The following is a 56,645-nucleotide window of genomic DNA, read 5'->3' as shown; positions in this document are numbered from 1 at the left end:
CCGCCGCCGTACGCGCCCGCAACCTCACCGACCGGGTCGTGCCCGCGCTGCGCAGCCGGGGCATCCCGATCCCCCAGGATCCACTGGTGATCGCCCGGGCCACGGCCGGGGTACAGCTCGTCGCGGCGGCGACGCTCGCCACTGGACGTCTCCCCCGGACGTCGTCGATCGTGCTCGCGGCCACGCTGGTGCCGAGCACCGTGGTCTCGCACCCGTTCTGGAGGGCCACCGATCCGACCCAGCGTCGCGGTGATCTCCACCAGACCGCCAAGAACGCTTCCATCCTCGGCGGTCTCGTCCTGGCTGCGGTGGACACCGAGGGCAAGCCCGGCCTCGCGTGGCGAACCCGTCGTGCGACCAAGGACGCCAAGCGCCAGGCGCGCCACCTGGCTCGCACCGCCTCACTCGAGGCGCGTCTCGCGGCCACCCAGGTTCCAGGCATCGGCTGAGGCCCGGCGCCGGTGGCGCTGCACACACCGTCGCTAGGGTGAGGGCGTGAGCCTTGATCCGAGCCTGACCACCAGTCGCCCAGGGGTTGCACTCCTGTGGTGGCCCGCTGCGCTGGCCACGGAGAGCTTCAACGACACCGCGCGACTGGTGCGGGAACTCATCGCCCGCGCTTTGGTGGACCACGGGCGTGTCGAGGCGTGGATCGCCCCCGAGGACTCGGCCTCGCAGCGGCTGGCCACCTGGTCCGGTCTGCAGCGTGAGGGAGTGGTGCGCGGCGGAGCTGTCGAGGACGGCGTGCACCACGATCGCATCCTGTACGGACGTCTGGCCACGGACGCGCCCGTCTCCGAACCGGCCGGGTTCCGACAACTGCTCAACGCCTTCCTGCCCCGCAAGCGGGCGATCGCGCAGATGTTGGTGCGCGACGACTCCTCCCGAGTACTGATGTGCGAACTCACCTACAAGCCCGACCTCGACCTTCCCGGAGGTGTGGTGGAAGTCGGTGAGTCCCCCCACGCCGCGGTCTCACGCGAAATCTCCGAGGAGCTCTCCCTGCGCATCCCTGCCCGGGGGCTGTTGCTCACCGACTGGCTACCGGCGTGGAGCGGCTGGGACGACGCCCTGTGCATGGTCTTCGACGGTGGGGTCCACGACTCCTCGCTGCTGGGGCGTGCGGTCCTGGACCCGCGCGAGATCAAGGCTCTGCACTTCTGCACCCTGGACGAGGTGCGCGAGCGGTCCGCTGACTTCACCGCTCGGCGTGTCGAGCAGTCCCTGCGCGCACTCCAGGACGGTGCGTCCTACCGGGAGTCCGGAAGGCCCCCAGAGAGTCCGGTCTGATCCCGCGACGCCGGCCCGTCATCACCCGGGCCCACCGACGTCCCGAGCCACGGACGACGAAGGGCCCTGCCGTGCGGCAGGGCCCTTCGTCGTCATCGCGGGATCAGAAGAGGGCGGAGGCCAGGTTCTGACGTCCGCGCAGGACGCGCGGGTCTTCACCACCGACGACGGCGAACAGTTCGACGAGGTGGTTGCGCACCCGGGTCCGCTCGTCCCCGGCGGTGCGTCGCACCAGGTCGGTGAGGCGCGCAAAGGCGTCCTCGACGTGACCGCCGAGCAGGTCGAGGTCAGCGACCAGGAGCTGGGCATCGACGTCGTCGGGGCCAGCGGCAGCAGCGGCGCGGGCGGCCTGGAGGTCGACACCGCGAGTGCGGTGGATGAGCTTGGCCCGCGACAGGCCGACGGCTGCTTCGGTGTCGGCAGGGTTGGCGGTCACGAGCTTCTGGTACTCGGCCACTGCCCCGGCGGAGTCACCAGCAGCCAGCGCCTCCATGGCAGGGGCGTACCGGGGGTCGTAGGTCTCCCCCTCCGCGCCCTCGACCTCACCGGTGTGGCGCGGCTGGTGACGCGTGGTGATGCCCTGCGCGGTGAGCTGCTGACCGACCTGGGTGAGCGCTTCGCGGAGCTGGTCGATCGGCGCGATCTCCTGGAAGAGCGGCATGGGGCGCCCGTCCACGACGGCCACGACGAGAGGCACCGACGGGATCTGCATGGCCTGGGCGATCGTGGGCGCCTGCTCCACGTCGACGAGCCCGACGAGGTAACGCCCCTCGAACTCGTCGGCCAGGGTCTCGAGGTCGTCTGCCAGCTGGCCAGACTCCGGCATCCGGGTGCGCGAGAAGAACACGAGGAGCACAGGAGCGTTCATGCTGGATTCGAGCAGGGTCTGGAAGTTCTGCTCGTCGACGACGACCGAGTAGGCGCTGCCGGCAACGGCGGCCTCAGGGTCGACGGGGGCACCTGCGGCCGGACGGGCAGGCGCGGCGGGGCGTCGAAGAGCAGAGAGGTCGACGGCACCGGGACGGCTGAAGGGCTGCTGGGTCATGGGCGACATTCTTCCGGATGCCCCCTCGCCACGCGACGCTGAGTCCGCGGCGTGTCCCCTGACGGCTTCGCCCGGCGTTCCGGAGGGTGAACAGGGCGTTGCCACCCCCTTCCCGAATCGTGACCCGAATGATAGAAACCTCACGTCCGGCCGACGCTCGCCGGCTGGACAGGGAGACGTCGGTGAGGCTCTGTTCTCCCGATGAGGGGCGGAGGGGATGTCGGTGATCGACGTCGGTTTTGACTTCAGTGGACGCCACGTCGTGGTGACCGGAGGTGCGCGCGGAACGGGCCTGGAGATCGCCGAGGCGTTCCGTGCCTGCGGCGCCAGGGTGTCGGTGACGGGAACCAAGATCCTCCCGTCGCTCTACGACGCCGATCTGGACCGCTTCTCCTACCACCAGTTGCAACTCGCGAGCAGCGAAGGCATCGACTCCTTCGTGGAACGCATCGGCCAGGTCGACGTCCTCGTCAATGCGGCCGGCGCACGGCTGCCGGGTGCCTTCGACGAACACGAGCGCGAGTTCCTGATGCACTCCGCGCGTCTGGGCCTCGTCGGGCCACAGCGCCTCACGCAGCAGCTCCGGGCCAGACTCTGCTCCACCGCCCACGCCGGCGGCGGCGCAGTGGTGCACACGGGCCAGAGCCTGGACTGGCTGACCCTCACCCTTCCCCCGGCTGAGGCCGAGGCCGAGTTCCGCTCCCTGACGGCCCAGACCGGACGCGCCTGGTCACGCCTCGGGGCCCGGGTGAACGCGGTCCTGGCGGCGTCTCGCCCCAACCTGCCGGCCCAGAGCTCGTGGGCGCACAGGGAGAACGGCGGTGCGGTGATCACGCGCCTGCGCCCCTCAGCCACCGCTGCCGACCTGGCGTCCATCACCCTGTTTCTCGCCTCCAGCGGGGCGCGCGCCCTGAGCGGCCAGACCTTCACCGCCGACCAGCACGTCTGAGTCGTTCCCGGCCCAGCGGGAACGCCGGGTCAGTTGGGAATCTTGGGCCCGCGCAGGCCCGCTCGTTGCACGACCCGTTGGATGGACTGGTCGCGGTCGTTGGGGCGACCGACGAACCGGATGTCACGCAGCCCTTGTTCCTGAGCGGCGGACTCGAAGCAGAAGTGTCCGTACCCGAAGATCCGGCCCGCGAGGGGCTTGATGACGGTGATGTCGAGGATGCGGGCCAGCGGCATCGTGGCTGCTTTGCGATTGAGGACGCCGTGCACCCGGAAGACGCGCATGTTCGTGATGACGAAGCGGTCCATGTGCTCCACCAGTCCCAGCCAGGCCGCTCGCCCCCAGAGCACCAGGCCAATCACCAGAGGCAGCCACGCAACGTCGACCTCTGCGAAGGGAACCAGGGTCAGAGCCAGCAGTCCGAGGACGAACTCGAGGCTGGCGCGGGAGTAGGCAACCCAGTGGTGACGCACCTCGTCCACCACGACCTCACCCTCTTCACGCAAGAGGTACTGACCGACGTCCGGGTCGCCCAGCCTCGCGACGAGTCCCACATCGACTCACCCCAACTCGCGTACGAAGGACAGCACCGAGTCGAAGAATCCCGCACAGAGGTCCCATGCCTTGGTGAACAGGCTCTCGAGCGCGGCGGCCATGCCGGACGGGTCCTGGAACAGCCAGAAGAGCAGGAAGGCCACGAAGACGATGAGGAGCAACTTCTTCATCTTCACGTACTGACTCCGTCCGAAGTGTGGCCACAGGTCTGGACCTTCCTACCAGTGGCACGCCCTTCACCGACAGCCCCAAGGCGGGTACGTGGACTGCATCCAGCGCTTCTTCACGTTTCCACACGCAACTTCGTGAATATTCCAGCGAACGAGATACCTCTCGCCCTAGCCTGACGGACACCACTCCCAGCGGCCGTGCCCTTGCTGCCGCGGAGGCCATCCCGACGCACCGCACGCCACGGTGCCCCGCCCCACCCCACCACTGTCAGGAGACAGCCATGTCCGAGAACCAGTTCGACGCAGTCATCGCCCAGATCTCCACCTCCGTGCAGGGTTTCATCGCCGCTTCGCTGGTCGACCTGGACAGCGGAATGCCGCTGGCCTCGCGTACGAGCCGTCCCGACTTCGACCTCGACGTCGCCTCTGCCTACAACTCCGAGCTCGTCAAGGCGAAGCTCAACACGATGCGCGTCCTCAACATCACCACCGGTCTCGAGGACATGCTGCTCACCCTGGGCGACCAGCTCCACCTGATCCAGCTCGTGGGCGACGGCGCCTTCATCTACGTCGCCGCGGATCGCTCCTCCACCAACCTGGCCCTGCTCCGCAACGCGGTGAAGTCCGCCGCCACCGCCCTGGGCTGAGCGGTAGAACCCGCAGCACGGAGCACGTGGCGATGAGCCGACAAGGATCCAGGATCACGCGGTGGCTCATGGGCATGCCAGAGACCGAGGCCTTCACGGACGAAGCACCAGCCTCGACCGTGGACCTCCTGGGGCAGTCAACGGCGCCGCCTCTGCCCTCACGTACGCCGGACGGTTCGCGCCCCAAGGTGATGGGCCTCCAGGGGACCGCACTGGAGGTACGTCGGCGTCAGGCAGCCATGGACCCACGGCATCGGGGAGCAGCGCCGATTCCGGCGACGCTCCTCGACCTGCAGCCCGCCATCGGGGAGATCCTCGAGGCACTGGCCACCCGACTGGACGGATTCCGCTCCGCGGTGGTGGCCACCCACGACGGCGCTGCAGTGGCCCACGTCGGCGTGAGCGCCGAGGAGGCTGAAGCTCTGGCTGTCTCCACCTCCCGCCTGTGCGACGGGCTGGGGCTTCCGCCGGACGCGCTGGACGTCGCCACGGTGACGCTGGTGACCGGCGACATGGTCGCGGTGGTCCATGCTCCCCGTCCCGAGGCAGGACTCCTGCTCCGCATCACCCTGCAGGAGACGGTCCTGGGACTCGCGATCGTGCACGCACAGCGCACCGCCAAGGAGATCCTCTCCGCATGAAACAGCTGGGGGCCCGACGCATCACAGCGTCGGGCCCCCAGCTGTTCGTCAGGACGAGTGGCCGACCAACAGGTCCGCAGCGCTCCAGGGATCACTCCGCCCTGCGACGATCTCGACCGCCAATGACTCCAGGGCTTCTCCCCCACCGGCGAGCGACCATCGGGCACGCAACATCTCGGTCGCGATCTGTTCGACCTCACGGCGAGCTCGACGGCGACGCCGAACGTCCAACGTCCCGCTCTCGCGGGAGTGTTCCAGATGCGCTTCCAGGGCATCGGCCCACTCCGCCACGCCCTGGCCCGTGCGTGCCACCGCCTTGAGGACCGGCCGGCGCCAGCCCTCCTGCGACGAACCGCTGAGGCTGAACATGCTGCGCAGTTCCCGGCGCACCGTGTCCGCACCCTCGCGGTCAGCCTTGTTGACGACGTAGAGGTCGCCTATCTCCAGGATCCCGGCCTTCGCCGCCTGGATGCCGTCCCCCAGGCCGGGGGCAAGCAGGACGACGCAGGTGTCGGCGAGCCCAGCGATCTCGACCTCACTCTGGCCCACGCCGACCGTCTCGACCAGGACGACGTCGAAGCCTGCTGCGTCGAGGACCCGCAGGGCCTGCGGCGCCGCCCAGGACAGCCCACCCAGGTGGCCACGCGAGGCCATCGAGCGAAGGAAGACTCCCGCGTCGGTGGCGTGATCCTCCATCCGGATCCGGTCCCCCAGCAGCGCACCTCCGGAGAAGGGCGAGGACGGGTCCACGGCCAGGACCGCCACTCGCCTGCCACGCGAACGGAGCTCGGAGACGAGCGCGTTGGTGCTGGTGGACTTGCCGACGCCCGGTGCACCGGTGATGCCCACGACGTGGGCCCGACCGGCATGCGGCGCCAACAGCGACATCGCTTCCCTCAGACCGGGAGCGCCGTTCTCCACCAGGGACAGCAGACGTGCCAGCGCGACAGGGTTCCCGTCCAGCGCCCCGGAGACGAGGTCGGGGACCGACGCCTTGCGGCGCCGGCCCCCGTGAGCGTTGCTCATGCGTGCTCTCAGACCTTCGGGACCCGCACGATCAGGGCGTCGCCCTGACCGCCACCACCGCAGAGGGCAGCGGCACCGATGCCGCCGCCACGACGCTGCAGTTCGAGCGCGACGTGCAGGACCACGCGGGCTCCGGACATGCCCACCGGGTGGCCCAGCGCGATGGCGCCGCCGTTGACGTTGACGATGTCCTCGGAGACACCGAGCGCACGGGCCGACTCGATACCAACGGCCGCGAAGGCCTCGTTCATCTCGAACAGGTCGATGTCTGAGACGGCGATGCCCTCCTTGTCGGCCGCCTTCTTGATGGCGTTGGCCGGCTGGAGCTGCAGGGTGGAGTCGGGGCCGGCGACCTGGCCGGAGGCACCGATCTCGCAGAGCCACTCCAGGCCGAGCTCCTCGGCCTTGGCCTTGCTCATCACGACGACGGCAGCGGCACCGTCGGAGATCTGCGACGACGAGGCGGCGGTGATGGTGCCGTCCTTGGCGAACGCGGGGCGGAGCTTGCCGAGAGACTCGGCGGTGGTCTCACCACGGACGCCCTCGTCCGCGGAGATGACGACCTCGCCCTTGCGGGTCTTGATCGTGACCGGGACGATCTCGTTGTCGAAGACGCCGTTGGCCTGTGCCTTGGCAGCACGCTGGTGCGACTGCGCGGCGAAGGCGTCCTGCTCCTCGCGGGTCAGCTGGGCACCACCGGCGTTGCACGCCTCGGTGAGGTTGCCCATGGCCTGCTGGGTGAACTGGTCGTAGAGGGCGTCGTAGGCCATCGAGTCGACGAGGCCGGTGTCGCCGTACTTGAAGCCCTCACGGGACTTCTGCAGCAGGTGCGGGGCCTGGGTCATGGACTCCATGCCGCCGGCGACGATGACGTCGTGCTCACCGGCACGGATCATCTGGTCGGCCAGGGCGATCGCGTTGATGCCGGAGAGGCAGACCTTGTTGATGGTCAGCGCGGGAACACCCATCGGGATGCCGCCCTTGACGGCGGCCTGACGAGCGGTGATCTGACCAGTGCCGGCCTGGATGACCTGGCCCATGAGGACGTACTCGACCTGGTCGCCGGAGATGCCGGCCTTCTCCAGGGCGCCCTTGATGGCGATGCCACCGAGGTCTGCTGCGGTGAGGTCCTTGAGTCCGCCGAGAAGGCGGCCGATCGGGGTACGCGCGCCAGCGACGATGACGGAAGTGGTGCCAGACATGAGCGAGGTGCCTCCTGAGTGCTTCGGTTGACGTGAGCCTAGTCCCCCCGTTCGGGGGGCCTGCGAGTGTCCCTGATGTGGACCTGTGCGCAGCTCTCGCGAGCACGCGGGTGAACATGTGTCCATGACTGCACCCCTGGAGATCCCCGCCCCCCTCTTCACCGCCATCGACCACGTCGGCATCGCCGTGCCCGACCTGGACGTCGCGATCAAGTTCTACAAGGACGTCTTCGGCATGGAGGTCGCCCACGAGGAGACCAACGAGGAGCAGGGCGTGCGCGAGGCGATGGTCGCCGTCGGCGACTCCGGCTCGTGCATCCAGCTGCTCGCTCCCCTGAACGAGAACTCCACGATCGCGAAGTTCCTCGACCGCTCCGGCCCCGGCCTGCAGCAGCTCGCCTACCGCGTCACCGACGTCGACGCCGTCAGCGCCGTCCTGCGCGAGCGCGGCGTCCGCCTGCTCTACCCCGAGCCGAAGCGCGGCACCGCCAACTCGCGCATCAACTTCGTCCACCCCAAGGACGCCGGCGGCGTGCTGGTCGAACTGGTCGAGCCCGCGGCCGACGCCCACCACTGATTCCTGCCCCGTTCGACGCAGCATCTCCCGAGAGCCGGAACCTCACCGAGGTCCGGCTCTCGCGGCATTTCCGGGGCTTCGACGCCCCCTGCACACTCGTCCCCCGAACCATCCGCGACACGCCCACTTCTCGCCCAGGGACGCTCAAGATCCAGACCATTCGTGTGACTTGGATCATAGTTCTCCCCGGTGGAGGTTACTGGTGCATAACCTTCCCGGCGAAGCTCACGAGCACCTCTAGGAGAGATCCGTGCAGAACATCCTCGAAGCGATCCAGTCCGGCAACGCCACCGCCGACGACTTCGCGAACCTCGAACTGCCCGAGTCCTACCGGGCTGCCTTCGTCCGCAAGGACGAGGTCGACATGTTCGACGGCGTCGCCAGCCGCGACAAGGACCCGCGCAAGTCCCTGCACGTCGACGAGGTCGCACTCCCCGAGCTCGGCCCGGGCGAGGCCCTCGTGGCCGTCATGGCCTCGGCCATCAACTACAACACCGTGTGGACCTCGATCTTCGAGCCCGTCTCCACCTTCGGCTTCCTGGAGCGCCTCGGTCGCACCGGCCCCCTGGGCAAGCGCCACGACCTCGACAAGCACATCGTCGGCTCCGACCTCTCCGGCGTCGTCCTCAAGACCGGCCCCGGCGTGCAGAAGTGGCACGCGGGCGACCGCGTCGTCGCCCACTGCCTCTCGGTGGACCTCGAAGGCCCGGACGGCCACAACGACACGATGCTCGACACCGAGCAGCGAATCTGGGGCTTCGAGACCAACTTCGGCGGCCTCGCGCACATCGCCCTGGTCAAGGCCAACCAGCTCATGCCCAAGCCCGAGCACCTCACGTGGGAAGAGGCGGCCTCGCCCGGCCTGGTCAACGCCACCGCCTACCGCCAGCTCGTCTCGGCCAACGGCGGCAACATGAAGCAGGGCGACAACGTCCTCGTCTGGGGCGCCTCCGGCGGCCTCGGCGGCTTCGCGACGCAGTACGCGCTCAACGGTGGCGCCACCCCGGTCTGCGTGGTCTCCAACGAGGAGAAGGCCAAGATCGCCCGCTCCATGGGAGCCGAGCTGATCATCAACCGCTCCGAGGAGAACTACCAGTTCTGGAACGAGGAGGGGACGAAGCAGAACCCGAAGGAGTGGAAGCGCTTCGGCGCCAAGATCCGCGAGCTCACCGGCGGCGAGGACATCGACATCGTCTTCGAGCACCCGGGCCGTGAAACCTTCGGAGCCTCGGTCTTCGTGACCCGCAAGGGCGGCGTCATCACCACCTGTGCCTCCACCTCGGGCTACATGCACGAGTACGACAACCGCTACCTGTGGATGAACCTCAAGCGCATCGTCTCCTCGCACTTCGCCAACTACCGCGAGTCGTGGGAGGCCAACCGCCTGATCGCCCAGGGCAAGATCCACCCCACGCTGTCGCGCGTGTACTCCCTCGACGAGGTCGGTCAGGCCTCGCTCGACGTTCACAAGAACTCCCACCAGGGCAAGGTCGGCGTCCTCTGCCTGGCTCCCCAGGAGGGTCTGGGTGTCCTGGACGAGGAAAAGCGGGCGCGTCACATCACCGAGATCAACCGCTTCCGCGGCGTCTGATCCAGCGGGTCCGATCCAGCAGGCCAGACATCACCACACGCCGTTCCTCCCTCAGGGGCGGGAGACTCCGGTCCTCCGCCCCTGAGGCGCGTCCGCAGACCGGGACTTTCTTGATCTCACAGCCTCTGTTTCGCGAGCCGTCGCCCGTCCTCACCTCCCATCAGTCACACTGGAGAGAGCAGCAGGGGAAACCCGGCTGAAGCACTTCTTGAAAGGGTGTCGAGCACATGAGCCGCGACGAAGGCCTGTCCATCTTCGACCAGAAGTCCACGGGGGCTCCTGAGCAGAAGACCCAGCGGATCGAGTCCCGGAGCACTCCCCCCGCGGAACGGACCCAGGTGCAGCCCGCGATCGCCGCCACGCCGGCCCGCGTGGTGGGCAACGCCCCCCAGGGAGCCCCTGCCGTCCCCGCTCCCCCGCAGTTCGCCTTCGTGCGTCGCGGCTACGACCCCGACCAGGTCGACGGGCATCTGCGCCAGATCGTCACCGCTGCCGCCAGCCTCGAGCAGCGCGTCGGTGCGGCCGAGCAGCGCGTGGCCGCTCTGCAGGCCGAGCTCGACCAGAGCCGCTCGCAGCTCTCCGAGGCCGAGAACCCCACGTACGCGGGCCTGGGCGGCCGCGCCGCCTCCATGCTGCGCCTCGCCGAGGACGAGGCCGCCGACGTGCGCGCCGCAGCCCAGCGCGAGGTCGCCGAGATGCTCGAGCAGGCCCAGCGCGACGCCACGGTGATCCGCGCCGAGGCCGAGCGTGAGGCCGAGGACATGCGCGTCGTCCAGCTCAAGGAACTCGACGAGACCCGCGACCGCGTCCTCGCCGACGCCGAGCAGGAGCGCGTGATCGCACGCGCCGAGGCCGACGACCTTCGCGCCTCCGCGCAGCGCGAGGCAGACCAGATGCGCCTCGCCGCCCAGCAGGAGGCGCAGGAACTGCGCACCACCGCCACCCGCGAGGCCGAGCAGGCACGCGCTGCCGCCGACCGCGAGGTCGCCGAGGCCCGACGCACTCTCGCCGTCGAGAAGGAGCGCCTCGCCAAGGAGGCCGCCGAGCACCACAGCAACGCCCTGGCCGAGACCTCGCGTCTGGTCAAGGAGGCCGAGGAGCGTGCCGCCGGCGCCGAGAAGCGCGCCAGCGACGCCACCACGGCCGCCACGGCCGCACGTCAGGCCGCGTCGAGCGAGGCCGAGACAACCCTGTCCCGCGCTCGCCGCGAGGCCCAGCAGATCGTGAACTCCGCCAAGACCCAGGCCGAGGCGATCGCCGCCGCCGGCCACGCGGACGCCGAGCGCGAGCTCGCCGACCTCAAGACCGAGGTGGAGCGCCTGATCAAGCGTCGCGACGCCATCACCTCCCAGCTCGGCGCTCTGCGCGACGTCGTGGCCGGTTTCGGCGACGAGGACTGAGTTCGAGCCCAGCACTGCTCAAGACGACGACAGGGCCGCACCGTTCACGGTGCGGCCCTGTCGCGTTCCCGGCCCGACGAGCAAACGCGGACCGGGCTCAGCGGCGGGCGTCGACGAAGCGGCGCAGGATCTCGACGAAGACCTCGGGCTGCTGCGTGTGCGGGTAGTGCCCTGAGTTCTTGACCGCGACTCGACGCACCCGCGGGAACAGTGCTTCCATCGCAGGGACGTACTCGTCAGTGACGTAGTGGGAGTCGCCGCCGGAGATCCACAGCACTGGACGCTGGAACGGCTCTGCCTCAGACCAGGCTGCGGGCCAGTTCCCGACGCCCTCGAGGCGTTCACGCAGGACCTCGAGGTTGGCCTGCCAGCGCCAGCCGGCACCGTCGCGCTTGAGGTTCTGCAGCAGGAATCCGCGGACGAAGGTCGACGGGACGGCACCCCGCAGCGCTTCGTCGGCGTCGGTGCGATTGGCGATCGCCGTCAGATCCATGCCGAGCATCCCGTCGATGTACCCGGTGAACTCGTCCATGTGGGCGTAGGGAACGGGCGCGATGTCGACGACCACGAGACGTTCGACGAGCGTCGGGTGGCGCAGTGCGGCGAGCATGGCGACCTTGCCGCCCATGCTGTGGCCCACCAGGATGACCGGGCCGCGCTCGGCGACGCGCGGGGCCAGCAGGGCCGCCAGCCGGTCCGCGTCGGCGACGAGGTCAACGCTGTCGGTCCACGGGGACTGTCCGTGGTTGGGCAGGTCGACCAGGAGCACGGCGTGGTCGTGGGTGAACTTCTTCCCGATGGCCGTCCAGTTGCGTCCCTGCCCGAACAGTCCGTGCAGGAACACCAGATCGGCACCCTCGTCGGAGAGTCGGGTGGTGTGCAGCGTCAGCGCGTCGTCAGTCGTCACGGACCCATTGTCCCGGACGCGAACGAGACCGACGACAGGGCGGGTCAGTCGCCGAAGCCGTCGAACATGTCACCGATGCCGTCGAAGATCCCGCCGATGCCGTCACCGATCCCCTCGAACGCGTCACCGATGCCCTCACCGACGCCACCGATGACGTTCCCCAGGCCCTCGAGGCCGCCGGAGAACATCATGCCCATGAACATCCACTGCATCGGTCCGAAGCCGCCGTAGTAGCCGGCGGCGTAGGGCTGGTAGGCCTTGCCACCCTGCCAGTAGGGGACGCGCTGGGCCCCGACCATGACCTTGCGGACGTCGGGCTCAGCACCGGCACGGACGCGCTCGGCGTCGAGGGCACAGGCAGGGACCTCGCGCACTGCGCCTCCGGGCGGGGTCCAGGAGACGTCAGCGACAGACAGTCCGTGCCTGGCGTCGAAGAAACAGGGCGGACGTCGCGTCGGGAGAGCACGCCCCTCCACCCGCGCTCGGACGCATGCCATGGCGTAACGCCCGTCCTCGAGGATCTCGGTGACGTGCTTGACCTGGTCGGGCGCGGTCAGCTGGCCGGCTGCGACCTTGGACGCTTCGTAGGCGTCGAGCGCGCGCTGGTAGTCCGACGCGGCGCCGGCGTCGAGGGCCCGACCGGCCATCTCGAAGTCGAGTTCCTGGAGCTCCACGCCCAAGGCGGTGATGTCCTCCTCCACGAGGCGGCGCACCGGGGCCAGCTCGGCCTCGGCAAGCTCGGCCTGCTTCTGCTTCGAGCGGTTGGACGAGATCACGACCGCAGCAATGGCTCCGAGGAGGATCAACAGCACGAGGATCATGCTCTGAGCCTAGGACGCGGGCACAAGGTCACGTGCGCGCACGCAGCACCGACCGACCGCAGTCCGGACGCGGCGATGCCCACACCCGTGCGGGTGCGGGCATCGCCGCGAGGTGAGGTCAGCGCTCACGCGTAGTCGTGGAATCCGCGCTTGGTCTTGCGACCCAGGCGGCCCTCAGCGACGACCTGCTCCAACAACGGCGCGGGAGCGAACCCGTCGTGCTTGAACTCGGTGTGCAGTTCCTTCTGGATCGCCAGGGAGACGTCGTTGCCCACGACGTCCAGCAGTTCGAAGGGCCCCATCGGGAACTTCGCCTGCTCCTTGACGGCCGTGTTGACGACGTCGAGCTCGACGCCGGTCTGGTGCAGCTTGATCGCGTCGTTGAGGTAGGGGAAGAGCAGGGCGTTGACGATGAACCCGGCGCGGTCCCCGCACGAGACGGCGACCTTGCCCAGCGCAGCACAGAGCGCACGCGTGGTCTCGTCGACCTCGGCTGCGGTCTGCTCAGTGGTGACCACCTCCACCAGCTTCATCACCGGGGCCGGGTTGAAGAAGTGCATGCCGATGACCGACTCGGGACGCGAGGTCGCGGCGGCGCACTGGCTGATCGGCAGCGAGGAGGTCGTGGTGGCCAGGACGGCACCCGGCTTGGTGATCCGGTCGAGGTCAGCGAACAGCTCGGTCTTGACGTCGAGGTCCTCGGCGATGGCCTCGACGACGAGGTCGACATCGGAGAGCGCTTCGCGCGTGATGGCGCCGGTGAGGCGAGCCAGCACCTCGGCCTTGCCCTCCTCGGTGAACTTGCCGCGGGCGATCGCCTTGTCGAGCGACGTGGTGATCCCGGCGACGACGCCGTCGAGCTTCTCCTGGGTGCGTCCGACGTACACGACGTCGTAGCCACCCTTGGCAAACACCTCCACGATGCCCGACGCCATGGTGCCGGTCCCGACGACGCCGACGGTACGGATCTCGTGCTTGAACTCCGGAGCAGCCGCACCCTCGGTGCTGCCCTGAGCGGAGAGGGAGGTGGCCCCCTCGGCGACCAGTGACTCCAGCAGCGGTGCGGGGCGGTGGAGCTCGTCACCGGTGGCAGCGAAGAGCGCAGCCAGTCCGTCGCGCACCTGCGTCAGACCGATCTGCTCCGCAGCGGTCAGCGGGCCCACGGGGTAGCCGCAGCCGAAACGCATGGCGGCGTCGATGTCGACGCGGGACGCGTAGCCCTCGGCATACATGTTCAGGGCGTGGTTCAGATACGGCAGGACGAGCGTGTCAGTGATCTGCTCGCTGCTGAGCGCGGTCTCGGTCATGAGCGGCATCATTCCGTTACTACCAACCGGTAACAATAGTCGCGGCGGTGCAATCAGTGTGAAGCAGGACACATTGACCCGGTCGGCCCATCCGGCGCGCATGACGTCACCGATCGATGACGCGCAGAGTCAGGAAGCCACTCCACCGGCTCCACACCGGTAGATTGCTCCGACGTGAGAATCGTCGTCGCCACCTGCCAGATCGACTACGCCGGTCGCCTGACCGCGCACCTGCCGTCCGCCAAGCGTGTCCTGATGCTCAAGGCTGACGGTTCCGTGCTGGTCCACAGCGACGGCGGCTCCTACAAGCCGCTCAACTGGATGTCGCCCCCGTGCACTGTCCAGGAGGACCTCACCGTCGACGGCCAGATGGAGTGGACAGTCACCTCGAAGACCGACGACACCCTGCGCATCGTCATCACCGAGGTCCACCACGACTCCTCTCACGACCTCGGCATCGACCCGGGCCTGCAGAAGGACGGCGTCGAGAAGCACCTCCAGGAACTCCTGGCCGAGCACCCCGCGACGCTCCACGACGGCCTCAGCCTCGTACGCCGCGAGTACACGACCGCCATCGGCCCGGTCGACCTGATGTGCCGCGACTCCGACGGCCTGCACGTCGCCGTGGAGATCAAGCGTCGGGGCGAGATCGACGGCGTCGAGCAACTCACCCGCTACCTCGAGCTCCTCAACCGCGACCCGCTGCTGACGGTCAAGGGCCCGGTCCGTGGCATCTTCGCCGCCCAGCTGATCAAGCCGCAGGCGCGCGTACTCGCCGAGGACCGCGGCATCACCTGTGCTCTGGTCGACTACAACCTGCTGCGCGGCATGGACGACCCGTCCGAGCGGCTCTTCTGAACCACCCCGAACACTTGCACCCGAGGCCCGGACCGACGTCAGGTCAGTCCGGGCCTCCGGCGCATCGTGAGCAGGGTCAGCGAATGGGCGCGGCGACCGGGAGCGAACGGTCGACCAAGTCCTTCACCTTGGACCCGCAGGTCGAGACGACGTTCTTGTCGGTGCACCAGTAGGCAGCCGTACGCGTACCGATGGCGATGTCGCGGGCCCACGTGGAGCCGAAGTCGCGCAGGCGCGAGGTCTGCGTGGCGTTGGGACTGCACAGGCCACTGGCAGAGCCCAGGAAATCGGTGTTCTCACCCTCCACGTCGGTGTGACACGAGCCGCCGACCGGGAACCCAAGGGTGTACTTCTCCCAGACCAGCTGGATCCCGACGAACCCGTTCGCGAGGCCGTTGAGGGCACCGTAGGAGTTGTTGAAGAGATTGGAGACGCTCGGGCGCGCGGCGACCGAGACCACCGGGCGAGCACCGCCGTCGGAGATGGCCTCCAGATCCGCAGTGAACCCGGACTGGGCGACGGGATCGAAGAGCACGGCACCCTGGAGACGGCTCGGAGCGAGCTCCGAGAGGCGTGCACCGAAGCGGCCTGCGAAGTGGCCACCGGCCGAGTGGCCACCGGCGATCACCTTGGTGGGCATGGCACGCCCTGCGGGAGGGGTCAGGGTTCCGGCAGCGACAGCCTCGGCCACCCGATTGGCAAGCTCCGGCGCACCGGCGGTCATGTCGCCATTGACGCAGACGACCATCACGCCCTTCTCGGCGATCGCCTTGCTCGTGCCGCGCAGGTGGGCACAGTTGCGGGAGAACCCGTTCTGGAAGACCATCACGGCACTCGCCGTGCCTGTGGGCACATACCAGTCAGTGCTCCGGGACTCCCCCGCAATGGTGCGCTGGGCGTTGGTGCAGGTGCTGCCCACCGACGAGTACCCCGCACATGAGGCATCGGCAGCCACCGCCGTGCCCCCCGAGGTCAACGGCACCAGACCGGCGAGAGCCACCGACATCGAACCGAGTACTGCGGCAACGAAACGCTTCATGCTTCCTCCCAAGGACGTCGTCTGACGTTCTGGAAGTTAGTGATCAGAAAACGACCCGACTAGAGAACCCAGAGCTTCTTGGAGAAGCCGTAGCACAGACGTAACCGGCGTTCCACCCACCGGAACCACCGCGATCCGGCCCGGGCGAGGTGCGGTCGATCAGGCTGCCTTGGCCGCCTTCTTCGCCTTGATCGCGTCCAGCTCGCTCACCTTGACCAGGTGCCGCTTGTGGACGGTGTACCCAGCCGGGAGCGTGCCCTCCTTGAGCATGCGCAGGGGGCAACGGCCGCACTTGGTCTTCGACTCACAGCACTTCTTCTTGGGAAGCTTGGCGACTGCCTGCTTCTCCTTCTTGCCCTTGCCCATGGAGAGACCGTAGCACGAGATAAGGCTTGCCTAACCATACTTAGGCAAGCCTTATCGATTTCTTCGCCCTCCGGACCCGCGGCCTCGGCAGCGCGATGCCTCAGGTCAGGTCGTTGGCAGCACGGATCACGTCCACGATCCCGCTCATGATCTCCGTCAGGCCGAAGTCCTTCGGGGTGTACACCGCAGCGATGCCCTGCGCCAGCAGGGCCTTGCCGTCGGACTCCGGGATGATGCCGCCCACGATCACCGGGACGTCATCGAGACCCGCAGCCCGCAGCCCGTCCAACACAGCCGGCACCAGCTCCATGTGCGAACCGGACAGGATCGAGAGCCCGATGCAGTGGACATCCTCGCTCACCGCCGCGGAGACGATCTGCTCCGGCGTCAGACGGATCCCCTGGTAGATGACCTCGAAACCAGCGTCACGGGCACGGACCGCCACCTGCTCGGCGCCGTTGGAGTGACCATCCAGGCCGGGCTTTCCGACCAGGAGGCGGAGCGGTCCACCGAGCTCTTCTCCGGTGACGCGCACACGCTCACGCACGGCAAGCAGATCGTCGCCGGCCTCCGTGACGCCGACCGCACCCTGGACACCGGTCGGGGCCCGGAACTCACCGAAGACGCCTCGCAGGGTCGCGGTCCACTCCCCTGTCGTCGCGCCCGCACGGGCGGCACCCAGGGTGGCCTCCATGAGGTTCTTCTCGGTCTTGGCGTCGGCGGCGAGCTGTGCGAGCGCCTCCTGCACGGCTCCCTCGTCACGCTGCGCCTTCCACGCGGCCAGCGACTCCAGGGCCGCCTTCTCCGCAGCCGGGTCAGCCGTCTGGATGGCGCCGTCGAGGTCAGCGGTCAACGGGGACTGCTCGGTGGTGGTGAACTTGTTGACGCCGACGATGACCTCCTCGCCGGCCTCGATCCGGGCCCGGCGCACAGCGTGGGCCGAGACGAGCTCGGACTTCATGTAGCCCGACTCGACGGCAGCGATCGCACCACCCATCTCCTCGACCTTCGCCATCTCCGCACGCGCCTCGGCGACGAGAGAGGCGACCTTGGCCTCCACCACCGTGGAGCCGTCGAAGAGGTCGCCGTACTCCAACAGGTCGGACTCGTAGGCCAGGACCTGCTGCAGACGCAAGGACCACTGCTGGTCCCAGGGACGCGGCAGGCCGAGCGCCTCGTTCCAGGCCGGCAGCTGCACCGCACGCGCACGCGCGTTCTTCGACAGGGTCACGCCGAGCATCTCGAGCACGATGCGCTGGACGTTGTTCTCAGGCTGCGCCTCGGTGAGACCGAGCGAGTTGACCTGGACTCCGTACCGGAACCGGCGCATCTTCGGATCCTGGACACCGTAGCGCTCCACGGTGATCTCGTCCCACAGCTCGACGAAGGCGCGCATCTTGCACATCTCCTCGACGAAACGGACTCCGGCGTTGACGAAGAACGAGATCCGGCCCACGACCTTCTCGAAGTCCGCGTCGGAGACCTGACCCGATGCCTTGACCCGGTCCAGGACGGCGATAGCGGTGCTGAGCGCGTAGGCCAGCTCCTGCGCGGGGGTCGCCCCGGCCTCCTGCAGGTGGTAGCTGCAGATGTTGATCGGGTTCCACTTGGGAATGCTGTTGACGGTGTAGGCGATGGTGTCAGCCGTCAGCCGCAGCGAGTGTTCGGGGCCGAAGACGTAGGTACCTCGCGAGAGGTACTCCTTGATGATGTCGTTCTGGGTGGTTCCGGCCAACTGCGCAGCCACATCCGCGGGCGCGACGTCGGGGTTCTGCTCCTCCGCCGCCACCTGGTACAGCGCCAACAACCACATGGCAGGGGCGTTGATCGTCATTGAGGTGTTCATCTCGACGAGCGGGATGTCCTGGAACAGTCGACGCATCTCGCCCAGGTGCGGAACCGGGACGCCGACCTTGCCGACCTCTCCACGGCTGAGCGCGGAGTCCGGGTCGTAACCCGTCTGGGTCGGGAGGTCGAAGGCCACCGAGAGCCCGGTCTGCCCCTTGGCGAGATTGGTGCGATAAAGAGCGTTGGACGCAGCGGCCGTCGAGTGGCCGGCGTAGGTACGCATCACCCAGGGACGGTCCTTCGCAGGGCGATCCTTCTGGGGACGGTCCGTGACGTACAGAGGCTCGGTCATGCGGAGATGGTACGGCCTAAGTTAACAACGGATAACCCATCTCGGAAGTGGGCCACGTCACAGCCATCGGCTGATGCTCGCTGCCCTTCAGGCGGCCCGCAACTCGCGTTCGAACTCCAGCTGTCGAGCCATGCGGGAGATGTGCATCATCCGGCACACCGACGGTCCGCACCCGCGCATCACCAACCGACCCCCCGCACGCGTGGCGCGCCGCGTGGCCACTGCCAGCAGCCGCAGTGCTGTGAGGTCCACCGCCTCGACCTCCGAGAGGTCGACGACAATGACCCCTCCCTCCTCGATCAGCAGGTGCAGCACCTCACGCACGACACTGGTGCTGCGGACGTCGAAGGCACCGCCCAGTCTCAGTGTCGAGTCCTCCAGGACCATCTGCATGTCGCCCCCTTCCCGGACACGGCGCGTGCCCGGCTGCCGAGGACCCGGCGGCCCTCATGGTCATGACGTCGTCGTCACACCTGCATGACGTCATTGGTACCCAATTTGGTTTCTTCCACCAAGCACATTCATCCCGTCATGACCGATATTCGGTAACGATCTTCCTCCCGCGACCGCAGCGTCGTCGCGTCCCCTGGGGATACCGACACCCACCGACGACCGACTAACCTCGACAGCATGGTCAACCTGACGCGCATCTACACCCGCACCGGCGATGCTGGTTCCACCCGTCTCGGCGACATGAGCGAGACCTCCAAGACCGATCCCCGACTCGCTGCTTACGCCGACGTGGACGAGGCCAACGCCCAGATCGGCGTCACCCTGGCCACCAGCCATGTCGACGACGACGTGCGCGCGCTGCTGCTGCGCATCCAGAACGACCTGTTCGACGTGGGCGCCGACCTCTGCACCCCTGTGGTCATCGATCCCGAGTACCCGCCGCTCCGCATCACCCAGGAGTACATCGACCGCCTCGAGGGCTGGTGCGACCAGTACAACGCCGACCTTCCGGCCCTGCGCTCCTTCATCCTCAACGGCGGTACCCCGGCCGCGGCCCACCTGCACGTCGTCCGTACCGTCGTGCGCCGCGCCGAGCGTCAGGCCTGGGCTGCTTGGGAGACCCACGGCCCGGTCATGAACAAACTCGCGATCACCTACCTGAACCGCCTCTCCGACCTCGTCTTCATCTTGGCGCGCCACGCGAACCGCGAGAACGGTGACGTCCTCTGGGTCCCCGGCGGCCAGCGCGACTGAGGCACCCCCACGCACCCCGCAGAGACATGACGAGGGCCGCACCACCGATGGTGGTGCGGCCCTCGTCATGTCTGCCGGTTCGGCGTGTCGGTCAGCGCACAGGGCGCGAGTCCCAGTCGGCACGGGGCGGACCGGCCTCGAGCCACGCCTGGAGGCCCATCAACGAGGACTCGCTCATCGCGAACTCGACCTCCCCGTCGGCACTGCCACAGCGGACGACGACGTGGTCGTCGTAGAGAGAGACGTCCTCGGCGCCCACGCGGTCCCGGCGTCCGACGAAGTCGACGTCGTCACGCAGCCAGATGCGATGCGGGCGCGGGGAGAGCGAGAAGAAGCGGAACCACTCCAGACGTTCCCCGCTGTATCGGCCCACACCGAGGACCCAGCCACGACCGTCGCGGTCCACCCGGGAACGGTGACTCAGTTCGAACGTGCCGCCGTCGCGTGCAATCACCCGCCGACGTACCACCAGCCAGACGCCGGCGATGAGGACCAGCACCAAGAGCACGCCAAGAACGTCCAGCAGAAGAAGCCAGCCGTCGTGCATCCGTCCTCCTCGGAGGGAACAAGGGGAAGTGGGGGGAGTTTGAGCCGCGGACACCGTCCGCGTCCGAAATGCAGAAGGTGGGCGCACGGAGACCGTGCGCCCACCTTACTGCTGCTTGTTCAGCTCCACTCAGGAAGCGAGCCCAGCGTGCTCCGCCAGAACGGAGACACGGTTGTTCGCAACCGAGACGAAGCCCTCGTCGACATTGGCAGCGACCGTCTGACCATCCAGCGCGTGGATGGTGACGACACCAGCAACCATGACGGAGAGCAGAGGAGCGTGGTTCGGCAGGACGCCGATCTCACCCTCCACCGTGCGCACCGTCACGGACTTGGCGTCGCCGGACCAGACGACACGGTCCGCCGCGACGAGCTCGACCCGAAGCTGCCCTGCCATCAGAGCGACTTCTGGATCTCGGCCCACTTGGCCTCGACGTCGTCCAGGCCACCGCACATGAAGAACGCCTGCTCGGCAACGTGGTCGTAGTCACCGTCGGCGATCTTGTTGAACGCCTCGATGGTGTCGGCCAGCGGAACCGTCGAACCCTCGATGCCGGTGAACTGCTTGGCAACGTAGGTGTTCTGCGACAGGAAGCGCTGGATACGACGCGCACGGTGAACGACGATCTTGTCCTCTTCGGACAGCTCGTCGACACCGAGGATCGCGATGATGTCCTGGAGCTCCTTGTTGCGCTGCAGGATCTGCTTGATCCGGATGGCGCAGTCGTAGTGAGCCTGACCGATGTACTGCGGGTCAAGGATTCGCGACGTCGAGGTCAGCGGGTCAACGGCCGGGTAGATACCCAGGGACGCGATGTCACGCGAGAGCTCGGTGGTGGCGTCGAGGTGGGCGAAGGTGGTCGCCGGAGCCGGGTCGGTGTAGTCGTCAGCCGGGACGTAGATCGCCTGCATCGAGGTGATCGAGTGTCCACGCGTCGAGGTGATGCGCTCCTGGAGCGTACCCATCTCGTCGGCGAGGTTCGGCTGGTAACCAACGGCCGAAGGCATACGACCCAGAAGGGTCGAGACCTCGGAGCCGGCCTGGGTGAAGCGGAAGATGTTGTCGATGAAGAGCAGGACGTCCTGTCCCTGCACGTCACGGAAGTACTCCGCCATGGTCAGGGCCGACAGGGCCACGCGAAGACGCGTGCCCGGCGGCTCGTCCATCTGACCGAAGACCAGGGCGACCTTGTCGAAGACACCGGCCTCCTGCATCTCGACGATGAGGTCGTTGCCCTCACGGGTGCGCTCACCGACACCGGCGAACACCGACACACCACCGTGGTTCTTGGCCACACGGGCGATCATTTCCTGGATCAGAACGGTCTTGCCGACACCGGCACCACCGAACAGACCGATCTTTCCACCCTGGACGTACGGGGTGAGAAGGTCGATGACCTTGATGCCGGTCTCGAACATCTGAGTCTTGGACTCGAGCTGGTCGAAGGACGGCGCCTTGCGGTGGATGCCCCATCGCTCGGTGGGCTCGAAGACCTCGCCCTCGGCAAGGTTCATGACCTCACCGGTGACGTTGAAGACCTTGCCGAGCGTGATGTCGCCGACGGGCACGGAGATCGGGGCACCGGTGTTGCGCACCTTGGTACCACGGACCATGCCGTCGGTGGAGCGCATCGAGATGGCACGGACCAGGCCGTTACCGATGTGCTGGGCCACCTCAAGGGTGATGGTCTCGGTCTCACCGTTGAGCTCACGGTCGACCTCGAGGGCGTTGTAGATCGACGGCATCGCGTCGGTCGGGAACTCGATGTCCACGACCGCGCCGATGACGCGCGAGATGCGTCCGACGCCGGCGGCGCCGGCAGCCTGGGTCTCTTCCACAGTGGCAGTCATTTTCTCACTCATTCCCGGCGTTCGCGTCGGCGAGGGCGTTGACGCCACCGACGATCTCGCTGATTTCCTGGGTAATGCCAGCCTGGCGGGCCTGGTTGGCAATTCGCTTGTACTTCTTGATGAGTTCCTCGGCGTTGTCCGTCGCGGACTTCATGGCCTTCTGACGGGCTGCCAGCTCGGAAGCGGCAGCCTGCAGGAGAGCGAAGAAGATCCGGCTCTGGACGTACTTCGGGAGGAGAGCATCGAGGACCTCACCGGCGGAGGGCTCGAACTCGTAGAGCGGAAGGAGCTCGCTCGACGCAGGGGCCTCGGTGCCGTCCACGACCTCCAGCGGGAGGAGGCGGATGGTGGTGGGCTCCTGCAGCATCATCGACTTGAAGCGCGTGTAGACCACGTGCACCTCGTCGACGCTGGTCTCGTCATCACCCGTGAAGGCCTCGATGAGGGTCTCACCGATCTCAGCGGCCACGTCGTACGTGGGCTGGTCGGTGAAGCCCGTCCAGGACTGCACAACCGCGCGGTTGCGGAACTTGAAGTAGGCCTCGGCCTTACGTCCGGTGACGTAGAGGTCGATCTCCTTGCCCTCGCCCTTGAGCTTCTCGACGAGGCGCTCGGCCTCCTTGAGAGCGTTCGAGGCGTAGGCCCCCGCCAGGCCGCGGTCGCTGGTGACAACCAGGACCGCGGCACGGCGGGACTCCGACGGCTCAGTGGTCAGCGGGTGGTCGACGTTCGAGAACGTCGCCACTGCCGACACCGCGCGGGTCAGCTCGCGGGCGTACGGCGCTGCCGCCGTCGCACGCTGCTGAGCCTTGATGATGCGGGACGCAGCAATGAGCTCCATGGCGCGGGTGATCTTCTTGGTCGACTCGACCGACTTGATCTTCGCACGGTACTCACGCAGCGATACGGCCATTGTCAGCCCCGCTTCTGCTTGACGATCTGCTCCTGCTCGACGTCGGCGGCGTCGAGAGCGTCGTGCTCCTCGTTGCCAGCCTTGATCGCGCCGCCGGCGGAGGTCTCGAACTGCTTGACGAAGCCGTCGTAGGCCTCGATCAGCAGTGCCTCGGTGGACTTCTCGAACTTCGAGGTCTCACGGATGGCGGAGAGGATACCGGCGTTGTTGCGGCGCAGGTGGTCGAGGAACTCGGCCTCGAAGCGCAGGACGTCCTCGGTCGGGATCTCGTCCAGGCGGCCGGTGGTACCGGTCCACAGCGAGACGGTCATCTCCTCGACCGGGTACGGCGAGTACTGCGGCTGCTTGAGCAGAGCCATCAGCTTCTGACCGCGGGCCAGCTGCTGACGCGACGCGGCGTCGAGGTCGGAGGCGAACATGGCGAACGCCTCCATGGCGCGGAACTGCGCCAGGTCGACCTTGAGCGAGCCCGTGACGCCCTTGAGCGCCTTGGTCATCGCGGCACCACCGACACGGGAGACCGACACACCGACGTCGATCGCGGGACGCTGGTTCGCCGCGAAGAGGTCGGACTGCAGGAAGATCTGACCGTCGGTGATCGAGATGACGTTGGTCGGGATGAAGGCCGAGACGTCGTTGGCCTTGGTCTCGATGATCGGAAGACCGGTCATCGAGCCCTTGCCCATGTCGTCGGACAGCTTCGCGCAACGCTCGAGAAGACGCGAGTGCAGGTAGAAGACGTCACCCGGGTACGCCTCGCGGCCCGGCGGGCGGCGGAGCAGCAGGGAGACCGCGCGGTAGGCCTCAGCCTGCTTGGTCAGGTCATCGAACACGATGAGGACGTGCTTGCCCTGGTACATCCAGTGCTGGCCGATGGCCGAACCGGTGTACGGAGCGAGGTACTTGAAGCCAGCCGAGTCGGACGCCGGGGAGGCGACGATGGTGGTGTACTCCAGAGCGCCGGAGGCCTCGAGGGCACCACGCACGGAGGCGATGGTCGAGCCCTTCTGACCGATGGCGACGTAGATGCAGCGAACCTGCTTGTCCGGGTCGCCGGACTCCCAGTTCTGCTTCTGGTTGATGATCGTGTCGATGGCGATCGTGGTCTTGCCGGTCGCACGGTCACCGATGATCAGCTGACGCTGACCACGGCCGACGGGCGTCATGGCGTCGATGGCCTTGATACCGGTGGCGAGCGGCTCGTGGACCGACTTGCGCTGGACGACGGTCGGAGCCTGGAGCTCCAGAGCGCGACGACCCTCGATGCCGGTGATCTCGCCGAGACCGTCGATCGGGTTGCCGAGCGGGTCGACGACGCGACCGAGGTAGCCCTCGCCCACGGGGACCGAGAGGATCTCGCCGGTACGGCGGACCGTCTGGCCCTCTTCGATCTTGTCGAAGTCACCGAGGACGACGACGCCGACCTCGCGAGTGTCGAGGTTCAGCGCCTGGCCGAGCGTGCCGTCCTCGAACTCGAGGAGCTCGTTGGCCATGACGGACGGGAGTCCGGTCACACGGGCGATGCCGTCAGCGGCCTCAGCAACCGTGCCGACCTCTTCCCGGCTTGCGGTCTCGGGCGTGTAGTCCGACACGAAGCGCTGCAACGCGTCCCGGATCTCCTCCGGACGGATCGAAAGCTCCGTCATTTCCTCATCCTTACTTTCGTGTGCTCGAAAAGTTCTTGGTGTCTGACCGGATGACCGGATCAGACGGCCAGCTTGCGGCGGGCGTCGTCCAGCGAGCTGGCGACGGTGCCGTCGATGACCTCGTCAGCGATCTCGACCTTCACGCCACCGAGGACGGTCGGGTCGATCACGACGTTGAGCTCGAGCTCGACGTCGTACTTGCGCGAGAGCGCAGCGGTGAGACGGGTCCGGTCGGCCTCGGCGAGCGGGGCGGCGACCGTCACGGTGGCGACCTTGCGGCCGTGCACCTGTGCGGCAAGCTGCTGGTAGGCCTCCACGGCTGCCTCCACCGTGCGGTGCGTGCCGGCCAGAGCCTGGTCGGCGAGCTTCGCGGTGGCGGGCAGGGACTTGCCGGCGATGAGGCCGGACAGGAGACCACGCTTGTCCTCGACCGACCGGGCAGGGTCGGAGAGGGCGCTGCGCAGCTCGGGGGTGTCCTTGAGGACGGTCCCGAGGACGAAGAGCTCCTCGGACAGGCGGGCGGAGTCGGCACCGGCCGACTTCACCGTGGCGACCACGGCGAGCTCCTCGAGAGCGAGCGTGAGGTCGCGGGGGGCGGTCCAACGGTGGCTCACGGCGCTGGAGACCAGCGGCGTGACGGTCGGGGAGACCTTGCCCGTGAAGAGCTGGGCGACGAGCCCGGCCTTCGCCGCTACGTCGACCGACGGATCGGTCACGACGCGGCGAAGGGCCGGCGCTCCACGCAGCACCTCAGCCACCGAGAACAGGTCGGAACCGACCTGGGCAACGTCGGCGCCCTGGGCCAGCGCACCGTCAAGCGCGCTGGTCAGTGCGGCGAACGCCTCGGCAGAAGCACCACGGAAGGACGACATCAGTTGGCGCCTTCCAGCTCAACGAGGAAGCGCTCGACGACACGGCTCTGGCGAGCCTCGTCGTCCAGGCTCTCGCCGACGATGCGTCCGGCCAGACCGGTGGCGAGGCCACCGACCTCGGCGCGCAGGGAGATGATCGCCTGCTGGCGCTCAGCCTCGATCTGTGCCTTGCCGGCCTCGACGATGCGGGACGACTCGGAGACGGCCTGCTCACGCATCTCCGCGATGATCGCCGCACCCTGCTCGCGCGCGTCCTCACGGATGCGAGCGGCCTCGTGACGGGCTTCGGAGAGCTGCTTCTCAAGCTCAGCCAACTTGGCGTCGGCCTCTGCCTGCTTGGTCTCCGCTGCGGCGAGACCACCCTCGATGGCAGCAGTGCGCTCAGCGAACGTCTGCTCGAAGGCGGGGACGATGAACTTCTTCACCAGGACAAGCAGGGTGATGAAGAAGACCGCGGCGAGGACAATCTCGATGGGGTGCGGGATGAGGGGGTTCAGTTCCTCAGACGCAACCACGATGACCTCAGTCTGCATGTGCAGGTCCTTCTGTTCGGATCAGGCGGGTATCAGCGAGGAGCCAGGGTCACTTGAGGACGAAGGCGAGGGCGATACCGATGATCGCGAGCGCCTCGGCGAGGGCGAAGCCCAGGATGGCGATCGGCTGCAGCTTGCCCTGAGCCTCGGGCTGACGAGCAACACCGTTGATGTAGGCGGCGAAGATGAGGCCGACGGCGAGACCCGGACCGACGGTGGCGAGGCCGTAACCGAGCATGTTGAGGGAGCCAACCATGGCTTCTTCCTTTCGTAGTTCCCGGGATACGCCCCGGGATGGTGTTGTGGAGAGTTGAGTTCAGTGGGTCGACAAAGGCCGACCGGGGGTGTTGCTCAGTGCTCGTCTGCGACCGCACCGGCGATGTACATCGCGGTGAGGAGAACGAAGACGTACGCCTGGAGGAACATGACCAGCATCTCGAGGACGCAGATCAGGAGGAACATCACGAACGAGACGGCGCCGGCGGCGATGTAGACGCCACCCATCTCCGTGATCAGGTACTGACCGCCGAGGGAGAACAGGATCAGCAGGATGTGACCGGCGAACATGTTCGCGAACAGTCGCAGCGCCAGGGTGACCGGGCGGACGAGGATGTTCGAGAAGAACTCGAGCGGGATCAGCAGGACGAGGACGGGACCACGCACGCCAGCCGGAACGGTCTGGTGCTTGAGGTACCCGAAGAAGCCGTGCTTCTGGACGCCGACGGAGTTGTAGACGAGCCAGGCAATGATCGCCAACGTGTACGCCACCGCGGAGCGGGAGGCGGTCGGCAGCTGAATGAACGGAATCAGGCCGAAGTAGTTGTTGACGAGGATGAAGAAGAACATCGACACGAGGAACGGGACGAACCGCATGAAGTCGTGACCGATGTTGTCGCGGGCCAGGCCGTTGCGGACAAGGCCGTACCCCATCTCACCGACGAGCTGGAGCTTGCCGGGGACCAGGGCACGCTTGCGCGACGCGAAGTAGAAGAAACCGAAGATGAGGATGACCGAAAGGGCCAGCTGCAGCATCGGCTTGGTCACGCCCAGGTACATGGTTTCACCCAGGAATTCGAACGTCGGTGCGTTCTGCTGGGTGTAGCCGACCGGGGGGAGGTTGAAGTCGGCCGGGCTCGGCGGGACGAATCCTTCGGCCCGAATCGCGGTCATCGCGATCGCACTCACGCTGTCTCCTGTGTCTGCCGCACTGCTGTGTCAGTTCTTGTGGTCGTCGGACCCGGACGGCACTTGCAGTGCCTTCATGGTCATGTAGATGCCCAGTCCTGCCCCCACGACGATGCCGATGGCCACCAGGAAGGACGTGTCCAACCACTGGTCGAGCCCCCAGCCAATCAGTCCGTAGACCCCCACGCCGGAGACGAGATATCCGAAGGCTCCCCAAGGATCCTTGAGGGGCTTCTGGTTCTCGTTCTTGTCGGCGCGACCATCAGAGGGAGTGTTCTCAGCCATCGCGGGTCGAGGATACCAGTCGGGAGAGTTGCTCACGGACGCGGCTCCCCTTCGCGGGACGGAAGGTCATACGCGAGGACGCGAGCCCTCGTCGTGAACCAGACCTGGAGCAGCATCCACGTCAGGACCAGCACGACGACGGAGGCCACGCACCAGCCCGGACGAATGTCGTTCTCCCATTCCGCAGAGCCGGCCAACGACGCCATGAGGGCCGTCATCGCAGCGATCTGCAGGGCATAGGTCAGCAAGGCGACCAGCAGTGACGCCGAAGGCATCGCTGCAGCCACCACGTGCACGGACCACGACCCGAAGACGAGGACGAACGCCGTCGAGACACCGACCAGCAGCACGGTTCCGGCGGCCCGGGAGTCAGCCACGAGAGCGGCGACCCCGACCAGCACGGCCACGACTGCGACCAGGACGAGGGACGAACGACGAAGGATGACGGTTCCCGCTGCGCGGGCGAGCCACGAAGACTCGTCAGTCATCTGTCAGCCGTTCTGGTGAGGGTGGAACTTGTCGCCGGGACCGGCCCGGCGAGGGCTCGTGAAAGTTATCACAAGCGGATGGGCGGGCCCCAATCCTCAGGTCTCACAGGCCCTTGCCGACTGCGCCCGGCACCTGGGGGTCCACCGGCTTCAACGTCGGAGTGGGAACCCGCGGCAGAAGGAACGTCGCCGCCACCACGAGGAGCGTGGCCGCACCGAGACAACTCCACACCACGGGGCCGGTGTAGAGAGACAGGAGCACCGAACCGAACGCGATGAGCCCGGCCCAGAGCCACATGATCAGGACGGCTCGGCGCTGGGAGTGGCCGATCTCCAGGAGTCGGTGGTGCAGGTGCTCCTTGTCCGGGGAGAACGGCGAACGCCCCTGACGGGTACGCCGGACGACCGCGAGCATCATGTCCGCGATCGGGACGATGAGCAGCGACACCGGCAGCAGCACCGGGAGCACGACCGCCCACCACGGCGAAGCGCCCTCGCGGCCGAAGGAGACCTCCGAGCCGTCGAACTGGCCCGTGAGGGTCAGGGCCGACGCCGAGAGCACCAGACCGATCAGCATCGACCCCGAGTCGCCCATGAAGAGCCGTGCGGGGTGGAAGTTGTGGCACAGGAAGCCCACGCAGGCCCCGGCCAGCGCGGCCGAGAGAAGTGCTCCCGTGGTCGCCAGGGTGACACCGTTGATCGACGAGAGCTGGTAGCAGAAGAGGAAGTAGGCCGCTGCGCCGATCCCGACCACGCCGGAGGCCAGTCCGTCGAGACCGTCGACCATGTTGACGGCGTTGATCGTGCCGACCACGAGGACGACGGTGACCAGCACGCTCTCTGAGGGAGACAGTACGAACTGCCCTCCCCCGGGGTTGGGCAGGAAGTAGAACTGCACGCCGAGGTAGACGAGGAGGCCAGCGGCCATCACCTGTCCCCCGAGCTTGGTGAGGGCGTCAATGTCGAAGATGTCGTCCAGGACGCCGACCGCACAGATCAGCGCACCGGCGACCAGTACCGCGCCGGCGTCGCGCAGGACCAGTTCGTCGCTCTGGGACAGGAACGGCAGCTGACGCGCCACCAGATAGGCCGAGACCAGCCCTCCGAGCATCGCCAACCCACCCAGGTACGGGATCGGGGCAGCGTGCACGTCGCGTTCACGCGGGGCCGCCACGGCGCCGGTGCGCAGCGCGATCTCGCGCGCGACCACCGTCAGCAGGTAGGTGGAGGCCGCTGCGACGAGGAAGACCAGCAGGAACTCGCGCATCAGGCAGGCTCGCCCTGCTCCGGCTCGGTGATCTCGGTGGCGTCGGCGGACTCGTCGGTCGCCGCAGCGGGCTCGGTCTCGAGCGCAGGCACGGTGAAGGGCTCCTCGAGCCCCTCCCCCTCGATCACCAGACCGGCGTGCAGCTGCAGCGCCTCCTTGATCTGCTCGACCGAGAGCGCTCCCAGACGCAGGATCCGGGCGCTCTCTCCGGTGACGTCGATGATCGTCGACGCGGTACCGCCCTGGGAGGGGCCGGCGTCGACGTAGACGGCGACGCTCTCCCCCAGCATCTCGAACGCGGCGTCCGCGTCGAGAGCAGCGGGCTGGCCGCTCAGGTTGGCCGAGGAGACGGCCAGCGGGCCGGTGCGTTCCAGGATGGCCAGGGCGACGGAGTCCATCGGCAGACGGACTGCGACGGTTCCGTGGGTCTCGCCCAGGTCCCACTGCAGCGACGGCTGCTGGTGGCACACCAACGTCAGCGCGCCGGGCCAGAAGTGGGCGATCAGGGTACGGGCGAACTCCGGCACGTCGGTGGCGAGCGCATCGACCGTGCTCGGGCTGGAGATCAGCACCGGCGGGGGCATCTGCCGGCCGCGTCCCTTGGCGTCGAGCAGCTTCTGGACCGAGGCGGCCTCGAAGGCGTCGGCAGCGATGCCGTAGACGGTGTCGGTGGGCAGGACCACGAGGTCTCCGGCGCGGATGGCCTTGGTGGCCTCCTCGACGGCGGACTCCTGGTCTGCCTCGGTTTCGGTGGACAGTCGCATGGGGTTCATCGTGCCAGCCTCGCGGTCAGGAAGCGTGCGCGACCAGCCAGATCCTGGTGGTCTCGCACTTCGGTCCAACGTCCGGTGGCCACGAAGACCGCCGGCGCACTCTCACCCTGGACGTCGGCGTGCTCGACTCCGAGCACGCCTGCGGGCTTGAGGAGTTCAGTGGCGCGGGCCTCCAGGACACGCATCGCGTCCAGGCCGTCGTCGCCGGAGAAGAGGGCGAGGTGCGGGTCGTGGTCGCGGGCCTCCAGGGCCACCGACTCCCACGCCTCGAGCGGGATGTAGGGCGGGTTGCAGACCACGACGTCGACCTCGCCGAGCAGGTCGTCGAAGGCCAGGGCCATGTCGCCCTGACGCAGGTCGACACCGGTGCCGGCGAGGTTGAGGCTCGCCCAGGCGAACGCGTCCTCGCTGAGTTCGACAGCGTGCACCCGCGCCTGGGGCACCTCGTCGGCCAGCGCCTTCGCGATCGCGCCGGAGCCAGTGCAGAGGTCCACCACGACGGGGCTCTCGACGCCCGCCGCGATCGCCACGTGCAGCTGCTCGATCGCCCAGCCGGCGAGAAGTTCAGTCTCGGGGCGCGGGACGAAGACGCCCGGACCGACCTCGAGCTCGACCATCCGGAACGCCTGCGACCCGGTGAGGTGCTGCAACGGGACCCGGGTGGCACGTCGGGCCACCAGGTCAGCCACCTGCGCGGCGTGCTCGGAGGAGATCTCCTCGCGCAGCGACAACGTGCCGGGCTTGGTGTCCAGGACGTGGCACAGCAGCCAGGTGACGTCGGCCTGCGGGGACGCGACGCCGGCGTCGCTCAGAGTGGTCTCCCACTCGCGACGCAACGGGTTCAGGGCGGCCACGATCACTCCTCCAAGGCCGCGAGACGAGCGGCCAGATCAGCCTTGACGCACGAATCGACGACGGGGTCGAGGTCGCCGTCGAGCACCTGGTCGAGGTTGTAGGACTTGTACCCCGTGCGGTGGTCGGAGATCCGGTTCTCGGGGTAGTTGTAGGTGCGGATCCGCTCGGAGCGGTCCACGGTGCGGACCTGCGAACGTCGAGCGTCACTCGCCTCCGCGTCAGCAGCGTCCTGGGCGGCCTGCATGATGCGGCCGCGCAGGATGCGCATGGCCTGCTCCTTGTTCTGCAGCTGCGACTTCTCGTTCTGGCAGCTCGCCACGATGCCGGTGGGCACGTGGGTGATGCGGACCGCGGAGTCGGTGGTGTTGACGCTCTGGCCACCGGGACCCGAGGAACGGTAGACGTCGATGCGGAGGTCGTTGTCGTCGATGACGACGTCGACCTGCTCGGCTTCCGGCATCACCAGGACACCGGCAGCAGAGGTGTGGATGCGGCCTTGGGACTCCGTGGCGGGCACACGCTGGACGCGGTGCACTCCACCCTCGAACTTCAACAGGGCGTAGGGGGTCTCGCCGGGTTCGGTGGCACCGCGCGCCTTCACCGCGACGGTCACCGACTTGTAGCCACCCAGGTCGGACATGTTCGCGTCGAGGATCTCGACGGCGAAACCACGTCGTTCGGACCAACGGGTGTACATGCGCAGCAGGTCGGCCGCGAACAGCGCTGACTCCTCCCCACCCTCGCCGGACTTCACCTCGAGGAGGGCGTCCTTGGAGTCCGCGGCGTCACGCGGCACCAGCAGGTGACGCAGGCGCTCCTCGGCGATGGCACGACGGGCCGTCAGCTGCTCGGCCTCGGCGGCGAACTCAGGGGCGTCCGAGGCCAGCTCGAGGGCGGCCTCGATGTCGTCAGCCAGACGGTGCCACTCCGTCCAGGTGTTCACGATCGCGGTGAGCTCGTTGTAGCGCTGGCTCAACTGCTTGGCCAGACGCTGGTCAGCATGCGTCTCGGGAGCACCGAGACGGGCCTCGAGGTCGTTCTTCTCGTCGACCAAACCTTCGACGGCCTCGAACACGACAACACTCCTGGGGACGGAACGGTGACGGACGCAGGGGCGCGCCCGACGGCAGCAGACGAAATGACTGACGCCGGCCACCCGTCTCGTCGACGGGGACCGGCGCCAGCGAAAGGCTTACTTCTTGCCGTAGCGAGCCTCGAAGCGAGCCACGCGGCCGCCGGTGTCGAGGATCTTCTGCTTACCGGTGTAGAACGGGTGGCACTGCGAGCAGACGTCGGAGCGGATCTCTCCGGTGGTCACGGTGCTGCGAGTCTGGAAGGTCGAGCCACAGGTGCAGGAGACCTTGGTGTCGACGTACTCCGGGTGGATGTCGGTCTTCATGTTCAGTCCTTTCGAGGTCGCCGGGTCGTGCAGCCTGATGCTGCACGTGAGCCGGTACCATCGGGTGATTCTGCCACTGCTGTGGCCGTCGTTCCAAACGACCGGGGCCGGGTGTTCATTCCCCGAGGTGGAGCCGCTCCCGAGCGGCCAGTCAGCGGCTCAGCAGGGTCTCCACCCGAGCCGCGAGTTCGCGCGGGCTGAACGGCTTGGTGATGTAGTCGTCGGCCCCTGAGTCGAAGCCCGTTTCACGGTCCGACTCCTGGGCACGTGCGGTCAGGAGGATCACCGGCAGATCGACCAAGGTCTCGTCGGCGCGGATCTCCCGGACCGCCTCGAGACCGGACATGCCGGGCATCATCACGTCGAGTACCGCGAGGTCTGGGCGCTGACGCCGCGCCTCCTCCACCGCGGAGGCGCCGTCGGCGACCGCCACGACGTCGTGCCCCAACGTGGTCAGCTTGAACTCGACCAACTCGCGGATGTCGACGTCGTCGTCCGCGACCAAGATCCGTGCCATGTCGTCTGCTCCCCCTTGAGGCCCCACGGAGCCCTCACGGTCACGACGGACGTCGTGCCCGTCACCGGGCCCTGCCCGGCGACGGCTCAGAGCCTAGGAGCAGCGGGGAACTTTGAGGGCGTGATTGCCACAACCGTGTCACCCCAGCGCCACGCATACCCGAAATTGGCAGACGGGGAACGCTCCGGCACCACCGGAACGTTCCCCGTCACTCCAGATCAGCGACCAGAGAGTTCGGCTTCACTCGCCTTCTGCACGGCGGTGAGGAACTCGACGTTGGTCGACGACGTCGCCATCCGCTCGAGCACCTGCCCCAGCGCCTCGCGCGGACCGAGGTCCATCAGGGCGCTGCGCAGCTTGAAGGTGATCTGCTGCTCCTCGGTGGAGAGCAGGTGGTCCTCGCGACGCGTCGCGGAGTCCACGACGTCGACCGGCGGGAAGATCCGGCGCTCCACGAGCTCGCGGCGCAGACGCAGCTCCATGTTGGCGGTGTCGTTGAACTCGTCGAGCACGGCCTCGTCCAGCGGCGAACCGCTCTCGACCAGGGCAGTGGCCAAGATGGTGAGCGAGCCACCGTCCTCGACGTTGCGGGCCGCACCGAAGAGGCGCTTGGCCGGGTGCAACGCGACGGCGTCCACTCCCCCGGTGCCCTGACGACCGCTGCCCGGGGCAGCGACGTTGAAGGCACGGGCCAGGCGGGTGAGGGAGTCGAGCAGCACCACGACGTCGTGGCCGAGCTCGACCAGACGCTTGGCACGCTCGACGGCCAGCTCGGCCAGGAGGGCGTGATCGGCGGCCGGACGGTCGAAGGTCGAGGCGATGACCTCCCCCTTCACCGTGCGCTGGTAGTCGGTGACCTCTTCGGGACGCTCGTCGATGAGGACGACCATCACGTGGCACTCAGGGTTGTTGGCACGGATCGAGGCCGCGATGGTCTGGAGCACCTGGGTCTTGCCCGAACGCGGCGGGGAGAGCACCATTCCGCGCTGGCCCTTGCCGATCGGGGCGACGACGTCGACGATCCGGCCGAGGAGGTTGTCGGCGCCGGTCTCCAGTCGCAGACGCTGGTTGGGGTGCACCGGGACGAAGTTGTCGAACTCGGGGCGCTCCTTGGCGGCCTCCGGGTCGAGACCGTTGACCTGGTCGACCCGGACCATCGGGTTGAACTTCTCCTTGCGCTCGCCCTCACGCGGCTGACGCACCTGTCCGACCACCGCGTCACCGCGGCGCAGGCCGTACTTGCGCACCATCGACAGCGACAGGTACACGTCGTCAGTCCCCGGGAGGTAGCCCGAGGTGCGCACGAAGGCGTAGTTGTCGAGGACGTCGAGGATGCCGGCGGCCGGGACGAGCACGTCGTCGTCGAGGATCGTGGTGTCGGGCTCGTTGCGGCCCCCCGCACGGACCACCGCGCGCTCGCGACCACGACGGCGACGGTTGCGACGTCCGCCGCCCTCGCCGTCCTCGTCGTCGTCGAAGTCCTGGCCGAAGTCCTTGTTCTGCTGCCCGTTCTGCTGGCCGTTCTGCGAGGCGTTCTGCTGGGACTGCTTGTCGTCGCGCGACTGGTTGCCCTGTCCCTTGCCCTGCTTGCTGCCGTCGTTCTTCTGACCGCCGTCGTTCTTCTGACCGTCCTTGCGCTGCTGCTTGCCCTTGCCGGACTGCTCGTCGCGCTCGCCGTCACCGGCGTCGTTCTTGCCGCCGTCGTTCTTCGACTGGTCGCCCTGGTCGTTGTCGCGGCGGTTGCGCTGGCGGCGGCTGCGACGCTCCTCGTAGGTCTGACCCTCACCGGTCTGTGCGACGTCGGCCTGCTTCTCGCCAGCCTGCTTCTCGCTGGCAGGCTTCTCCCCCGCGGCGTCGCCCGACTGCTTCGGTGCGCCCTGCTGCTGGGCGGCCTGCTCGACGTCCTTGGTCACGGGGGCGGCTGCTGCGCGGCCGGCACCTCCGCGCGCGCGGCGCGTCACGGTCGTCACGACCGGCTCGGCCGCAGTGTCGCCAGTGGCGGCCACCGGGGCGCTCTGCTTCTGCTTGCTGCTCTGCTTCTTCTCACTGCTCTCGGCACGCGCCGGTTCGCTGCGCGGCGCCTGGGAGTGCGCGTCCTGGTAGCCCTTGATCGCGTCGACCAGTTGGGCCTTCTTCATGCTGCCAGCGCCATCGATGCCCAGGCCGCCGGCCAAGGACTTGAGGTCCGCCAGGAGCATGGTGCTGAGGCTGGTGGCCTTCTTGCGGGGGGCCGTAGTGGCCTTGGTGGCTTCGGAGACTTCGCTCACTTCAAGCCCTTCCACGTCGTCGACCGACGTCATGCGTCGGTGTGGGGAACTGTCACCGCGTCGCCGCACGAACACCGGGGCGAGGGGTGCACCCGTCGGGAAGAAGTCCCATCGGGGTGACGCCGAGTGGCGCACTCGCACGCTACCACTGGAGCGACCCGTCACACCGACGCACGGCACCGCCCACCGACGAAATGACCGACGGGGACCGGATCACTCCGGTCCCCGTCGGGACGTGCGTCCGGGCAGTGCCCGGCCAGGGTGTCACTCGACGCGAGCGCCCTCGGTGTCGATCACCAGGTGGTGGGCGTCCCAGCCCTGCGGCGCACGCGCCACCAGGGCCTCGACCGCAGCGACGTCGGTCAGTGCCAACACCGTCGGTCCGGCACCCGAGACGACCGACGGAACACCGTCTGCACGCAGGGCACGGATCAACGCCAACGACTCCGGCATCGCCGGCTCGCGGTAGTCCTGGTGCAGCTTGTCCTCGGTCGCGGCGAGCAGCAGCTCGGGTCGACCCGACAGGGCAGCCACCAGCAGTGCCGCACGCCCGGCGTTGGCCGCAGCCTCGCCGTGCGGGACGGTTGCAGGCAGCAGACCACGCGCCACCTTGGTGGAGACCGGCTCGCTCGGGACGAACGCGACCGCGGTGACCCGGGGGTCGACCGGAACGTTCACCGAGAACCACCGCTCGCCGTCGTGGCCGGCGATGGTGAAGCCGCCGTACATCGCCGGGGCGACGTTGTCGGGGTGTCCCTCCAGGCCGGCAGCGAGCCGGAAGATGGCGTCGTCGTCGAGCAGGAGCTGTCCCCCGGCCACCATGGCGCGGGCCAGCACGAGCCCACCGATGATCGCTGCCGAGGACGAACCGAGGCCGCGGGTGTGCGGAATCCGGTTCGTGCAGGTCAGGACGAAGCCCTGGGGCTCCGCACCCATCGCCCGGAAGCCCATGCGCATGGCACGGACCACCAGGTGCGACTCGTCCAGCGGCACCTCGTCGGCACCGCAGCCGGTGACGACGACCTCGATGCCACCATCGGTGACCTCGCCGCTCAGCTCGTCACGCAGGTCCAGCGCCAGCCCCAGGGTGTCGAACCCGGGACCGAGGTTGGCGGACGTGGCCGGCACGGTCACCCGCACCGTCCCCTCGACGAAGGTGGCCACTTCAGACGAGTCCGGCAGCAGCAGCCGCTGCGTCGACGTCAGCGTCCACCACGACGTCGACGAGAGGACCGAAGCCCTCCAGTGCGGTCGCGGTGTCCTTGAGGCCGTGACCGGTCACGGTGATGACGATGGTCTTGCCGGTGAAGTCCTCGCCGGCCTCGACGGCCTGCAGCAGGCCGGCGACACCGATCGCGGAAGCGGGCTCGACGAAGACGCCGTCCTTGGTCGCCAGCAGACGCTGGGCGGCCAGGATGTCCTCGTCCTCGATCGCCTTGAAGGAGCCACCGGACTCGTTCTTCGCGTTCATGGCGAGGTCCCAGGAGGCCGGGTTGCCGATGCGGATCGCGGTGGCCTTGGTCTCGGGGTTCTCGACCGGGGCGCCGTTGACGAGCGGGGCGGAACCAGCAGCCTGGAAGCCACGCATGACCGGACGCTTGGTGGAGCGGCCGAGCTTCTCGTACTCGGTGTAGCCCATCCAGTAGGCCGAGATGTTGCCGGCGTTGCCGACGGGCAGGAAGTGGTAGTCCGGGGCGTCGCCGAGGAAGTCGACGAGCTCGAACGACGCGGTCTTCTGACCCTGCAGGCGGTACGGGTTGACCGAGTTCACCAGCGCGACGGGGTACTTCTCCGACAGCTCACGCGCCATGCGGAGGCAGTCGTCGAAGTTGCCGCGGACCATGATGACCTGGCCGCCGTGCATGATCGCCTGAGCCATCTTGCCGGCAGCGATCTTGCCCTCGGGGACGAGGACGAGGGGCTTCACACCAGCCTTGGCCGCGTAGGCAGCCATGGAGGCGGAGGTGTTGCCGGTGGAGGCGCAGACGACAGCCTTCGCGCCCTCGTGCACGGCGACGGACAGGGCGGTGGTCATGCCGCGGTCCTTGAAGGAACCGGTGGGGTTGTTGCCCTCGACCTTGAGCCACACGTTGGCACCGGTGAGGCCCGAGAGCCAGCCGGAGTCGACGAGCGGGGTGCCGCCTTCACGCAGGGTCACCGCCGGGGTGCCCTCGGGGATGTCCAGGAGCTCGCGGTACTCCTCGATCACGCCTCGCCACTGCTGCGCAGTCATTCTGCTTCTCCTTCAACACGCATCACCGAGGTGACGTCGCGAACGTTGTCCATGCCCCGCAGTCGCTCCACGGTGGCACTGAGCTGGCCGTCGGTCGCCTGGTGGGACACGACGACGAGCTGTGCGTCGTCACCGCGTCCTTCCTGGCGGACGATCTTGATCGAGACGCCGTTGTCTGCGAATGCCTGGGCCACGGCGGCGAGCACGCCGGCGCGGTCCTCCACGTCGATGGCGACGTGGTAGCGGGTGACGGTCTCCGACATCGGTCGGACGGCACGGTCCGCGTAGGCCGACTCGCCGACACCGGTGGTGCCGGAGAGACGGTTGCGCAGGACGGTGACGAGGTCACCCAGAACGGCCGAGGCGGTCGGCGCACCGCCGGCACCCGGGCCGTAGAACATGAGCTGACCCGCGGCCTCGGACTCCACGAAGACGGCGTTGTAGGCGCCGCGAACGCTGGCCAGCGGGTGCTTGAGCGGAATCATCGCCGGGTGCACGCGCACCGAGACCTGCTCGTCGGAGAGCTCGGCGATCGCGAGCAGCTTGACGACAGAGCCCATCGCGGCAGCAGCGGAGGCGTCGAAGGCGGTGACCTTCGTGATGCCCTCGCAGTGCACGTCCTCGGCGTTGACGCGGGTGTGGAACGCCAGGGACGCGAGGATCGCGGCCTTGGCGGCAGCGTCGTGCCCCTCGACGTCGGCGGTCGGGTCGGCCTCGGCGTAACCGAGCTCCTGGGCCTCGGCCAGCGCGTCGGCGAAGTCGGCGCCGTGGGTGTCCATCTGGTCGAGGATGAAGTTGGTGGTGCCGTTGACGATGCCGAGCACGCGGGTGACGCGGTCACCGGCGAGGGACTCGCGCAGCGGGCGCAGGATCGGGATCGCACCCGCGACGGCGGCCTCGTAGTAGAGGTCACGACCGGCCTCGGCGGCGGCGGCGAACAGGGCCGGGCCGTCGGCGGCGACGAGCGCCTTGTTGGCGGTCACCACGGAGGCGCCGTTCTTGAGCGCCGACAGGATGAGCGTGCGGGCCGGCTCGATGCCGCCGATCAGCTCGATCACGACGTCGACGTCCTCACGGGCCACCAGCGCGTCGGCGTCGGTGGTGAGGAGGTGCTCGGGGATCTCGACGTCACGCTTGGAGTCGAGGTTGCGCACGGCGACGCCGGCGAGCTCGACGCGGGCACCGACGCGGGCAGCCAGGTCGTCGGCCTGCTCGGAGAGCAGACGCACCACCTGGGAACCGACGGAACCGGCGCCCAGCAGGGCCACCTTCAGGGTCTTGTCACTCATGATCTTCTCGCTCACTCCGCACCCATGTCAGTTGCCAACAGGTCTTCCTCGGTCTCACGGCGCACGATCACGCGCGAGGAACCGTCCCGCACCACGACCACAGGGGGTCGCAGGGCGTGGTTGTAGTTCGATGCCATGGACCGGCAGTACGCACCGGTCGCCGGCACCGCCAGCAGGTCCCCCGGACGGACGTCACCGGGCAGGAACTCGTCCTTGACCACGATGTCGCCGGCCTCGCAGTGCTTGCCCACGACGCGCGAGAGGCGCGCGGGGGCGTCGCTCGCACGCGATGCGAGCGTGCACGAGTAGTCCGCGTCGTAGAGCGCGGTACGGATGTTGTCGCTCATGCCGCCGTCGACGGAGACGTAGAGGCGGCTGGCGCCACCGTCGAGCACGACGTCCTTGACGGTGCCGACGGTGTAGACGGTGCAGGTGGACGGACCGACGATGGCGCGTCCGGGCTCGATCGAGAGACGCGGGGCGGTGATGCCGAGCGCCTTGCACTCGTGGGCGACGATCGCGCGCATGTTGTCGGCCAGCCACTGCGGAGTGGCCGGGGTGTCCTGGGTGGTGTAGGCGATGCCGAAGCCGCCGCCCAGGTCCATCTCGGGCATGACGACGCCGACCTCGGACGCCACCTGGGCGTGCAGGGCGAGCAGACGTCGGGCAGCGACCTCGAAACCAGCGGTGTCGAAGATCTGGCTACCGATGTGGGAGTGCAGACCCAGCAGGGTGACCTTGTCGGCCTTGGCCAGACGCTGGATCGCTTCGAGGGCAGCGCCGGACGCGATCGAGAAACCGAACTTCTGGTCCTCGTGCGCGGTGGCGATGAACTCGTGGGTGTGGGCCTCGACGCCTGCGGTGACGCGGATCATCACGCGGTAGGTGCCGGGCTCGGCGTCCTCGGCGAGAGCGATCACGCGGTCGATCTCGTCGAAGGAGTCCAGGACGATGCGGCCGACACCGAGCTCGCCGGCGCGAGCGAGCTGCTCGACGGTCTTGTTGTTGCCGTGGTAGCCGATCTTCGCCATGTCGAAGCCGGCCTTCTGGGCGACCAGGAGCTCGCCCGAGGAGCAGACGTCGAGGTTGAGACCGTCCTCCTTGAGCCACTGCGCGACCGCGATGCTCAGGAACGCCTTGCCGGCGTAGTAGACGTCGAAGTCGTCGAAGGCGTCACGGAAGGATCGCGCACGGGTACGGAAGTCGTCCTCGTCCATGAAGAACGCAGGGCTGCCGTGCTCGGCGACGAGGTCGGAGACCTTGACGCCGGCGATCTCCAGCTCGTTGTCGACCTTGCGGGTGTTGGTCGACCACAGCAGCGGCACCAGGGCGTTGACGTCCTCGGGCTGCGCCAGCCAGGCCGGACCCTTCAGCGCGCCGGAGGCGTGCGCCCAACCGGCGGCGTGGGTGGCGCTCACATGCGCTCCGGAGCGGTGACACCGAGCAGCGCGAGGCCGTTGGCCAGGACGGTGCGGGTGGCGTCGACCAGACGCAGACGGGCGGCGTTGAGCTCGGTCGGCTCCTCGTCGCCCTGCGGCAGGACGCGGCAGTGGTCGTAGAACTTGTGGTACGACGACGCGGTGTCCTCGAGGTAGCGGGCGACGCGGTGCGGCTCGCGCAGCTCGGCCGCGGTGGCCACGACGCGCGGGAACTCGGCCAGGGCGCGCAGCAGCTCGCCCTCCTTCTCGTGGACCAGCAGCTCGGGGTGCGAGGCCGGCTCGAGGCCCAGGTCGGCAGCGTTGCGCAGGATCGAGGAGACGCGTGCGTGGGCGTACTGGACGTAGAAGACCGGGTTGTCGCTGGACTGCTTGGTCACCTGGGCGACGTCGAGGACCAGCGGGGAGTCGGCGGGGTAACGGGCCAGCGTGTAACGCAGGGCGTCGACGCCGATCTCGTCGGTGAGCTCCTGCAGGGTGACGATCGTGCCGGCACGCTTGGAGAGCTTCATCTCCTCGCCGTTCTTCATGATCTTCACCAGCTGCCCGATGAGGACCTCGATGTTCTTCTCGGGGTCGTCGCCGGCGCAGGCAGCCATCGCCTTGAGACGGCCCACGTAGCCGTGGTGGTCGGCGCCGAGCAGGTAGACGCAGCGGTCGTAACCGCGCTCGCGCTTGTTGAGGTAGTACGCGGTGTCGGAGGCGAAGTAGGTCAGCTCACCGTTGGAACGGATGAGGACGCGGTCCTTGTCGTCACCGAACGTGGTGGTGCGCATCCAGACGGCGCCGCCGTCCTCGAAGATGTGGCCCTGCTCCTTGAGGTCGCGCAGGGTGTCGGCGACCGAGGAGTCCTCGTGCAGCTCGCGCTCGGAGAACCAGGTGTCGAAGGTGGTGTGGAAGATCTCGAGCTGCTGCTGCTGCTCGGCGAGCTGGATCGCGTAGCCGGCCTCACGGAACGCCAGGAGACGCTCGTCGGTGGGCTCGGTGGGGAGGTCGAGGATGCCGGGGTTCTCGGCGAGAACGCGCTCGGCCAGACCCTTGACGTAGCCGCCCTTGTAACCGCCCTCGGGGACCTCTTCGCCCAGCGCGACGGCCAGGATCGAGGCACCGAAGAGGTTCATCTGGTTGCCGCGGTCGTTGATGTAGAACTCGCGGTCGACGTCGGCGCCGGCAGCGTCGAGCACACGCGAGAGGGCGTCGCCGACGGCGGCCCAACGGGTGTGGCCCAGGTGCAGCGGACCGGTGGGGTTGGCGGAGATGAACTCGACGTTGATCTTCTCGCCGGCCAGCGCGTCGTTGCGGCCGTAGGCGGCACCGGCCTCGACGATCTCGTCGGCCAGCTTGCCCTGCGCACCTGCCTCGACGGAGATGTTGAGGAAGCCGGGGCCAGCGATCTCGACGCCGGAGATGCCTTCGGCCTGCTCGAGGCCGGCCTTGACGAGCTCGGCGAGCGCGCGGGGGTTGGTGCCAGCCTTCTTCGACAGCTGGAGCGCAACGTTGGTGGCGTAGTCGCCGTGTCCCTTCTGACGGGGACGCTCGACCGTCACCTCCGCAGGAACGCCGTCGGGCAGGTTCAGCGCACCCTCGGCAACGAGGCCATTGAGTACGTCGACGATCACGGTGGAGAGATGCTCGGGGGTCACCCCGCCAGCCTATCCGCGTCCTGACCTGCACCTCACATCGGTTTCAGTCCGTGCGCAGGTCACCCCCGTTCGGGGTGACGCGCACCACTCGATCCGCGACTCGCCGTGTGGGGTGGTTTCACACCCCGGCCGCGAGACCGGTATGTTCCTACCAGCACGCCCCCGTAGCTCAGGGGATAGAGCACCGCCCTCCGGAGGCGGGAGCGCAGGTTCGAATCCTGCCGGGGGTGCTGAGGATGGATTCATCAGATCCACCACGACGAGGTCCCTCGGTCAACAGACCGAGGGACCTCGCTCATTTCGTGCCATGCCAAGGCCCTTCACCAGTCACATGCGCCAGGCACGACGTTCTCGACAGCGGCGAAGGCTTTTCGGGTACGACTCAGCGCCCTGACGTTCGTGGTCCTGGGCGCTGCGGGGGTTCTGTTGGGTTCCGAAGGCCGAGTGACGCTGGGCCGCTCTGGGCACTTGCTTGCCTGGGCCTGGCAGCCGCAACTCCATGACGGACATGGTGCGGCGCAGCGATCGCCCTCGCAGGAGTTCTCAGCCCCGACGACGCTTGAACAGTCCGAGGCAGGCGCTTCGGGCCTCAGCCCCCAGAAACGACTTCCCCTCCGTGCAAGTCAGCGGATTCGGCAAATGCGCCGGCCTGGTCGGCGGCCTGCCCGGTTCAGGGGCGGCACACCCGAGGGTGGACCCGGATCACTGGGGATCCGGCGCGCATCGCCTCGCCGCACTCCACGCACTGCATGACGCCTGAACCGAGGTCGCGCAGGCGTGCCCCTTCAGGGGTTTCCACGACGGTGTCGTCGCGGTGGGATGCCTGGGCCGCCGGGGCCTGAACGGGCTGCGGGGTCTGCTCGGGGACAGGCTGCGAAGCGGCGGCGTTGTCGAAGCCGGCCGGGCGAGGGCCCGGAACGCGCCGGGGAAGCGCGGCGGGGGTGCTCATGGGGGGGTGCTCCTGTGGTTCAGCAAGTGGTGGGACGGTCGATGGCCAGTCGCTCTTCGAGATGCGCGTTGTAGGCCTCTGCCTCACGCACCCCGATGCAGTGTTCCGTCGGTTCCCCACCCCAAGAGGGCCGCAGCCAGCGGCAGTCACAGGGGCAGGTCGCGGGTGTGCCCCGGGAAAGTGAGCGGACAGATCGGCTGCGAGCTCCTCGGCCGCCGCACGCTTGCGCGGGGCTGTTGCACGATGGGGTCACATTAACCGGTGCATGCAGCAGTCCCCGCCCCCGCGGGCCATCCGGTCTCTTCGCCGACAGCGACGCCGCGTGCACCAACACCGTCGTGACACGTTCAAGGGCGAGTCCAGGCACGCCGATTGACTGAGCGCAAGACTTCGATGGTCACAGCCCCAGAAACGGCTTCCCCCGTCCAGATCAGAGGATTTCGCGAATGCACCGCTGAGAATGGATTCATCAGATCCACCACGACGAGGTCCCTCGGTCAGCAGACCGAGGGACCTCGTTCATTTGGTGCCTCGTGACAGCAAGCGTTGGGGACCAGATCGGAGCCACACCCTCGCATACCGCAATCCTTGGGGAGGGCGGCATCACGACACGACGAACGACCGGGGAATCAGTCCCCTCTCAACCTCTTGACTGGAATGCGCTCCCCAGAAACTCAATTTCAGGAAGGATCCTTCCAGTGCCCCGGCATCTCGCCCAGGCAGGACGGAGAAATCCCATGGACCCCCACATCCGCGCCGAAGAAGCGCTCTTCGAACACTTCGAACCCCTCCTCGACTCGCGCTTGGACGGTTTCCGCGAGGAAGTCGGTTACGCCTCCTTCAGCGGCGTTGCCGGCCCTTCCTACATTTCGTTTGCGTTCGAGGACCCGACCTTGGCACCGGAGCAGAGCGCCGAGAACCTCTTGGAACTGTCCGCACGCGTGATCCTCTTCTCCGAGGAGTCGTTCCCCGCCGCCGCGGCAGTAGCCGAGCAACTGTCGGGACACCCTGCCCTGTCCTCCGGGACGGCAGTCAAGCGCCTCATCCGCGACCCCGACACGGGCCAGCACTCCTACTGCAACATCGAACTCGAAGCCACGCTCGCTTCCGGGACGCTCGCCACCCTCCTCGACCTGGCTGACGAGGTGAACCAGATCGGCCTGCTCCTGCAAGAAGCGCGCAGGGAGATCACCCCGGCCATCTGAGGCAACGAAGGCCAGACAAGGCGCGGCGAACAGCGACAGCACCGGTGACCACACCCATGTTGTGGTCACCGGTGCTGTGTCCATGAGGGGTCAGCGCTTGGCCTTGGCCAACGCCTTGCGTGCCTTCGCCAGGGCCTTGCGCTCCTTGCCCAGCGTCTTGCTGGCCTTGGTCACTGCCTTCTTCGCCGCCTTCAGGCTCGCGGAGAGAGCAGCCTGCTCCTTGACCGCGATGTCGACCCGGCTCACGGCCAGGCCCAGGTCACGGATCACAGGACCGTGGAGGGTCTCGATCGAGTCGATCGTCTGCTGCGCCTCGCGACGACGCTGCTCGTTCGCAGTGAGCGAGGCAGACGCCGCAGCCAGTCGTGCTTCTGCGGCTCGCAGGCGCGCACCGATCGCGTCGTAGGCCGACTGCGCCTTCTGCTGGTCGTTGCGCGCGGTGGCCAGCCTGCGCTCGGCCGCAGCCACCTTCGTGGTGGCGGCGTTGAGCGAGCTGGTTGACGCGGCAAGGGCGTTCTGGGCGTTGGTGAGGCTGGCGGTCGCAGCAGTGAGATCGTTCCCCGCCGTGGCCCGGGCCGACTTCGCGTTGTTCAGCTTCGTGGTGGCCGCGTTGAGGGCGGTGATCTTGGGCTGGTTGGCAGACTCCACCGACTTGCGGGACGTCACCGCCGCGTCGTACTTGGCCTTCGCGGCGTCGTACTTGGTCTTGGCGGCGTCACGCTTCTTCTTGGCGGCGGCCTTGTCGGCGACCCACGTGTTGTAGGCGTTGCAGACGCTCTTGGCCTGTCCGCTCTTCGGGGTGCACTTGCCCGAGGCGATCGTGTACTTGGCGGTGGTGGCGAAGGTCTTGGCCGTCAGCTTGTCGTAGGCGTCCCGCGCCGCGACGTACGCGGACTTCGTCGAGTCGTAGGGCGTCTTGAGCTTGGCCTCGGCCGCCTTGGCAGTGGCGATCGCAGTCGTCGCAGCAGCCGCCGGCGCCTTCGCCGCGTCCACCGCGGCCTGGGCGTCCTTGACGACCTTGTCGGCTCGCTCGACGTCGGTCTTCCGGATCGTGACCAACGCCTGGGCCACCGGCACTGCCGCCTGCTTCTGGTCGCGCGCGGTCACTGCCGTGCTCTGCGCAGCCTTGGCCTTGGCGACCTCGTCGGCGGCCACGGCCACGCCGTACTTGGCGAGGTTGAGGTCCTGGGTGGCTGTACTCACCGGTGCCACCAGAGAGTCCCGGGTGCGAGTCTCGGCCGCAACCGTCTGCTCCAGGCCGCCGCTGCGTCCCGACGTCTCCGTGAACACCCGCAGTGCCGTGGCGTAGCGGTCGGCGTCGGGCCCGAACTGGGCCTTCAACCGGGCCAGGTCGGCGCGGGACAGGGTGACGAGGTCATTGGCCGAGGCCACCTGCACCTTCAGTCGCGCGACACGTTGGGTTGCCTTGGTGTGCTTCTTCTTGGCCGTGGCCACACGCTTCTTGGCGGCCTTGACCTTCTTGCTCTTCGCCTTCACCGTGCTCGGCGTCTTCGCTCCGGCGACGCTCGTCGCGTCGTTCGCGACGACGCTCGACGAGGCCTGGCTCGCCGCCGACGGCACTGCTTGGGCCGGCGCCCCCAGCGTGCTCGCCGCCAGCACTGCTGCCACCACTGATCCGACGGCCTTGACGTACAACTTCACTTTTCCGACTCCTCCCGAGGGGAGAGACCTGAGGCCTCTCCGTGCCGTGTCCCCGTGGCACGGCGGCGTCACCCTGACGAAGAGATGCCGTGGCACAGGCCACGTCCCGACGCCTGGGACGGCCTCGGCGACGGCTGCGGTGTGATCCCCTCGCCCACAGCCGCCAGAGAAAAGCGCTGTGGCCACCGCATCCCCCATTTGAATGAGGAGACGGTGGCCACGGAGGCGAAGCAGAGGTGAAGCTGCAGCGAGGGATCAGCGACCCGTCAGGATCAGGTCGGCCTTCTCGCCCGGCCAGCAGTTGATGCCGCCAGCGGGCACCGGCTGGGCTGCCTCGACCATCTTGTCGAAGGTGTCGAAGCAGCGGGAGACGAGGATGTTGGGGTCCTTCGAGATCGACGCCGACAGCGCCTTGTTCGCGCGGGCCTGGGCGGCGTTGGTCTGCTCGGCCTGCAGCGCGACCTGGGTGCGAGCGATCTCGGCCTGGAACTCGTTGATCTTCTTCTGGGTGGTCTCCGACAGCTTCACCTGGGAGATGGTGGCGAACTCGACGCCGACGTAGCCGCCGGACTCCGCGACGCGGGCCCGCATCGAGTCGGTGACCTGCTTGGACAGTGCGTCGAGGTCGGGGGTGAAGTTGACCATCGACGCCTTCGTCGGGTCGACGGCCTGGATGCCCTCGGTGGGGTTGTAGGAACCCAGCACCTGGTTGATCGCGTTCTTGTAGACCGTCTCCACCAGGGACTCGCGCACCGTCTCGTTGACGTCGTCGCTGCGGTAGTCGGCGTAGATCTGGTCGGCCTTGTCCCCCACGATCGACCAGCGGATGGCGGTCTCGACCTGGGCGGTCGTGCCGTCACCGATGCGGACCTCGATGGCGCCCTCACCCTCGTACTTGTTGGTGATCTTCGTGCCGTCGAGCTCGGTCACCTTCTGCCACGGCGCCTTCCAGTGGAAACCGGCGTCGAGCGAGGCGACCGGCTTGCCGAAGGAGGTGAGCACACCGACGTTCTTGGCCTGGATCACGGTGAAGCAGGACGAACCGACCATGAACCCGCCCACGACGAGGGCTGCCACGAAGGCGAGCAGACGGGTCGCGCCCGACGAGGCCAGACCGACGAAGAGACCGATGAGGAGCACTGCGGCTCCGACGATGAAAGTGAACACGGACACATTCAACCTTGTGGGCGGACTGTGCACGACCGGTACCCGATGAGCGGACTGCGGCGCCGACGTCCGCCGTCGTGCTCAGCAGTTGGCCAACGACGCGTCCTGCCCAGCAGCGGCACCCCAGCGTCGGGCCGTGGCGGTGTCAGGGAAGACCACGCTCGCCGGGCCCGCGAACCCCGCCGTCCCGGGAACGACGCACGTGGTGATCTTCGCGGCGTCCACCTGTGCGACCGCCTGGGCGATCCGGAAGATCTCCGTCGCAGGCACGTCGGTGGAGGTGTGCTTGAGCACCGCGAACGCGCCGCGCTCGATGAAACCGGGGCGGCGACGCTTCTCCACGATCGCGGCGTGGATCCCGCGCATCACTCGCTGCTGGTTTGCCGAACGTCCGAAGTCGCCGTCGCGGAGTCCCTTGCGGATCCGGGCGTAGTTCATGGCGCCGTAGCGCCCCAGTTCTATCTTTCCTGCCGCGTAGCCCTCGGGGCGCAGGTGAGGATCGGAGAAGGCGTAGGGGTTGTCGACGGTGATCCGCCCCACCGCGCCGAGCATCTGCTCGAATCCCTCGAAACGGGTCACGACGACGTAGTCGGGCTCGATCCCCAGCAGGTCCCCCATCACCGAGGCCTGCAGTTGCGGCCCGCCCACGGTCATCGCGTCGTTGATCCGACGCTGCCCCGCACCGGGGACCTGCACCCAGGAGTCACGAGGGATGCCGAACGCCACAGCAGACCCGGTCTTCGTGTTGAGACCGACCAGTTGCAGGGCGTCACCGCGCGTGGCGGTCATGTCCTCCCACGGACGCGCGTCCGACCCGATCGCGGCGATCCAGATGACGTCCGGGGTGAGGTCCACCGCCTGGGAACGGTCGACGGCCACCAGCACCGCCTCGGTCGGTGCCTGCTGCGCGTCGGGAACGACCAACGCGGTCACGCCCAGGACGAGCGCGAGGCTCGTCGCCCGTAGTCCGGCGCGCAGGCGTCGGCGGCGTGCTTCACGTGCCTTCACCAGCCACCTCGCACCAGGTCGTGTCCGAAGATCTTCCAGCCGCCCGCGGTCGGGGTCAGCATCACGCGTCCACGCAGCGCCACCTTGCGGGTGCTGCCGTCGTCCACCGTCGTCGGAGTGACGTCGAACGACAACGCGACCCGGGCGGTCGCCCCGAGCGGACTCCCCTGCTGGGCGAGGAGATCGACCGTGACGTCACGACGCGCCACCCGGACCGCGCTCACTCGTTCAGCATGACCGGCTGCGCTGGTCGCCGAGGCGTCTGCCTCAGCGCTGCGTGCCGCCTCGGGAGTGAACGCACCCCAGACGTCGGAAACGGTCCGCGGCCACGGCCCCGCCACCCACGCCTGCTCGATCCAACCGTCCGCCACTGCACCGACCTCGGCGACCACCGATTCCTGACGCGCAGCGGGGAGGTAGCCCTCGAGCTTGCCGACACGCACCTGCAGGGCGACGTCGACCGGTTCGGTGGCCTGCGTCGGAGCGGCGAGGCTCGACGTGCTCACCTCCCCCACCCGTGGCTCACTCCCGGCCGAACAGCCCGCCACCGCAGCCACCGTCACCGGCACCAGCGCCAGGAACGACGTGACGAGCGCGCACCGTCGGCGGCGCGAGACGTTTCTGGGCACCGGGCCTCCTGCGTCGTCGGGGGTGACCGCCAGGGCGGCCTTCGTTGTGGCGTGAACGTGGTCGAGGGCACGTCCCACAGTGCAGATTGCACCGGGGGCGCGTCCCTGACCACGTGTGACTCACCACAGAGTGCCCCAAAGTCCGACCTCGCCCCTGCATTTGAAGGACGGGGGGACTAGCCTTGACCGCGACTCCTTTCAGTTTCCAGCGCGCATACCCCGGAAGAGGCGAACCAAGCCGTGCCGCAGTCCCCCAGCACCAACCAGACCGGTCCTGACGAGTTCGGCGAGAACGCTCAGCTCGTGCACGACATGTACAAGCAGTTCAAGCAGGACCCCACGAGCATCGACGAGGCCTGGGCCACGTACTTCCGTGAGCGTGACGCGGCGGGTCTCCCCGCCCCTGCCGCTCCGGTCGCGAAGACGAACCCCGCTCCGGTGGCCACCCCCCGCCCCGCTGCTGTCGCCGCCGAGCCCGCCCGTGGTGCCGGCGCGACCTCCGTCGCCAAGGACCCCGCTCCTGCCGCGAAGGCAGAGGCCAGCGCCGAGCCGACCTACACCACGCTGCGCGGCATCCCCGCCGCCACCGCGAAGAACATGGACATCTCCCTGTCCGTGCCGACCGCCACCTCGGTCCGCAACGTTCCGGTGAAGCTGCTGTGGGACAACCGCACGGTCATCAACAACCACCTCAAGCGCGCCCGCGGCGGCAAGGTGTCCTTCACCCACCTCATCGGATACGCGATCATCCGCGCCGTCCGTGAGTTCCCGGCGATGAACAACACCTACGACGAGGTCAACGGCAAGCCGACCCTCGTCACCCCGGCGCACGTCAACTTCGGTCTGGCCATCGACCAGACCAAGGCTGACGGCACCCGCCAGCTCGTGGCCCCGTCCATCAAGGCCACGGAGTCCATGGACTTCGCCGGCTTCTGGACCGCCTACGAGGAGATCGTCAAGAAGGCCCGCGACAACAAGCTGGGCATGGACGACTACGCGGGCACCACCATCTCGCTGACCAACGTCGGCGGTCTGGGCACCTCGCACTCCGTCCCGCGTCTCATGAAGGGCCAGGCCGCCATCTTCGGCGTCGGCTCCATGGAGTACCCGCCGGAGTTCCAGGGCGCTTCCGAGGACACCCTGACCCGCAACGCGGTCAGCAAGATCATGACGATCACCTCGACCTACGACCACCGCGTCATCCAGGGTGCCCAGTCGGGCGAGTTCCTGCGTCGCGTGCACCAGCTGCTGCAGGGCCAGGACGGCTTCTACGACGAGATCTTCGCGTCGCTGCGCATCCCGTACCAGCCCATCCGCTGGAACAACGACATCGCGGTCTCGCACGACGAGGACATCTCCAAGCAGGCCCGCGTCCTCGAGCTGATCCACGCCTACCGCGTGCGCGGTCACCTGATGGCCGACACCGACCCGCTCGAGTACCAGCAGCGCACCCACCCCGACCTCGAGATCGAGAACCACGGCCTCACGCTGTGGGACCTCGACCGCGAGTTCGCCACGGGCAAGTTCGGTCCCTCGGACCGCCGCTTCATGAAGCTGCGCGACATCCTCGGCATCCTGCGCGACTCCTACTGCCGTTCCATCGGCGTCGAGTACATGCACATCATGGACCCCGAGCAGCGTCGTTGGATCCAGGAGCGCCTCGAGGTGCCGATGGAGAAGACCCCGCGCGAGGAGCAGCTGCGCATCCTGCTCAAGCTGAACCAGGCCGAGGCGTTCGAGACCTTCCTGCAGACGAAGTTCGTCGGCCAGAAGCGCTTCTCCCTCGAGGGTGGCGAGACCACCATCCCGCTCGTCGACGAGATCTGCGAGGCCGCTGCTGAGGCGTCCCTCTCCGAGGTCGCGATCGGTATGGCCCACCGTGGTCGCCTGAACGTCCTTGCCAACATCGTCGGCAAGTCGTACTCGCAGATCTTCCGCGAGTTCGAGGGCAACATCGACCCGCGCACCGTCCAGGGCTCGGGCGACGTCAAGTACCACCTCGGTGCCGAGGGCGAGTTCGTCGCCGGCTCCGGCGACAAGATCAACGTCTCCGTCGCCGCGAACCCGTCGCACCTCGAGGCTGTCGACCCGGTTCTCGAGGGCATCGCCCGCGCGAAGCAGGACGTCCTCGACCGTGGCTCCGAGTTCTACCCGGTCCTCCCGGTCCTCATCCACGGTGACGCCGCGTTCGCCGGTCAGGGTGTCGTGGCCGAGACCCTGAACCTGTCGCAGCTGCGTGGATACCGCACCGGCGGTACCGTCCACGTCGTCGTGAACAACCAGGTCGGTTTCACCACCTCCCCCGGTTCCTCGCGCTCGTCGCTGTACTGCACCGACGTGGCCCGCATGGTCCAGGCTCCGGTCTTCCACGTGAACGGCGACGACCCGGAGGCCTGCATCCGCGTGGCCCGCCTGGCGTTCGAGTTCCGTCAGCGGTTCAACAAGGACGTCGTCATCGACCTCGTCTGCTACCGCCGCCGTGGCCACAACGAGGGTGACGACCCGTCGTACACCCAGCCCCTCATGTACGACCTCATCGAGCAGAAGCGCTCCGTGCGCAAGCTGTACACCGAGTCCCTCATCGGCCGTGGCGACATCACGGTCGAGGAGGCCGAGGAGGTCCTGCGCAACTACCAGCAGCAGCTGGAGCGCGTCTTCACCGAGGTTCGCGAGGCCACCTCGCAGCCGTCGGAGTGGACCACCGTCCCGGACTACCCGGAGAAGTCGGTCTCCAACGCCGCGACCGCCACCACCCCGGCCGTCATGCAGCGCATCTCCGAGGCGTACTCGACCCCGCCGGAGGGCTTCACCGTCCACCAGAAGGTCAAGCCGCAGCTGGACCGCCGCGCCAAGGCCATCCTCGAGGGCCCCATCGACTGGGGAACCGGTGAGATCCTCGCCTTCGGTTCGCTCCTCATGGAGGGGCGACCCGTGCGTCTCGCCGGTCAGGACTCGCGTCGCGGCACCTTCGTGCAGCGTTTCGCCACCCTGATCGACCGGAAGAACGCCGACGAGTGGACGCCGCTGACCACCCTCAGCGACGACCAGGCGAAGTTCTACGTCTACGACTCCCTCCTGAGCGAGTACGCCGCCCTCGGCTTCGAGTACGGTTACTCCGTCGCCCGCCCGGACGCTCTCGTCCTGTGGGAGGCCCAGTTCGGTGACTTCGTCAACGGCGCCCAGACCGTCATCGACGAGTTCATCTCCTCGTCGCAGACCAAGTGGCGTCAGCAGTCCGGCGTCGTCCTCCTCCTGCCGCACGGCTACGAGGGTCAGGGACCGGACCACTCCTCCGCCCGCATCGAGCGCTTCCTGCAGCTTGCCGGTGACGACGCCATGGTCGTGGCTCAGCCCTCGACCCCGGCCTCGCACTTCCACCTGCTGCGTCAGCACGCTCTCGGCGACGAGCACCGCCCGCTGGTGATCTTCGCGCCGAAGTCGATGCTGAAGCGCAAGGAGGCTGCTTCGCAGCCGGAGGACTTCACCACCGGTACCTTCCGTCCGTTCATCGGTGACGACGCCGCCGACGCCAGCAAGGTCGAGACCCTGCTGCTGTGCTCGGGTCGCGTCACCTGGGACCTGGTCGTCGAGCGCACCAAGCGTGAGAACGGCGAGACCTTCGCCATCGGTCGCGCCGAGCAGCTCTACCCGGAGCCGACCGAGCTCATCAAGGCCGAGCTCGCGAAGTACCCGAACCTCAAGACCGTTCGCTGGGTCCAGGACGAGCCGAAGAACATGGGCCCGTGGCCCCACTTCGCCCTCAACGTCTGGTCCGAGCTCGGTGTCGAGGTCGAGCCGGTCACCCGTGCCGCTTCGTCGTCGCCGTCCGTCGGCACCCTGAAGCGTCACGTGGCCGAGCAGAAGGTCCTCATGGACCAGGCTTTCGCTGCTCACAACGCCTGACACGCACGACAGATCCACAGGAAGGACGTCTGATGTACTACACCGATCGCGGCATCGAGGAACTCGAGAAGCGTCGGGGTGACGAGGAAGTCACGCTCGCGTGGCTCGCCGACCGTCTCCAGGAGTTCACCGACATTCACCCTGAGTTCGAGGTCGCCGTCGAGCGTCTGGCCACCTGGCTGGCGCGCGAGGACGACCCGGAGGACTGAGCACGGAGTCGCATCAGGGCCCCGACACCGCACGGTGTCGGGGCCCTGTGCCATTCTCCGGCGGTCTCAGGTTCGACGCACGGCCGGCGGCCACCACCGTCCGGTGACGGCGTCGCTGTGGGGTGCGTAGAGGCGCAGGTTGATCCCGAGCGGCCCGGTGGGAGCGGGCAACCAGTTGGATTCCTTCTCCGCGCCGGGGTTCGTGTGGCTGATCCAGATGTCGAGGGATCCGTCGGCGTTGTACGTCAACGGGTCGCGGTCGCCGAGGGCGAACCGGTCGAGTTCGTTCCCCACCTGGAATCCTTCTTCGTCGTACATCGTCACCGACCAGAACGCCGCCACCGGCGGGAGCGCATCGGCGTCGAAGTGCAGGACGTAGTCGCGCTCCCCCACGATCGGCTCGCCGTCGGCGTCGGCGACCAGCAACGGGTAGATCGCGTCGTCCATCGGGTTGGCGCCGAGACCTGCGAGCGTGACGCCGGCCCGGGACCGGTAGTCGTTGCCGTAGACGCCGATGGTGTCGGAGAAGTTGGTCCAGCCGTTGCGTTCGGTGCCGAGACGCGGAACGTCAGCGATCATCTGCTGCAGTCCCTCCGTCGCCCCTGTCTGCAGTGCGGAGAGCTCATCGGGCCCGAAACCGGTGGCGTCGAAGGAGCGTCCAGGGACGATTCCCATCTGTGCGATCCGGGCCAGCACCGAGAAGTCCGTTGCATGCGGCGGGACGCGCTTCAAGGTCTCTGCGGCGAGGCTGAAGAAGTCGATCGCCGAGAGCGCGTTGGCATGTGTCAGTGCCTCCACCTCCGGCTCGAACGTCGCGTCGACGGGGTACTCGCGGGGACCACCGACGGGTTCGAGGGAGAATCGGTCCTGGAGCGCAGTCACGGCCGGATAGTCGGCGGGACCGTTGGTCTGGATCCGGCCGATGATCCATGCATACGGCGTGGGTGCATGGATCACGGGCACGCCCTCAGGTAGTTCACCGGTCCACCCCGGACCGACGACGACGTGGTCCTGCTCCCCCGTGCCGGTGGTTCGCTTGCCGACGGTGGCGAAGACGTCGGTCCACATGTCCAGCATCGGCAGCATGTAGTAACGGTCGTCGGTGTCGGGAGCGTGCAACAGGACCGGGCCCTCGGTGAGGTCGAGCCAGGCGTTCGCGTAGAGGGTGTCGAAGTTGGGCCGCACCACGGCCCTGAAATCGGCGGGCGGGAAGGTCCGCAGGTGCCGGAACCCGTTGGGTGGGCCGAACCCCGGCTTGGAGTCCGCCGGCAGGCAGGTCGCCTGCCTCCGCGAGATCTCCATCGTCACCAACGGGTACAGGTAGACGTACGCCTCGCGGGCTAGTGTCCGCAGGTCGCTCCACAACACCGACACGCTCTCTCCTCACCTCGGGCGGTCACCGACGACCAGCCGTCCCCGCAACGTACGGAGCACAGGGCGTCGGGGGCTCCGATGCAGGGCCGGAACCGCCCTCCGGAGATGAGGTGGCGAAGAATGTGCGGAAGATTTCGTTCAGCAGCGTGCCGACGACATATTCCGCACATTCCTGAGCGGCCGAGGCCTCGAGTCAGCGCCAGCCGAGACCGGGCGCGACGTCGTCGACGACGGTCTTCAGCAGCCGTGCGTTGTACTCGACGCCGAGTTGGTTGGGCACCGTCAGCAGGACGGTGTCGGCCAACTGGATCGCCTCGTCGTCCTGGAGTTGCTCGACGAGCGCGTCAGGCTCCCCGGCATAGGAACGCCCGAAGACGGCCCGCAGGTCCGCCTCGATCTGCCCGACCTGGTCACGCGAGTTGGCATCGCGACCGAAGAACATGCGGTCGGTGTCGGTGGTGATCGGCATGATCGAACGGCTCACCGAGACCCGCGGGGCGAAGCCGTGGTCGTGCTTGTTCCACTCCTCGAGGTAGGCCTCGATCTGCTTGCGCTGCTGGACGTGGAACGGCTCCCCGGACTCGTCGGCGACCAGCGTCGAGCTCATCAGGTTCATGCCCTGCGCAGCGGCCCACCGAGCCGTCTCGATGCCGGCCGCACCCCACCAGATGCGCTGACGCAGACCGGGCGAGTGCGGCTCCAACGGGAGCAGACCGGGCGGGTTGGGGAACATCGGGCGCGGGTTGGGCTGGGCGAAGCCCTTGCCCTTGAGCACCTCGAGCAGGACCCCGGTGTGACGGCGAGCCATGTCGGCCTCGCTCTCGCCCTCGGCCGGGGCATAGCCGAAGTACTTCCAGCCGTCGATGACCTGCTCCGGTGATCCCCGGCTGATGCCGAGCTGGAGCCGGCCACCCGAGATCAGGTCGGCAGCTCCAGCGTCCTCAGCCATGTACATGGGGTTCTCGTAGCGCATATCGATCACGCCGGTACCGATCTCGATCTTCGAGGTCCGGGCACCGATCGCGGCGAGCAGCGGGAACGGCGACGCGAGCTGGCGGGCGAAGTGGTGGACACGGAAGTACGCACCGTCGATGCCCACCTCCTCGGCGGCCACGGCGAGCTCGATCGACTGCACCAACGTGTCCTGGGCAGTGCGCACCTGCGATCCAGGTGCCTCGCTCCAGTGACCGAAGTTGAGGAATCCGATTCTCTTCACGTCTGCTTCAAGGCTCGACGCCGTGCAGTTGTTCCCGCACCGTCTCGACTCCCCCACGCCCCCTGGCGGGCACAGAACGCCGAAGGCGCCGTCCCCGGAGGAACGGCGCCTTCGTGCGGTGCGGAGCCCTCAGCGGGCCGCACAGGTGGTGCTGGTGATCAGATGACACCCATGGCGAGCATGGCGTCGGCGACCTGGGTGAAACCTGCGATGTTGGCGCCGGCGACGTAGTCACCGGGGACGTCGTAGGCGTCGGCCGTCGCGAGGGTGCGGGCGTGGATGCCGGTCATGATGGCGTCCAGGCGCTCCTCGGTGTGCGAGAAGCTCCACTTGTCGCGCGAAGCGTTCTGCTGCATCTCCAGGGCGGAGGTCGCAACGCCACCGGCGTTGGCGGCCTTGCCGGGGGCGAAGAGGACGCCAGCACCCTGGAAGACGGCGACGGCGCCGGGGGTGGAAGGCATGTTGGCGCCCTCGGCGACCAGCTTCACGCCGTTGGAGACCAGGGCGCGGGCAGCCTTCTCGTCGAGCTCGTTCTGGGTGGCGCACGGGAGAGCCACGTCGACGGGGACGTCCCAGATGGAACCGCCCTGGACGAACTTCACGTGGGCGCCACGCTTGTCGGCGTACTCGGAGATACGGCCGCGCTGGACCTCCTTGATCTCACGCATGAGGTCGAGGTCGATGCCCTGCTCGTCGATCACGTAGCCCGACGAGTCCGACATCGCGACGACGGTGCCGCCGAGCTGGTGCACCTTCTGGACGGCGTAGAGGGCCACGTTGCCGGAACCCGACACGGTGACCTTCTTGCCGTCGAAGTTCTCACCCTTGGCGGCGAGCATCTCGCGGGCGAAGAAGACGGTGCCGTAACCGGTCGCCTCGGTGCGGGCCTGCGAGCCACCCCAGCTGAAGCCCTTGCCCGTGAGGACGCCGGACTCGTAGCGGTTGGTGATGCGCTTGTACTGACCGAAGAGGTAACCGATCTCGCGGCCACCGACACCGATGTCACCGGCCGGGACGTCGGTGTACTCGCCGAGGTGGCGGTACAGCTCGGTCATGAAGGACTGGCAGAAACGCATGATCTCGGCGTCCGAACGACCCTTGGGGTCGAAGTCGGAGCCACCCTTGCCGCCACCGATGGGCATGCCGGTGAGGGCGTTCTTGAAGATCTGCTCGAAGCCGAGGAACTTCACGATGCCGAGGTAGACCGACGGGTGGAAGCGGAGGCCACCCTTGTACGGGCCGAGCGCGGAGTTGAACTCGACGCGGAAACCACGGTTGATGTGGACACGGCCGGCGTCGTCGGTCCACGGCACACGGAAGATGATCTGGCGCTCGGGCTCGCAGATGCGCTCGATGATCGAGGCGTCGACGTACTCGGGGCGCTTGTCGACGACGGGGTTCAGGGACTCCAGAACCTCGTAGACGGCCTGGTGGAACTCGATCTCACCGGCGTTGCGACGCAGGACGTCGGCGTAGACGGGCTCGAGAGCGGGGTGCAAGGGCTTCATGAAAGGGCTCTTTCGATCGTGCAAGGGGGATGCGCGTGGCAACGGCCACGCCGGGCTGGTTCACGGAATCGGAGACGGCA

At 67.9% G+C, this 56,645-nt stretch carries 56 protein-coding genes and 1 tRNA gene (1 of these 57 running past the window's edge); 14 read left to right on the top strand and 43 right to left on the bottom strand.

Annotated features, from left to right (window positions below; genetic code table 11):
* Together EOV43_RS05110 and EOV43_RS05105 are read left to right on the top strand one after the other, a co-directional pair.
* Positions 1-449: the 3' portion of a DoxX family protein gene (locus EOV43_RS05110; protein ID WP_128219974.1), read on the top strand. Its footprint begins 85 nt before the window's first position; the window shows 449 of its 534 coding nt (coding positions 86-534); its start codon lies off the left edge, out of view; the stop codon is at positions 447-449.
* A gap of 46 nt (positions 450-495) precedes the next feature.
* Positions 496-1,290 (top strand): NUDIX hydrolase, encoded by a 795-nt coding sequence (locus EOV43_RS05105; protein WP_239022241.1) that lies wholly within the window; start codon positions 496-498, stop codon positions 1,288-1,290.
* A 103-nt stretch (positions 1,291-1,393) separates the two neighbouring features.
* Here EOV43_RS05105 and EOV43_RS05100 read toward each other — a convergent pair whose 3' ends face one another.
* Positions 1,394-2,335 carry a co-chaperone YbbN gene (locus EOV43_RS05100; RefSeq protein WP_128219973.1) on the bottom strand — a complete coding sequence of 314 codons (942 nt, stop codon included), beginning with the start codon at positions 2,333-2,335 and terminating at the stop codon, positions 1,394-1,396.
* A 217-nt stretch (positions 2,336-2,552) separates the two neighbouring features.
* On the opposite strand from EOV43_RS05100, the gene EOV43_RS05095 reads away from it, so the two are divergent.
* Entirely contained in the window at positions 2,553-3,284 is a 732-nt protein-coding gene (locus tag EOV43_RS05095; RefSeq protein ID WP_128219972.1) for an SDR family NAD(P)-dependent oxidoreductase, read from the top strand.
* A 29-nt stretch (positions 3,285-3,313) separates the two neighbouring features.
* Here the strand turns inward: EOV43_RS05095 and EOV43_RS05090 are convergent, their stop codons facing one another.
* On the bottom strand, positions 3,314-3,838 hold the full coding sequence (locus EOV43_RS05090; protein ID WP_128219971.1) for a PH domain-containing protein: 525 nt from the start codon (positions 3,836-3,838) through the stop codon (positions 3,314-3,316).
* A 6-nt stretch (positions 3,839-3,844) separates the two neighbouring features.
* Positions 3,845-4,015 (bottom strand): hypothetical protein, encoded by a 171-nt coding sequence (locus tag EOV43_RS15350; RefSeq protein WP_164878727.1) that lies wholly within the window; start codon positions 4,013-4,015, stop codon positions 3,845-3,847.
* Positions 4,016-4,290: 275 nt separating this feature from the next.
* Here EOV43_RS15350 and EOV43_RS05085 point away from each other — a divergent pair, with 275 nt between their 5' ends.
* Positions 4,291-4,656, top strand: coding sequence for a roadblock/LC7 domain-containing protein (locus tag EOV43_RS05085; RefSeq protein ID WP_128219970.1), 366 nt, complete (start codon positions 4,291-4,293; stop codon positions 4,654-4,656).
* A gap of 74 nt (positions 4,657-4,730) precedes the next feature.
* The gene (locus tag EOV43_RS05080; RefSeq protein WP_128219969.1) at positions 4,731-5,297 is read left to right on the top strand and encodes a hypothetical protein; all 567 of its coding nucleotides are present in this window, start codon (positions 4,731-4,733) and stop codon (positions 5,295-5,297) included.
* A gap of 48 nt (positions 5,298-5,345) precedes the next feature.
* On the opposite strand, the gene meaB is transcribed toward EOV43_RS05080, so the two are convergent.
* The gene (gene meaB, locus EOV43_RS05075) at positions 5,346-6,323 is read right to left on the bottom strand and encodes a methylmalonyl Co-A mutase-associated GTPase MeaB (protein ID WP_128219968.1); all 978 of its coding nucleotides are present in this window, start codon (positions 6,321-6,323) and stop codon (positions 5,346-5,348) included.
* 8 nt (positions 6,324-6,331) lie between these two features.
* Positions 6,332-7,525, bottom strand: a complete 1,194-nt coding sequence (locus EOV43_RS05070) for an acetyl-CoA C-acetyltransferase (protein ID WP_128219967.1) — start codon at positions 7,523-7,525, stop codon at positions 6,332-6,334.
* 124 nt (positions 7,526-7,649) lie between these two features.
* Between EOV43_RS05070 and mce the strand changes: the two genes are divergently transcribed.
* The 3 genes from mce to EOV43_RS05055 all read left to right on the top strand — a co-directional run bounded on the left by mce (position 7,650) and on the right by EOV43_RS05055 (position 11,093).
* On the top strand, positions 7,650-8,102 hold the full coding sequence (gene mce, locus EOV43_RS05065) for a methylmalonyl-CoA epimerase (protein WP_128219966.1): 453 nt from the start codon (positions 7,650-7,652) through the stop codon (positions 8,100-8,102).
* 250 nt (positions 8,103-8,352) lie between these two features.
* Positions 8,353-9,693: a crotonyl-CoA carboxylase/reductase gene (gene ccrA, locus EOV43_RS05060; protein WP_128219965.1), complete on the top strand. Its 1,341-nt coding sequence runs from the start codon at positions 8,353-8,355 to the stop codon at positions 9,691-9,693.
* Between the two features lie 227 nt (positions 9,694-9,920).
* Positions 9,921-11,093 carry a DivIVA domain-containing protein gene (locus EOV43_RS05055; RefSeq protein WP_128219964.1) on the top strand — a complete coding sequence of 391 codons (1,173 nt, stop codon included), beginning with the start codon at positions 9,921-9,923 and terminating at the stop codon, positions 11,091-11,093.
* Between the two features lie 97 nt (positions 11,094-11,190).
* Here EOV43_RS05055 and EOV43_RS05050 read toward each other — a convergent pair whose 3' ends face one another.
* The 3 genes from EOV43_RS05050 to EOV43_RS05040 form a co-directional block, all read right to left on the bottom strand.
* Entirely contained in the window at positions 11,191-12,000 is an 810-nt protein-coding gene (locus tag EOV43_RS05050) for an alpha/beta fold hydrolase (RefSeq protein ID WP_239022240.1), read from the bottom strand.
* 44 nt (positions 12,001-12,044) lie between these two features.
* Complete coding sequence (locus tag EOV43_RS05045; RefSeq protein WP_128219963.1) at positions 12,045-12,821, bottom strand: hypothetical protein; 777 nt, start codon at positions 12,819-12,821, stop codon at positions 12,045-12,047.
* Positions 12,822-12,946: 125 nt separating this feature from the next.
* Positions 12,947-14,128 (bottom strand): 3-hydroxyacyl-CoA dehydrogenase NAD-binding domain-containing protein, encoded by a 1,182-nt coding sequence (locus EOV43_RS05040; protein WP_128219962.1) that lies wholly within the window; start codon positions 14,126-14,128, stop codon positions 12,947-12,949.
* Between the two features lie 174 nt (positions 14,129-14,302).
* Between EOV43_RS05040 and nucS the strand changes: the two genes are divergently transcribed.
* Complete coding sequence (gene nucS / locus EOV43_RS05035; RefSeq protein ID WP_128219961.1) at positions 14,303-14,986, top strand: endonuclease NucS; 684 nt, start codon at positions 14,303-14,305, stop codon at positions 14,984-14,986.
* Positions 14,987-15,062: 76 nt separating this feature from the next.
* Here nucS and EOV43_RS05030 read toward each other — a convergent pair whose 3' ends face one another.
* From EOV43_RS05030 to EOV43_RS05015, 4 genes are all read right to left on the bottom strand, one after another.
* Positions 15,063-16,025: an alpha/beta fold hydrolase gene (locus EOV43_RS05030; protein WP_128219960.1), complete on the bottom strand. Its 963-nt coding sequence runs from the start codon at positions 16,023-16,025 to the stop codon at positions 15,063-15,065.
* 159 nt (positions 16,026-16,184) lie between these two features.
* Positions 16,185-16,391, bottom strand: coding sequence for a hypothetical protein (locus EOV43_RS05025; RefSeq protein WP_128219959.1), 207 nt, complete (start codon positions 16,389-16,391; stop codon positions 16,185-16,187).
* Between the two features lie 100 nt (positions 16,392-16,491).
* On the bottom strand, positions 16,492-18,531 hold the full coding sequence (locus EOV43_RS05020; RefSeq protein WP_128219958.1) for a protein meaA: 2,040 nt from the start codon (positions 18,529-18,531) through the stop codon (positions 16,492-16,494).
* 87 nt (positions 18,532-18,618) lie between these two features.
* Positions 18,619-18,924: an STAS domain-containing protein gene (locus EOV43_RS05015; protein ID WP_128219957.1), complete on the bottom strand. Its 306-nt coding sequence runs from the start codon at positions 18,922-18,924 to the stop codon at positions 18,619-18,621.
* A gap of 237 nt (positions 18,925-19,161) precedes the next feature.
* Here EOV43_RS05015 and EOV43_RS05010 point away from each other — a divergent pair, with 237 nt between their 5' ends.
* Positions 19,162-19,737 carry a cob(I)yrinic acid a,c-diamide adenosyltransferase gene (locus tag EOV43_RS05010; RefSeq protein WP_128219956.1) on the top strand — a complete coding sequence of 192 codons (576 nt, stop codon included), beginning with the start codon at positions 19,162-19,164 and terminating at the stop codon, positions 19,735-19,737.
* 91 nt (positions 19,738-19,828) lie between these two features.
* On the opposite strand, the gene EOV43_RS05005 is transcribed toward EOV43_RS05010, so the two are convergent.
* The 23 genes from EOV43_RS05005 to argS all read right to left on the bottom strand — a co-directional run bounded on the left by EOV43_RS05005 (position 19,829) and on the right by argS (position 41,735).
* Positions 19,829-20,284, bottom strand: a complete 456-nt coding sequence (locus EOV43_RS05005; protein ID WP_128219955.1) for a DUF2550 domain-containing protein — start codon at positions 20,282-20,284, stop codon at positions 19,829-19,831.
* A 129-nt stretch (positions 20,285-20,413) separates the two neighbouring features.
* The gene (locus EOV43_RS05000) at positions 20,414-20,680 is read right to left on the bottom strand and encodes a F0F1 ATP synthase subunit epsilon (protein WP_128219954.1); all 267 of its coding nucleotides are present in this window, start codon (positions 20,678-20,680) and stop codon (positions 20,414-20,416) included.
* The gene (atpD, locus tag EOV43_RS04995; protein WP_128219953.1) at positions 20,680-22,134 is read right to left on the bottom strand and encodes a F0F1 ATP synthase subunit beta; all 1,455 of its coding nucleotides are present in this window, start codon (positions 22,132-22,134) and stop codon (positions 20,680-20,682) included. Before atpD ends, EOV43_RS05000 begins: the two co-directional genes overlap by 1 nt.
* Positions 22,135-22,138: 4 nt before the next feature.
* On the bottom strand, positions 22,139-23,047 hold the full coding sequence (locus EOV43_RS04990; protein ID WP_128219952.1) for a F0F1 ATP synthase subunit gamma: 909 nt from the start codon (positions 23,045-23,047) through the stop codon (positions 22,139-22,141).
* Positions 23,048-23,049: 2 nt separating this feature from the next.
* On the bottom strand, positions 23,050-24,693 hold the full coding sequence (atpA, locus tag EOV43_RS04985) for a F0F1 ATP synthase subunit alpha (RefSeq protein ID WP_128219951.1): 1,644 nt from the start codon (positions 24,691-24,693) through the stop codon (positions 23,050-23,052).
* A 59-nt stretch (positions 24,694-24,752) separates the two neighbouring features.
* On the bottom strand, positions 24,753-25,565 hold the full coding sequence (locus EOV43_RS04980; protein WP_128219950.1) for a F0F1 ATP synthase subunit delta: 813 nt from the start codon (positions 25,563-25,565) through the stop codon (positions 24,753-24,755).
* Entirely contained in the window at positions 25,565-26,098 is a 534-nt protein-coding gene (locus tag EOV43_RS04975; RefSeq protein ID WP_128219949.1) for a F0F1 ATP synthase subunit B, read from the bottom strand. Before EOV43_RS04975 ends, EOV43_RS04980 begins: the two co-directional genes overlap by 1 nt.
* A 49-nt stretch (positions 26,099-26,147) precedes the next feature.
* Positions 26,148-26,354, bottom strand: a complete 207-nt coding sequence (locus tag EOV43_RS04970) for an ATP synthase F0 subunit C (RefSeq protein WP_128219948.1) — start codon at positions 26,352-26,354, stop codon at positions 26,148-26,150.
* Between the two features lie 95 nt (positions 26,355-26,449).
* Positions 26,450-27,283, bottom strand: coding sequence for a F0F1 ATP synthase subunit A (gene atpB / locus EOV43_RS04965; RefSeq protein WP_338323505.1), 834 nt, complete (start codon positions 27,281-27,283; stop codon positions 26,450-26,452).
* Positions 27,284-27,313: 30 nt separating this feature from the next.
* Positions 27,314-27,568 (bottom strand): AtpZ/AtpI family protein, encoded by a 255-nt coding sequence (locus EOV43_RS04960; RefSeq protein WP_206611494.1) that lies wholly within the window; start codon positions 27,566-27,568, stop codon positions 27,314-27,316.
* Between the two features lie 32 nt (positions 27,569-27,600).
* Positions 27,601-28,056 carry a hypothetical protein gene (locus tag EOV43_RS04955; RefSeq protein WP_128219947.1) on the bottom strand — a complete coding sequence of 152 codons (456 nt, stop codon included), beginning with the start codon at positions 28,054-28,056 and terminating at the stop codon, positions 27,601-27,603.
* A gap of 103 nt (positions 28,057-28,159) precedes the next feature.
* On the bottom strand, positions 28,160-29,323 hold the full coding sequence (locus tag EOV43_RS04950) for a glycosyltransferase family 4 protein (RefSeq protein WP_128219946.1): 1,164 nt from the start codon (positions 29,321-29,323) through the stop codon (positions 28,160-28,162).
* The gene (locus EOV43_RS04945) at positions 29,323-30,087 is read right to left on the bottom strand and encodes an L-threonylcarbamoyladenylate synthase (protein WP_128219945.1); all 765 of its coding nucleotides are present in this window, start codon (positions 30,085-30,087) and stop codon (positions 29,323-29,325) included. The genes EOV43_RS04950 and EOV43_RS04945 overlap by 1 nt, the downstream gene beginning before the upstream one ends.
* A gap of 5 nt (positions 30,088-30,092) precedes the next feature.
* The gene (gene prmC / locus EOV43_RS04940; RefSeq protein WP_206611396.1) at positions 30,093-30,950 is read right to left on the bottom strand and encodes a peptide chain release factor N(5)-glutamine methyltransferase; all 858 of its coding nucleotides are present in this window, start codon (positions 30,948-30,950) and stop codon (positions 30,093-30,095) included.
* A gap of 2 nt (positions 30,951-30,952) precedes the next feature.
* Positions 30,953-32,026 carry a peptide chain release factor 1 gene (gene prfA / locus EOV43_RS04935; RefSeq protein WP_128219944.1) on the bottom strand — a complete coding sequence of 358 codons (1,074 nt, stop codon included), beginning with the start codon at positions 32,024-32,026 and terminating at the stop codon, positions 30,953-30,955.
* 117 nt (positions 32,027-32,143) lie between these two features.
* The gene (rpmE, locus tag EOV43_RS04930) at positions 32,144-32,350 is read right to left on the bottom strand and encodes a 50S ribosomal protein L31 (RefSeq protein ID WP_128219943.1); all 207 of its coding nucleotides are present in this window, start codon (positions 32,348-32,350) and stop codon (positions 32,144-32,146) included.
* A gap of 151 nt (positions 32,351-32,501) precedes the next feature.
* Positions 32,502-32,867: a response regulator transcription factor gene (locus tag EOV43_RS04925; protein WP_128219942.1), complete on the bottom strand. Its 366-nt coding sequence runs from the start codon at positions 32,865-32,867 to the stop codon at positions 32,502-32,504.
* Between the two features lie 218 nt (positions 32,868-33,085).
* The gene (gene rho / locus EOV43_RS04920) at positions 33,086-35,134 is read right to left on the bottom strand and encodes a transcription termination factor Rho (RefSeq protein WP_239022239.1); all 2,049 of its coding nucleotides are present in this window, start codon (positions 35,132-35,134) and stop codon (positions 33,086-33,088) included.
* 264 nt (positions 35,135-35,398) lie between these two features.
* Positions 35,399-36,298, bottom strand: coding sequence for a homoserine kinase (gene thrB, locus EOV43_RS04915; protein WP_128219940.1), 900 nt, complete (start codon positions 36,296-36,298; stop codon positions 35,399-35,401).
* A gap of 1 nt (position 36,299) precedes the next feature.
* Entirely contained in the window at positions 36,300-37,367 is a 1,068-nt protein-coding gene (gene thrC, locus EOV43_RS04910; protein ID WP_128219939.1) for a threonine synthase, read from the bottom strand.
* Positions 37,364-38,656 carry a homoserine dehydrogenase gene (locus EOV43_RS04905; protein ID WP_128219938.1) on the bottom strand — a complete coding sequence of 431 codons (1,293 nt, stop codon included), beginning with the start codon at positions 38,654-38,656 and terminating at the stop codon, positions 37,364-37,366. Before EOV43_RS04905 ends, thrC begins: the two co-directional genes overlap by 4 nt.
* Positions 38,657-38,667: 11 nt before the next feature.
* Positions 38,668-40,074 (bottom strand): diaminopimelate decarboxylase, encoded by a 1,407-nt coding sequence (gene lysA / locus EOV43_RS04900; protein ID WP_206611395.1) that lies wholly within the window; start codon positions 40,072-40,074, stop codon positions 38,668-38,670.
* Positions 40,071-41,735: an arginine--tRNA ligase gene (gene argS, locus EOV43_RS04895; RefSeq protein ID WP_128219937.1), complete on the bottom strand. Its 1,665-nt coding sequence runs from the start codon at positions 41,733-41,735 to the stop codon at positions 40,071-40,073. The genes lysA and argS overlap by 4 nt, the downstream gene beginning before the upstream one ends.
* A gap of 158 nt (positions 41,736-41,893) precedes the next feature.
* On the opposite strand from argS, the gene EOV43_RS04890 reads away from it, so the two are divergent.
* Positions 41,894-41,965, top strand: a tRNA-Arg gene (locus EOV43_RS04890).
* 440 nt (positions 41,966-42,405) lie between these two features.
* On the opposite strand, the gene EOV43_RS04885 is transcribed toward EOV43_RS04890, so the two are convergent.
* Positions 42,406-42,684, bottom strand: a complete 279-nt coding sequence (locus EOV43_RS04885) for a hypothetical protein (protein ID WP_128219936.1) — start codon at positions 42,682-42,684, stop codon at positions 42,406-42,408.
* Positions 42,685-43,421: 737 nt separating this feature from the next.
* On the opposite strand from EOV43_RS04885, the gene EOV43_RS04880 reads away from it, so the two are divergent.
* Positions 43,422-43,889, top strand: coding sequence for a hypothetical protein (locus EOV43_RS04880; protein WP_128219935.1), 468 nt, complete (start codon positions 43,422-43,424; stop codon positions 43,887-43,889).
* 90 nt (positions 43,890-43,979) lie between these two features.
* On the opposite strand, the gene EOV43_RS04875 is transcribed toward EOV43_RS04880, so the two are convergent.
* From EOV43_RS04875 to EOV43_RS04860, 4 genes are all read right to left on the bottom strand, one after another.
* Positions 43,980-45,551: a hypothetical protein gene (locus EOV43_RS04875; RefSeq protein WP_128219934.1), complete on the bottom strand. Its 1,572-nt coding sequence runs from the start codon at positions 45,549-45,551 to the stop codon at positions 43,980-43,982.
* 255 nt (positions 45,552-45,806) lie between these two features.
* Positions 45,807-46,718: an SPFH domain-containing protein gene (locus tag EOV43_RS04870; protein WP_128219933.1), complete on the bottom strand. Its 912-nt coding sequence runs from the start codon at positions 46,716-46,718 to the stop codon at positions 45,807-45,809.
* Positions 46,719-46,799: 81 nt separating this feature from the next.
* A complete protein-coding gene (locus EOV43_RS04865; protein WP_239022238.1) occupies positions 46,800-47,726 on the bottom strand; it encodes an LCP family protein in 927 nt (308 codons plus the stop codon).
* Positions 47,723-48,355 (bottom strand): hypothetical protein, encoded by a 633-nt coding sequence (locus tag EOV43_RS04860; protein WP_128219932.1) that lies wholly within the window; start codon positions 48,353-48,355, stop codon positions 47,723-47,725. The genes EOV43_RS04865 and EOV43_RS04860 overlap by 4 nt, the downstream gene beginning before the upstream one ends.
* A 240-nt stretch (positions 48,356-48,595) precedes the next feature.
* On the opposite strand from EOV43_RS04860, the gene EOV43_RS04855 reads away from it, so the two are divergent.
* Entirely contained in the window at positions 48,596-52,258 is a 3,663-nt protein-coding gene (locus tag EOV43_RS04855; protein WP_128219931.1) for a multifunctional oxoglutarate decarboxylase/oxoglutarate dehydrogenase thiamine pyrophosphate-binding subunit/dihydrolipoyllysine-residue succinyltransferase subunit, read from the top strand.
* Positions 52,259-52,290: 32 nt separating this feature from the next.
* Positions 52,291-52,467, top strand: coding sequence for a DUF6104 family protein (locus EOV43_RS15345; RefSeq protein WP_164878726.1), 177 nt, complete (start codon positions 52,291-52,293; stop codon positions 52,465-52,467).
* Positions 52,468-52,533: 66 nt separating this feature from the next.
* On the opposite strand, the gene EOV43_RS04850 is transcribed toward EOV43_RS15345, so the two are convergent.
* The 3 genes from EOV43_RS04850 to gdhA all read right to left on the bottom strand — a co-directional run bounded on the left by EOV43_RS04850 (position 52,534) and on the right by gdhA (position 56,565).
* Entirely contained in the window at positions 52,534-53,841 is a 1,308-nt protein-coding gene (locus EOV43_RS04850) for a DUF1254 domain-containing protein (protein WP_128219930.1), read from the bottom strand.
* A gap of 193 nt (positions 53,842-54,034) precedes the next feature.
* Positions 54,035-55,057, bottom strand: coding sequence for an LLM class flavin-dependent oxidoreductase (locus tag EOV43_RS04845; RefSeq protein ID WP_128219929.1), 1,023 nt, complete (start codon positions 55,055-55,057; stop codon positions 54,035-54,037).
* 158 nt (positions 55,058-55,215) lie between these two features.
* On the bottom strand, positions 55,216-56,565 hold the full coding sequence (gene gdhA, locus EOV43_RS04840; protein ID WP_128219928.1) for an NADP-specific glutamate dehydrogenase: 1,350 nt from the start codon (positions 56,563-56,565) through the stop codon (positions 55,216-55,218).
* Positions 56,566-56,645 lie beyond the last annotated feature (80 nt).

Source organism: Nocardioides yefusunii, from assembly GCF_004014875.1.
In the GTDB taxonomy this organism is placed as follows: Bacteria; Actinomycetota; Actinomycetes; order Propionibacteriales; family Nocardioidaceae; genus Nocardioides; species Nocardioides yefusunii.
Note: the sequence above shows the minus strand (reverse complement) of the source record. Positions and strands in the feature narration are given on the sequence as shown.

What these genes read in the sequence shown, in the direction of transcription:
- EOV43_RS04960 (WP_206611494.1), bottom strand. Translation starts at nt 27,568, where the DNA reads ATGGCTGAGAACACTCCCTCTGATGGTCGCGCCGACAAGAACGAGAAC.
- EOV43_RS04990 (WP_128219952.1), bottom strand. Translation starts at nt 23,047, where the DNA reads ATGGCCGTATCGCTGCGTGAGTACCGTGCGAAGATCAAGTCGGTCGAG.
- EOV43_RS04950 (WP_128219946.1), bottom strand. Translation starts at nt 29,323, where the DNA reads ATGCGCGAGTTCCTGCTGGTCTTCCTCGTCGCAGCGGCCTCCACCTAC.
- mce (WP_128219966.1), top strand. Translation starts at nt 7,650, where the DNA reads ATGACTGCACCCCTGGAGATCCCCGCCCCCCTCTTCACCGCCATCGAC.
- EOV43_RS05030 (WP_128219960.1), bottom strand. Translation starts at nt 16,025, where the DNA reads ATGAAGCGTTTCGTTGCCGCAGTACTCGGTTCGATGTCGGTGGCTCTC.
- EOV43_RS04905 (WP_128219938.1), bottom strand. Translation starts at nt 38,656, where the DNA reads ATGAGTGACAAGACCCTGAAGGTGGCCCTGCTGGGCGCCGGTTCCGTC.
- EOV43_RS05085 (WP_128219970.1), top strand. Translation starts at nt 4,291, where the DNA reads ATGTCCGAGAACCAGTTCGACGCAGTCATCGCCCAGATCTCCACCTCC.
- EOV43_RS05095 (WP_128219972.1), top strand. Translation starts at nt 2,553, where the DNA reads ATGTCGGTGATCGACGTCGGTTTTGACTTCAGTGGACGCCACGTCGTG.
- EOV43_RS05045 (WP_128219963.1), bottom strand. Translation starts at nt 12,821, where the DNA reads ATGATCCTCGTGCTGTTGATCCTCCTCGGAGCCATTGCTGCGGTCGTG.
- rpmE (WP_128219943.1), bottom strand. Translation starts at nt 32,350, where the DNA reads ATGAAGACCGACATCCACCCGGAGTACGTCGACACCAAGGTCTCCTGC.
- thrC (WP_128219939.1), bottom strand. Translation starts at nt 37,367, where the DNA reads ATGACTGCGCAGCAGTGGCGAGGCGTGATCGAGGAGTACCGCGAGCTC.
- EOV43_RS04980 (WP_128219950.1), bottom strand. Translation starts at nt 25,565, where the DNA reads ATGTCGTCCTTCCGTGGTGCTTCTGCCGAGGCGTTCGCCGCACTGACC.
- gdhA (WP_128219928.1), bottom strand. Translation starts at nt 56,565, where the DNA reads ATGAAGCCCTTGCACCCCGCTCTCGAGCCCGTCTACGCCGACGTCCTG.
- EOV43_RS05020 (WP_128219958.1), bottom strand. Translation starts at nt 18,531, where the DNA reads ATGACCGAGCCTCTGTACGTCACGGACCGTCCCCAGAAGGATCGCCCT.
- EOV43_RS05005 (WP_128219955.1), bottom strand. Translation starts at nt 20,284, where the DNA reads ATGCACGACGGCTGGCTTCTTCTGCTGGACGTTCTTGGCGTGCTCTTG.
- EOV43_RS05025 (WP_128219959.1), bottom strand. Translation starts at nt 16,391, where the DNA reads ATGGGCAAGGGCAAGAAGGAGAAGCAGGCAGTCGCCAAGCTTCCCAAG.
- EOV43_RS04970 (WP_128219948.1), bottom strand. Translation starts at nt 26,354, where the DNA reads ATGGTTGGCTCCCTCAACATGCTCGGTTACGGCCTCGCCACCGTCGGT.
- EOV43_RS05055 (WP_128219964.1), top strand. Translation starts at nt 9,921, where the DNA reads ATGAGCCGCGACGAAGGCCTGTCCATCTTCGACCAGAAGTCCACGGGG.
- EOV43_RS05040 (WP_128219962.1), bottom strand. Translation starts at nt 14,128, where the DNA reads ATGACCGAGACCGCGCTCAGCAGCGAGCAGATCACTGACACGCTCGTC.
- EOV43_RS04880 (WP_128219935.1), top strand. Translation starts at nt 43,422, where the DNA reads ATGGACCCCCACATCCGCGCCGAAGAAGCGCTCTTCGAACACTTCGAA.
- EOV43_RS05070 (WP_128219967.1), bottom strand. Translation starts at nt 7,525, where the DNA reads ATGTCTGGCACCACTTCCGTCATCGTCGCTGGCGCGCGTACCCCGATC.
- EOV43_RS05100 (WP_128219973.1), bottom strand. Translation starts at nt 2,335, where the DNA reads ATGACCCAGCAGCCCTTCAGCCGTCCCGGTGCCGTCGACCTCTCTGCT.
- EOV43_RS04925 (WP_128219942.1), bottom strand. Translation starts at nt 32,867, where the DNA reads ATGGCACGGATCTTGGTCGCGGACGACGACGTCGACATCCGCGAGTTG.
- EOV43_RS04975 (WP_128219949.1), bottom strand. Translation starts at nt 26,098, where the DNA reads ATGCAGACTGAGGTCATCGTGGTTGCGTCTGAGGAACTGAACCCCCTC.
- meaB (WP_128219968.1), bottom strand. Translation starts at nt 6,323, where the DNA reads ATGAGCAACGCTCACGGGGGCCGGCGCCGCAAGGCGTCGGTCCCCGAC.
- atpA (WP_128219951.1), bottom strand. Translation starts at nt 24,693, where the DNA reads ATGACGGAGCTTTCGATCCGTCCGGAGGAGATCCGGGACGCGTTGCAG.
- EOV43_RS04885 (WP_128219936.1), bottom strand. Translation starts at nt 42,684, where the DNA reads ATGAGCACCCCCGCCGCGCTTCCCCGGCGCGTTCCGGGCCCTCGCCCG.
- EOV43_RS05010 (WP_128219956.1), top strand. Translation starts at nt 19,162, where the DNA reads ATGGTCAACCTGACGCGCATCTACACCCGCACCGGCGATGCTGGTTCC.
- EOV43_RS05080 (WP_128219969.1), top strand. Translation starts at nt 4,731, where the DNA reads ATGCCAGAGACCGAGGCCTTCACGGACGAAGCACCAGCCTCGACCGTG.
- EOV43_RS04955 (WP_128219947.1), bottom strand. Translation starts at nt 28,056, where the DNA reads ATGACTGACGAGTCTTCGTGGCTCGCCCGCGCAGCGGGAACCGTCATC.
- EOV43_RS15345 (WP_164878726.1), top strand. Translation starts at nt 52,291, where the DNA reads ATGTACTACACCGATCGCGGCATCGAGGAACTCGAGAAGCGTCGGGGT.
- EOV43_RS05015 (WP_128219957.1), bottom strand. Translation starts at nt 18,924, where the DNA reads ATGCAGATGGTCCTGGAGGACTCGACACTGAGACTGGGCGGTGCCTTC.
- EOV43_RS04945 (WP_128219945.1), bottom strand. Translation starts at nt 30,087, where the DNA reads ATGCGACTGTCCACCGAAACCGAGGCAGACCAGGAGTCCGCCGTCGAG.
- EOV43_RS05000 (WP_128219954.1), bottom strand. Translation starts at nt 20,680, where the DNA reads ATGGCAGGGCAGCTTCGGGTCGAGCTCGTCGCGGCGGACCGTGTCGTC.
- atpD (WP_128219953.1), bottom strand. Translation starts at nt 22,134, where the DNA reads ATGACTGCCACTGTGGAAGAGACCCAGGCTGCCGGCGCCGCCGGCGTC.